The sequence below is a fragment of the Thermococcus sp. EP1 genome, from assembly GCF_001317345.1.
Lineage (GTDB): Archaea > Methanobacteriota_B > Thermococci > Thermococcales > Thermococcaceae > Thermococcus_A.
In genome coordinates this window covers 1-57,542 of record NZ_JXCG01000011.1, presented here as the reverse complement: position 1 = coordinate 57,542, position 57,542 = coordinate 1, and the positions used below count along the sequence as shown (strand labels likewise).

The following is a 57,542-nucleotide window of genomic DNA, read 5'->3' as shown; positions in this document are numbered from 1 at the left end:
TTCACATCGTCGATGGTATAAGGTGGTGTTACAAGGCTTTTGTGAAATCCTGTCCACATGTTTTTCCACTTTTCAAAGGGATTGGCAAGAACGAATATTAATCCGCCCCCTCGAATAGTTTCAATAATTCTACCCAGATCGTTGGGTGAAAAGTCATAGCTCAGATCAAGAACAAGGAGATCGTAAGTTCTTCCCAAAATATCTCGAGTGTGTTTGAAAGTTACAGATGTCACATTTATGTTATCTCCAGCCAAAATGTCAAAATGCTTTCTAAATTCTTCATATCTCATTCTCCCGAAGGTTTCTTGTCCAAGAGCATCAGTGGCATATAAAACTTCAACTCGGCTTTCACTTTCGTCTCTGAGTTTTCTTTCCACAAGTTCATCGAGAATAGAGGATATTATCTTGGCAGAAGCCCCACCAAGAATTCCAGCCAAAGTGGCCTTTTTCATAGTTTCTCCAGCAAGGATTATCATTCTTCTGTGAAAGTTCTCTAAAGCTTCTCCAAGGGCACTTTCAGTGAGTTTTAAGATGGAGTCTTTAATCCCCTCGCTTTTTGCATATTCTCTTGTTTCTTTGTCAAATCTCACTCTCACGGTCATTTTCTCATCCCCAGAATGAAAAAGGGAATGATGTTTAAAAATCTATACTTCATTAAGATATTAATTTAAACGCTAAACTTTTATACGAAAAGATCTTACATAGCATGGTGATCTTATGAAGAAGCTGGGTATAAATGATCTTGGTAAGTTTAAGCTTGTAGGGGGTTTGGATGTTTATAGAAAAAAAGTTGCTTTCGTGGTAAGTGAGATAAATGTAGAAAAAAATGACTATTTTTCAAAGATCTATCTCTATGATGGAAGAAATGTTAAACAATTCACCTCAGGCCCTAAGGACTCAAATCCTCGGTTTTCACCAGATGGTAAGTTCATTATTTTCACATCAAAACGCGAAAAAGAGAGCAAAGAGGCTGAGCTCTATTCAATACCCACCACTGGAGGAGAAGCTAGACTTTTGACTAAGTTTAAGTTGGGAATAATAGACTATGAATACTCTCCTGATGGAAATAGCATAGCCGTAATTACTCCAATAGAGCTTGAAAAAAAGAAAAAAGGTGAAGATGTACATATCATAAAAGAAATTCCCTTCTGGTTTAATGGTATAGGATGGGTTTATGGCAAGAGGAATCAGATTTATCTTGTGGATGCAAAGAATGGTAGAAAAAGAAAATTGACACGAGGCACCTTAAACATTCAAACTTTAAAATGGAGCAAGGATGGAAGTAAAATCTACTTTATAGCCCAGGAAGATAGAGAGAAGAGGCCAATGATAAGTGATCTTTTTGTGATTGACATTAAAACCAAGAAAGTGAATAAACTCACCAATTCAGAGTGGCGTATTGGAGATTTTCTTCCAATTGATGATGGCACGTTTATTCTTAGAATGAGTACCCTCGAAAGGGGTATCCCAACTAATACACATATTTATCATTTTAACCCGGAAACTAAAGAGATTAAAAAACTCACAGCCAAACTCGATCGCTCTGCATACAATTCTCTTAATTGTGACGTTAGAGGAAAATCAAGGAATCCTCTAGTTTATAAAGAAGGGTGGATCTACTATATAGCTACTGATGGTCCAAAGGCGAATTTATTCCGTGTTAATCTGAATGGTAAAATAGAGCGTGTGGTGGAGGGGAAGAGAAGCATTGAAACTTTTGGATTTGGAGATTACATTGCATTTATTGCCCAAGACGCTACAACTCCGACAGAGCTCTATATTTTGAAAGATGGCAAAGAGAAGAAGGTTACAGCGTTTAATGATTGGATTAAAGAGTACAAACTCTCAGAACCAGAGCATTTTAAGGTTAAAGTCTCCGATGGCATAGAAATCGATGCCTGGATAATGAAACCCGTTGGATTTAAGGAAGGAAAGAAGTACCCTGCTGTCCTTGAGATCCATGGAGGCCCTAAGACTGCCTATGGTTATTCTTTCATGCATGAATTTCATGTTTTGACTGCTAATGGCTTTGTGGTAATATTCTCTAACCCAAGGGGAAGTGATGGTTACGGAGAGGAGTTTGCCGACATTAGGGAGCACTATGGTGAGAGGGACTATCAGGATTTGATGGAGGTCGTTGATGAGGCACTAAAGCGCTTTGATTTCATTGATAAAGAAAGAATAGGTGTTACCGGGGGTTCTTACGGGGGCTTCATGACTAACTGGATTGTAGGTCACACCAAGAGGTTTAAAGCTGCGGTAACTCAAAGGTCAATATCAAACTGGGTAAGCTTCTTTGGAACGACTGACATAGGGTATTACTTTGCACCTGACCAAATCGGAAAAGATCCATGGAGCAACCTCGATGGTTATTGGGATAAGAGCCCCCTCAAGTACGCGCCTAATGTAGAAACACCTCTCTTGATAATACACTCAATCGAAGACTACCGTTGCTGGCTTCCTGAAGCTTTACAGTTCTATACTGCACTCAAATATCTTGGAAAGACCGTCGAGCTCGCGTTGTTCCCAGGTGAAAACCATGACCTTTCAAGAAGCGGAAAGCCAAAGCATAGGATTAAGAGATTGGAGCTCATAGTAGGCTGGATGGAGAGATGGCTCAAGAGGTAAGTTTTTATTCTGCTTTTTGAATATTTTTACCCCCAGATGAATAAGATGATTATGAGGATAAACGCGAAGATGAGTGGGCCGAGGAGGAAAAGGGCGACAGCACTTTCCTCGGTAGGTTTATCTGGTCCGATTCTCCGAACGAGCCATAAACCAAGTGGAAAGCCTGTGATGAAGCCAATAAACCAGCCACGAGGCTCACCAAGGTGCCACTTAAGGTAGTTCATTACACTCATTGCGGTGAACAGAAGAAAAATGCCCAGTGATGCCTTCACTACACTTTTCTGTTGTCCAATCAAAATGAAAAATCCAACCCATGCGAGAATAAATAAAAAGCCCAATGTGAACTCCATGAGCATGGTAGCACACCGTAGGTTTTCTGGTGGAAGGGTATTAAAACCTAACTCAACCCAAAAACCCTCTCAAACCCGCTGCTTCGACGATTAAACTCTCATCGAACTCTCCGCTTAGTATCTTCGTGGTTATTGCCTCATGCTCTTCAACAGGCTCGACTCCAAACTCCTTTTGAAAGTCGGCAATAGGCTTTAAGAACTTGAACTTCTCAGCTGCTCTCGGGTTAAAAAACATCATGGCAAAGTTAAGATCTCTGTAAAGGCCTTTATAGTGTTCGCTGATTTTGTCTAACTCACTTTCACTTAAAGCACTCAGTCCTAAGACCTCTGGTGGAATGCCAAGGGAATAGAGGGATGCAGTAAACTTTATGGCTCTTGGTAGGGCCATGCCATTAACTTCCCTTGAGTATCCAAAAAGACCTATGTGGAGCTTCCTTCTTCTCCTTGAGGGCACATATTTTGCTACTTCTCTTATAAGTGGAGCTAGAGGTCTGAGTTCTTTAGAGTATTTTTCTTTGTACTTTTCTAAAATCGCAAAGATTTCCTCACCTATTGGTTCTGCAGTCTTTCGCTTAGAGTCGTTAACATGTTCAATGGCTTTAATAACTTCTTTTGGCTGGTGATCGTATTTAAATGAACTCTGGATGGTAAAAGTTTGAACACTTGGGTATTCTTCCAAGACTTCTTCAACATTATTGGGGGTAAAATGCCCCCTAAATGGTACTCCACCTACGCCTATTATTGGGTATATGGTAATACCAATTTCCTCTTCAAGTTCCTGAAGTTTGAACAGTGCATATTTATCATAGATAACAGCACTTATCAAGCCGTAATTCATTGCGGGATCACTTCTTGCGAGAAAGATTCGCTGATATTCAAATTGTTTTCCCGTTAAGTATTCTTCTAAGATTTCATGTGCATTTAATATGGCTTCTTTTGTCTCAAAAAGAGGTATAACACTTATTTCTTCCGGGTAGAATTTTCCAATCCATTCATAGATCTTCACGTCATAGACTCGTTTGTACTGTTTTCCTATTATGTATTTTTTGTAGAGCTCATAAACTCTTTCTATTTCCTCTGATGAAGTTGTCATTGGGAGTATAACTTCGAATATTGGAGCAATCTCCTCATTATAGAAAATCTTGGCATAGTCTGCAGAGCGAGGTATACTTTCGAGAGTTTCAAGTAAAAGTTTAGCTTCAGCCTTTTCTACACTGGGATTCGGGACACGGGGAGTTATTCTAAAATCTTTGCCTAGTTTCTTCTTTTTAAAGAATTCCCCATATTTTTCTAGTAGTTTTTTTACTACAAACTCGTCTACTTCTTTTCCTTCAAAGTCCCACATTTGTTCCTGCACTTCAAGTACACTAAAAGCGTAGAACGCTTCCAAGACTTCGTCTTCTCCTCCCAGAGAACTTTCATGTGCAAAAAATGGTATGAATACGTTGTCAGGATGTTGAGTACTCATTGTCCTTGGTATCATTTTGCCCACCAAATCGAGAGAGAATGTAAAAATTTTAAGGTTTTTGATTAATTTATTGTATGTATGACAGAAAATCTCAAAATATTCTTGTTCACTTTGCATAACATTTTAATTCTTTAAAAACAATCTTTGCTGGTGGTGATTATGAAAATACTGAAACATATTAATAGGTTTCCTCAAAGATATGGTCCAGAATGGGGAAGTGGGGGCATATTTGGCCTAAGATATCATAACGATGTTCTCTATTTTACAGTGGCATTTGAGGCCCAAGCCCACTTCATAAGGGAAGACTCAAAAAGAATCTATGAGTTCGAGCTTGTTGGAGAAAAACCAACATCCGGTGGAGATACGTACAATGCAGTTGAGACGGTGGATGAATTTATTTATTTTGGAGGTTGGGTTCATGCTCCAGCAATCTATGAAGGGAAAAATGAAAAATCCACTATAAGTTTTGTAAACAAGTACTCTCATGTTCATGAATATGATACTGAAAATGATGAAATAAGACTCCTATGGAAGGAATCGATTCACCATAATACTGACTGGGCCGGAGAGGTCAGTGACATAATTTATGACCCCTATGAAGACAAACTCCTCATAGCAAGAGAGGATGGTCATGCAAATCTCGGCATATATGAACTCGATAGGAAGAGTGGAAAAATGGAACTTTTGAATGAAAACCCAAGCCTCAAGGGAGCGCTTGTTCATGATACTGTCTTCTTTGGGGTAGGCAAAAATTTCAATTGGGGCATGATGGAGGTTCATGTCTTTGATCTTATTACAAGAAAGTGGGAGCGGTTCCCAGTAGGTCAGACCTCAGTTGATGGAAACTCATTTGTACGACCTAACCTTGGAGATATGGAAAGCGCATATAACAGAGTATTTGCCTTTGTTAGAGGGGGAATGTTCGTTGGAAATCCAGTTAATGAAGAAGAAATGGTTTTTGTGAGACTCTTTGATTTTCCAAATTTCTACGCCCCCATGAGAACAAATGCACTAACAATAGGTGGGGGCATTCTAGTAGCCTATAATGCACATCATGATGCGGTGTATAGACCTATGAATGAAGAAGGAAAAATCATGGCAGAGTTCACCAATAGTATAAATGCTCCCTCTCTACTTCTCTATATAACCCCACCAATGGTCAAAATCGTTGGTATCTTTGGAGCAAGAATAACAAGCATTGAAAAGGCCTTTGGAAAGATATTACTTGGAACAAATACAACTCCAAATACTGGTGCATTAGAGGCTACTCCGTTTGATACCGGAAACAAGGATATTGTTATTCTAGACGAAGCGATAATACAGAGGGCTCCCCCAGCATTAAGTATTTCCATTGAAATGGCTTCTCTTGCAAAAGCAGAGCAACTTTTTGGAGCAAGTGCATTTGGAGGAATACCTCTTGATGGATATAAAAACCCGAGGATGATAATAAATGCGAGTAAAGACAATAGACTGACAGTATATGAGTATGATCTTTCCCTTCCAGTGGGGAGGGCTTATGAGGAAGTCATTGGCATTGAGGAAGGAAGGAACGTCATTGATCTATCTGCTTTTAGTGGCATTGTTTCATTTAAACTCAAAAAACCGGACTTTGCAGGAAAAATAAAAATAGAACTTCTTTGATTCATTTAATTTTTAAATAGATCAGGTTCCTATTGTGTTCTTCCAGCTTAGACTACTCTCAATCAGCTCTTCTTGAGTAGTTTTCCTCTCACTGATGATTATTGGTTCAAAGATTCTGAGCATTTCTAGAAGTTTTTCTTGAGGAAGTTTGTTTTCCTCGAATATTATGTAACCCTTTTTCGTATACCCGTTTAGAAATACTCTGTATACTGCTGGGTTTAGTAGGAGTTGGTATTGAGTTTTCCTAGCCTCGGCGGGCGTGATGTTATTGAGTTTAAAATCTATCCTCTTCATCTCTCTCACCCAAAATAATTCTTTATGTCTATGTAAGTCTTTTTGTATAGTTCGCTTCTTTTCATTTGTTCTATAAACTCCCTGGTTCTTACGTATTTATCTTTTTTATATTCCCATTCCGGATGTAGAGCCTTCCATTCTTCCCACGTATAGCTGAATTGAGCTTGGATTTTGTCCCTATATAGTTCAGGAATCACATTAAATGTGCAGAATGGCACTATTCTTCCATCCGGTAGTGCATAATGAATCACGCATCTCTCCACTCTCTCAATATCATAATTGTACTCGTCCATGAAGTGCATCATGCCAAGGAATAGAGTTCTGTTGTGGAATTCTCCTAAGGCTTCATAGGTTCCATGGGTGAAGGCATGTCTCATAATTTTAAGCACATCAAAGCTTTTTGGAGCATAGTCCTCATCATAGAAACTCTTAAACTTTAGAAAGATTTCTGCTCCAAGCTTTAACTTTTGAAGTCTTCCTAGTGAGTTCCATTCTTTAATTTCTTCTACTCTCTCTTCTAAGAATTCTACGAATCCCTCAACATCAAGGAACCTAGAGATGGGAATTACTCTATTCTCGTCAAGGAAAATGTAAGTAGCAGCCCCACATCCAAAGTGGGAGGTCATGTAGTATTTTCTACCTGCAAAAGCCTCAAAGAATCTTGCAATGTGGCCAGCTATAGGAATCGGGTACCAATCCTCTTTTGCTATAGCTCCATTTGTTTGCTCATCTATTTTTTGTATTGCCCCAGGAATTGTGATTCTAAAGCGCTGTCTCTCTCTTCTTGGGACTCTTCCAACAAGGGAAATTGGTTGGAAGTTTACGCCCCTGACTATGTCAAGATGGTTAAGACCAAAGTTTATAATAGCTCCAAGCTCATGGTCATTTACGTTCCTTATAGTGGTGGGTACCAGAACTATTCCAGGCCCTTCAGCTTTTCTTACGTTCTCGAAAATCAATGGAATTTCCCAGTGGTTCTTCCAATTGGTTTGAGGAGTCATTCCATCATAGCTTAGATAGAGGGTATTTACACCTGCTTCTCGGAGATTTTTCACAAGTACAGGGTCAAAGGCAAGTTTTATTCCATCCGTGTTCAATTGAATGTGGTCATAACCTTCTTCTTTTGCTATTTTGACAATCTCGATAATATCATCCCTAAGCGTTGGTTCTCCTCCTGTGAACTGAACTGCGTTCGCCCCAACAGGTTCTTCTTTCTTTGCATTACGGAGCATTATTCTAATCTGCTCTAAAGTAGGCTCGTAAATTGGTTGCCCTTCTTTGGCATAGAAAAAGCAATACCAACAAGATAAATTACACCGATTGGTCAAAACAATGTTAAGAAGGTTTGTATGGGAGTAATGTCTTGGACATAAACCGCAATCAAAAGGACAATTAACACCTGTGTTCTCAACATTATACGTCTTTATTTTAAACTCAAATTTCCACTCTTCAAAGCGTTTGTACATCTCAGCATCTTCATAATAAACATCAGTAATCATACCTTCAGAACATTTCTTTGTTATCCAAATTTTTCCATCTTTTTCCCAGACAACAGCAGGGACAATGTCACGTGTTTCTGGACAAATAGACCATGTCTTATGGGGCAGAGACCCACCATAATGCTTACTGGCTTTGCTAAGGAGTTTGTAGAACTCTTCATCACTGATTTCAGGGTATTCAATAATGTCTTGGGGGTGCTTGCTTGATTCTTCAAATTCTTTTTCTCCGCTTGGCACCACCCCAGATGCTTCTTCCATATTCTTCACCTCTAAGAGTTTTTACAAACATGGAGTATAAAAACTTTTGCGTAAATATGAAGATTTACTTTCATAGGTGTACCAAAAGAGTTGAAAGGGATGTGAATCTCATTGGTAAAAATGTTCACTCATGGTTTTGATGTGAGGATTCATTGAAAAGTATTAAAAATACAGTCGTGTCACATAAGCTGGTGGTGAAAAATGCCTGCAAGAGAAATGAGAATGGAAATGTTCCTCAAGGCCTTGATGCGGAGAGACTATGCTAAGGCTAAGTCTCATATTGATAAGCTCGAGAAGATAGTAGGTGACGATGAATGGGGGAGAGGGTATAGTAGGGCTATAAATGGGTTTCTTTCAGCTTTAAAAGACACCGATTCAGATGCATTGATAGTCCAGCTTATTCGAGAGCCCAATAATGAAAAGGCCCAAGAGCTTCTCGAACATTTTGAAAGTATTCTCCAGCATGAATTTAGAGATGATTACGAGAAAGGATACTATACTGCTTGGAAAGAACTTTTAACAGCTTATCTTTCTCAAGAAAGGTTGGGTGTTAAAAGTGGCAAAAAAGCATGAAGCAATGAAGAAGTTGGAAGAACGAGTAAAAACTTGCAGAAAGTGTCCTTTAGGAGAACTTAGAACAAACGCTGTTCCGGGTTCAGGGAGCTACGAATCGAAGATAATGTTTGTTGGAGAAGGACCAGGATACTGGGAAGATCAGAAAGGCTTGCCCTTTGTGGGAAGGGCAGGGAAGGTATTAGATGAACTTTTAGAAAGTATTGGTCTAACGAGAGATGAGGTGTATATCACAAACATCATAAAATGTAGACCTCCAAACAATCGGGATCCAACAGAAGAAGAGATAAAAACATGTTCTCCATATCTGGATATGCAGATCGATCTACTTCGACCAAAAATCATAGTGCCACTGGGCAGGCATTCGATGTCATATATCCTCAAGAAATTTGGGTTTGAGCCAGAGCCGATAAGCAAGATTCACGGGAAGACCTTTGAAGCAAGGACACTTTTTGGCAAAATTGTCATAATGCCAATTTACCATCCTGCTGTTGCTCTTTATAGACCCCAACTTAGAGAAGAATTAGAAAAGGATTTTAAAAAGCTTCGAACTCTTCTGGATGATTTGCTTTAACTTTGTTAAACACTTTTTGAAGCTTCTTTTATAGTTCTTTTAGCCTCTCCAAATAATATTTAGAGGTTGTTCTAAAATTATACAAAAATCTCGGGAAAACGTTTTTATGGAAAGAGAGCTGTATTGTATAATGTTAAACACAGCTTATCACATATAAACTACAAAGAACAGGAACCTACAATATTGTTCATAGAAGGAATTTCGAGATATGGCAGTGTACTCCTTAAAAATTTCGGTAATTAGCAAATATACAACAAAATCTCCAAAAAATTTATAAAATACTCGAAGAATTCGGACTCGCAAATATTGATACTGGGGGTGTTTATGGAATGGCGGACTTTGGAATCTTGTCTTTGCTGCCACCTTTGGTAGCTATTATATTGGCTATCTGGTCAAAAAGAGTATTATTCGCTTTGTTTGCAGGTGTTTGGATTGGTGGAGTCATGGCATCTGGATGGAACCCAGTAACCGGCACAATTCAAACATGGACTTGGATAATTGAGAATGTGACAGACAGCTGGAATGCAACGATTTTAGTCTTTGACTTTCTGATTGGTGCCGGAGTTGGACTAATTTATAAATCAGGAGGAGCCCATGCAGTTGCAAGAAGTTTAACAAAGAAGGTGAAGAACAGTAAAGGTGCCTCGGTGCTTGGATGGCTTTTGGGAATTCTTGTCTTCTTCGATGACTATACCAACACCATCATAGTTGGTAACACTATGAGGCCAATAACAGACAGGGCAAGGGTCTCAAGAGAAATGCTTGCTTATATCGATGATTCAACCGCAGCACCAGTAGCTGGATTAGCATTAGTCTCTACATGGATCGGCTACGAAATTGGATTGATTGGTGAATCCTTTGATAGCCTTGGAATTACTCTCGGTTCCTATGCTGCTTGGCTTTCAAGTGTTCCTTATAGGTTCTATTCAATCTTGGCTATAATACTAGTGTTCCTAGTTGCTTATACTCACAGACACTACGGCCCAATGCTCCATGCTGAGTATAGGGCAAGGACAACTGGAAAAGTCATGCGTGATGGAGCTAAACCATTAATGACAACTGAAGTGGATCTTGGAATGCCAAAAGAAACTGGAGATGTCTGGAACTTTATCCTACCGATCCTTAGCCTTGTGTTTATAACTCTCTATGGAATGTGGTACACTGGTGGTGGAGGAGCAACTTACGCAGAGGAAGGTCTGATGGGAGTACTTTCGAACTCCGATGCTGCCACTGCCTTGCTCTGGGGTTCATTTAGCATGGTCTTGGTTGGAATGGTAATAATTCTTGCAAGAAAACAAATGACAGTTGAAGAAGTTGAAACCGCAATTGTCCAAGGTATGAAACAAATGATGTTGGCAACTGCAATTTTAGTGCTTGCATGGAGTATCAAAAGTGCTACAACCGCTGTTGGAACCGCTGATTATGTAGTAAACCTAGCTACAAGCGCAAACATTCCAGCAGGAATAGTCCCACTTATAGTATTCCTAGTAGCAATGTTCATATCATTTACAACAGGAACTTCTTGGGGAACTTTCGGTATCCTCATGCCAATTGCAATTCCTTTAGCATATCAAATTACAGGCGGACAAATTGGTCCCGTTCTCTATGCCTCAATAGGTGCAGTTTTTGCTGGTGGTATCTTTGGTGACCACTGTTCACCAATAAGTGATACCACAATTATGAGTTCAATGTTCTCAGGAAGTGACCACATAGATCACGTAAATACCCAGATTCCATACGCCGTAACAGCTGCAGGAAGTGGAATAATCCTCTACATCCTCTTTGCAATAGGTGTCCACAGCTGGCCAGTCTTGCTACCAATAGGCTTTGTGCTCCTAATTGTTGCTTGGTACGTGCTTAGTGAATGGTACGGCAAGAAATACGGAATTCCACACGGAAAAGTGCCGGTATATGTTGTCGAGGAGTGAGCTCTTTCTACTCTTTTTCCTCTTTTTAAGCTTTTGAGGTGAAAGCATGGAGATTCTCATATTGGGTGCTGGAGATGTTGGTAGGTTAATTGCTTTTGATCTTAGCAAGGATTACGAGGTTTTTATAGGAGATATAAATGAAAAACGATTAAAATTAGCTGAAGAGTTTGGGGCTACTATCCAGCTTGATGCGTCAAAGTTTGACCAATTGGTAGAAACAATGAGAAGGTTTGATTTTGTTATAGGGGCCTTACCAGGAAGATTTGGATTTACCACACTAAAAGCAGCGATAAAAGCCAAAAAAGATATGGTTGATGTCTCGTTTATGCCAGAGGACCCACTGAGGCTGGATGAGGATGCTAAAAAAGCAGGGGTGAGAATAGCTGTAGACGCAGGATTTGCACCAGGGTTAAGCAATATTTTAATGGGCTACATAGCATCCCAATTTGGAAAACTGGATGAGGGAGTAATAAGTGTTGGTGGATTGCCAAAAAACCCTAAGGCGCCCCTTTATTACAAGGTGGTCTTTTCACCATATGACTTAATAGAGGAGTACACACGTCCTGCTAGGATTATAAAAGGCGGACGTCTTGTGACAGTAGATCCTTTGGAAGAAATTAAAGAAGTTAAGATCGGAAATTTTGAGTTTGAAAGTTTTGTTAGTGATGGATTGAGAACCCTTTTAACAACGATTGAAGCAGACAACCTCTATGAGAATACTTTAAGGTGGAAGGGACACCTGGAAAGGATGAAAGTGCTGAAAGAACTTGGTTTCTTTAGAAAAGAGAACCTGGACTTCACAATGAAAGTAATTCTACCATTAATGCAGTTTGAAAGTGAGGATTTCTCAATAATGGAAGTCTACGGAAGAAGTGGAGACCAAGAAATCAAGTACTTCATGTATGATGAAGCTCGAGAAGGCTTTAGTTCAATGGCAAGAAGTACTGGATACATAACAGCAATAACAGCACGAATAATGCTAAAATACGAATTTGAGGCTGGAATCATCCCACCGGAGCTCTTTGGAATGGAAGAGGAACTATTTAAGTATATAGTAAAAGAAGTCAGAAAGAGAAATATAACACTGGAGGAGTATTATAAAGGCTTGTAGAATGGCGAGTTCAGACAAGTAACTCCTCCATCTCCTTTCCAAAACTCAGAAACGTCGAGAGTAATCGGTTTGAAACCCTCTCTCTTTAATTTTTCTTCGGTTTTTGAGTACCCTGCAGGAATTAGGACCATTTTATTCCCTAAGTATAGCATATTATTTGCATAAAGCTCCTCTTCTGGAATCGTTATTAGTTTGAATCCTTTGAAATAACTTACATCGATGATCTGAGGAGAAATTGTAATAGTCTTGTTTCCAAGATAACTAACAGCGGACAGTAAATGGAAGACTTTCGTCACTGGGACTCTAACAACCTTCACATGTGAGAAATACTTAGCAAATTGCTCAATACCAAGCCTGTTCGTTCGTTGAGATTCTCCAACAAAGATAACTCCTTGATCAGTTACTAAAACGTCGCCCCCTTCAAGTGTGCCAGGTGCTTGAATTTTGTTAATTTTGACTTCGTTGTCTAACAAAAACTTTTCAATGCTTTTTTCTTCTCCCCTTCTGCTTGGTTCTCCAAACCTTACTATTATGGCTACGCCTGAGGATGCTCCTATCACCGAAGTGTCCTGAACAAAAACGCTGTCAGGGTGGGTTTCTAATGGTTCAAGCTCAACAACATCAACCCCGTTTTCTCTGAGAACTTTCACATATTCTCTGTGTTGCTTCTGGGCTAGTTTGACATCTATTGTAGCATGCTGAGGGTTTGTTGAGACACAATTTTTATAACTCTCTCCTGGAGGTCTAACTATAACCCTATCAAATAATCTGTCCATTCAAAGCACCATATTTCAATACAAGCCTTATGCTAAAATAGTTTGCTCATGGGTTATGAAAAGAACACAACTACACTAATTGGGCTCACATTTAAAAGTCTTTTATATAACTTTTCAGTGGAGGGTGCTAAAATGCTGATAAAAGTCTTTGTTCCAGCACATATCACAGCATTCTTCATTCCAAAGTTTCATGAGGATCCATTGTTAGCAGGTTCTTTAGGTGCGGGGATTAATTTGGATAAAGGCACGAATATCTTTGTAAATATAGATAAAGAAGGCCTCGAGAGGCAGGTGCACATAGCTTTTAATGGAGAACCTGTTAAAGAAGATGATGCGATAATAAGTTATTCCGTCGCAAATGAAATGATTCCCACTGAATTCGTTGGAGAAGTTGAAATCTGGCAATATTTTGACTTTCCGAATGGTCATGGCTTTGGAAACAGCGCAGGTGGAGCCTTGGGAACGGCATTATCACTAGCGTATGCATTTAAAGAGAAGACCTTCCTTCAAGCTGCTCAAATAGCCCATAAATATGAAGTACAATATAAGGGTGGATTGGGAGACGTTATAGCTCAAATCCATGGTGGGGTAGAGATAAGAGTGAAAGCTGGTGCCCCTGGGATAGGTGTAGTGGACAACATCCTTTTTGAAGGGTATAAAGTGCTTGCTATTCCACTAGGGAGATTATCTACAAAAGAAATCCTTGATAGTGAAGTTGTCAAACTAATAGAAAAAGAGGGTATGCTAGCATTAGAAGAAGTTCTAAAACAGCCGAGAGTCGAGATTCTAATGAACGCTGCTAGAAGATTTTCGGAGAGGACAGGTTTATTATCAGGGGATATGCTTGAGATTGCTAGAGAGCTAGATAGAGTTTTAACTTTGCCCTCTTCAATGGTGATGCTAGGTAAAAGTCTTTTCGCCCTTTTAAAAGAGAATGAGATTGAAAAAACAAAGACAATGCTTGAAGAGCTTTCCATTGAAAATTATTATATCAGTGACATTTATAATCAAAAGCCTAAAGTAGAAAGATGGATGGAGGGAAGCTTATGAACATTCTTTATTTTACTCTCGCTATTGTGTCTCTATTTCTTGCAGTATTCCTAAATAAAAGTGGACAGAGAGGAATTGGACTCATGGCCTCTGGATTTGCGGGGGGATTTGCCTTTTTAGTAGTTTTTGAGGGTAGCAGATACCCACTTTCATTAGTATTTATTAGTGGTTTCATAGCGACAGTGTTTTTTGAGTACATCCGATTTAGACCGAGGTTTGGAGAAGATTAACCTTTTTATTTTTTAATGTAATAATGCACTATTGGTGGTGCGAATGCTTTACAAAGAGTTGGCTGAGTTATATAAAAGACTTGAAAAAACTACACTTAAAACTCTCAAAACAAAGTTTGTATCTGATTTTCTAAAATCTGTTACAAAGCCTGAGCTTCTTGAGATAGTCCCTTACATGATCCTTGGAAAAGTCTTTCCGGATTGGGATGAGAGAGAGCTAGGCGTTGGTGAGAAGCTTTTAATAAAAGCCGTGTCTATGGCAACAGGGATTAAGAGTGAGGAGATAGAGAACTCCATAAAAGACACCGGAGATCTCGGAGAGAGTATTGCCTTGGCCTTAAGTAAAAGAAAACAAAAAAGCTTCTTTTCTCAGCCCCTTACTTTGGAGAGAGTCTACAATACACTTGTCAAAGTTGCAGAAGCCTCGGGAGCAGGAAGTCAAGACCGAAAGCTCAAGTATCTTGCTAATCTCTTTATGGATGCCTCTCCAGAGGAAGGAAAATATCTTGCGAGAACCATTCTTGGGACAATGAGAACTGGAGTTGCGGAAGGTCTTTTGAGAGATGCTCTGGCCGATGCATTTAAAGTAAAAGTTGAACTTGTAGAAAGGGCGTACATGCTTACGAGTGATTTTGGATTCGTGGCAAAGGTTGCAAAGCTTGAGGGCAACGAAGGGTTAGCTAAAGTAGAAATACAAGTAGGTAAGCCCATAAGGCCCATGCTAGCCCAAATGGCTGCAAATGTTAGAGAGGCCTTGATAGAGATGGGTGGTGAGGCTGAGTTTGAAATTAAATACGATGGAGCTAGAGTCCAGGTTCACAAAGACGGGAATAACGTAGTCATCTATTCAAGACGTCTTGAAAACGTTACCAAATCGATTCCGGAAGTTGTTGAAAGGGTCAAAGAGGCTCTAAAAGCAAAGAAGGCTATAGTAGAAGGAGAACTCGTTGCTGTTGGAGAAGGGGGGCGGCCCAGACCCTTCCAGTATGTGCTCAGGAGATTCAGGAGAAAGTACAATATAGAAGAAATGATAGAGAAAATCCCACTTGAACTTAACCTCTTTGATGTCCTCTACGTAGATGGCAAAAACATGATAGATGTCCAATTTATGGAACGTAGAAAGGTTCTTGAGAGTATTGTAAATTCAAACGAATGGATAAAACCTGCAGAGAATCTCATAACAAAGAATCCAGAAGAAGCAGAAGAGTTTTATCACAAAGCCTTAGACTTGGGACATGAAGGCCTTATGGCCAAGAGACTAGACTCAGTTTATGAACCCGGTAACAGGGGCAAGAAATGGCTTAAGCTCAAACCCACAATGGAAAACTTAGATCTGGTTATACTTGGAGCAGAATGGGGAGAAGGCAGGAGGAGTGGAGTACTTAGTTCGTTCCTTCTTGGAGCTTATGATCCAGTAAGAGGTGACTTTGTACCAGTGGGCAAGGTAGGAAGTGGGTTCACTGATGAGGATTTAATAGAATTTACAAAAATGCTTAAACCACTCATAAAGAAAGAACATGGCAAGGAAGTAGAATTAGAACCCAAAGTAGTTATAGAAGTAGCCTATCAAGAGATACAGAAGAGTCCTAAATACGAAAGCGGTTTTGCGCTTAGGTTCCCACGCTATATCTCCCTGAGAGAAGATAAAGGACCAGAAGATGCAGATACCATCCAGAGAGTAGCTGAGTTATACCAATTCCAAGAGAGAATGAAAGGAGGTAAATGATGGATTCTTCACTTTCCTTTTTAAAGTGGTTGACCTTTCACATCGTCAAGCAATGCTATGGAAGAACTAAATATAGTGGTGCCCACTAAAAGGGAGTTTAATAAAGGAGTGTTTCATCGCATTGGATACAAGCGTAAAGTTTTTAAACTCATTTTGGGGATACGTATCTGGACAGACGGAGTGGGCCGGTAGCTCAGCCTGGGATGAGCGCCGCCTTGGCAAGGCGGAGGCCCCGGGTTCAAATCCCGGCCGGTCCACCACAACTTTTCGGGCGGGCCCGTGGTCTAGACTGGTTATGACGCCACCCTGACAAGGTGGAGGTCCGGGGTTCGAATCCCCGCGGGCCCACCACCAGGCAAAAACTTTTCTGTTTGAATTGTTTATTCCTATTCGATGGTATATGACGTAAACAAGCTTTATTATCTGACTAGAATTTATCTTTCTAGTTATAGGGTCGTATAGTTTGATATTGATCCCTTTTTAAAGCTTTTAAAATTCATTAGAACGTTTCTCGTTATACTTGAAAGTCTCATTTTTCGAGCTGAAGGAGAAGTTAGAAGTCAAAATGTGGCCCGCCCGTAACGACCGCCCTCATTGAAGCCATAAGGCACTCTCAAGCGGCTTAACCCAGGCGGGCCAGAATAGTGTACTCGGCCAGGGTTTCCCACGGTCATTGTGCTCCGTAACGCGGAAGGCCCTTCCGTGGGGACCTCGCTATGGCCGAGCTGTTGCCCCTGCATCGCCCCCACCTTCATTAATTGGGTGGGTCCTCGCGCAGGGGCATTATAAATTAGGTACTTCCTTTATAAATCCTTATCTATTAATCTGGAGTACCAATTGGAGAAGTTCATTTAGGTCTTTTACATAGTAATCTGCACCTTCTATTCTGCCAAACCTCATAACTTGGACAACTTGCACTCCTGCTTTCTGTGCCGCTAGAATATCTGATAGGGAATCTCCAACCACAAGAGCTTCTTTAGGAAGAGTGTTTAGTGCTTTAAGAGCTTTGTTTATGAGATATGGGTTTGGTTTAGCACCATCAAGATACCTGTAATCTTTACCAAAGATAACGTCGAATTGATCTTTTATATTAAAAAGCTCCAATACAAATTCTGTACACTCTTGAGAAGCATTGCTAACAGCTGCGAGCTTTAAGCCAAGCTGTTTGAATTCTTTTAGTGTTCCAATATCAGGGAAGGCTTTTATTAATCCCCTTTCTGCTGCCCATTTCCTATATTTAAGCTTGGCTTTATCTATAGCTTTCCAGAATTCAACGTGATTCACTCCAAGCTTCTCTACCCAACTTCTTGGAAGTTCTCCTTTTACCATCTTCCTGTAAGTTTCAAAATTAATCTCAATCCCAAGCTTTTTTATTTCCTCCTCTCCCCAGTTTTTGAACCAATCCCTTCCATCGTATCCTTCATAGTAAACCAAGGTTTCGTCCACGTCAAATATCAGTCCTTTTATCATCTTCATCACTCTTCCATGGGAAATTTAGATTTTAAAAGTGAAATAAGGATATTCAAACTTATCCGACACCCACTGATAATGAGAACAACGTTCTTGTGTTTGAACCTCTTGGAATCTTTTAAGTATCCTGCAACGGAGAGGGCGGCTGCACCCTCCACCAGCATATGATGCCTTTCTAACATTAGGAGTATAGCGGTTGCAATTTCTTTTTCACTTACTAAAATGAAATCATCCACATATTTTTTACACAGATCAAAGGTTATTGAGTTTTTCTCGATTCCTCCAGCGGTGCCATCTGCTAGCGTTGGTTTTGATATCATTTGAAGAATCTTTTCTGCTTTTATTGAATGATACATAACGGCAGAATTTTCTGGTTGAACTCCGATTATCTTTATATTGGGGTTTAAGCTCTTTAGGTAACCCGCTATCCCCGATATAAGTCCTCCGCCCCCAACGGGTATAAGAACTGCATCAATCTCTTTTAACTCTCTTTCAAGTTCAATTCCTATAGTCCCTTGTCCTCCGATAATTTTGGGATCGTTATATGGAGGTACGTATATCATCCCATTCTTCTCGGCAAATTCTCGTGCAAATTTCTCAGTTTCAACAATATCCTTTCCATAAAACTTGAGCTCCACGTTATACTGCTCTATATCCTTGATTTTTGCAGGTGAGGCATTTTCGGGTAGGAAAACGATTCCGTTGAGACCGAGCTCGCTAGTAGCATAAGCAAATGCAACTCCATGATTGCCGCTGGAAGCTGTAATTATCTTTTTCCTCTTTTCTTCTTCACTCAAAGAAAGCAGTTTGTTGAGTACACCTCGAATTTTAAATGAACCAGTCACTTGAAAGTTCTCTAGCTTTAAATAGACATTAGCATCTCCTTTTTGACTTAAAAAATGTGAATATTCTAGGGGCGTTTCTCTTATGTATTTCCTAATTCGTTTCTCTGCTTCGGTAACCTCTTTAACTACATCGATCATTGAACCTCTCCCTCGAGTGAGGCTAAAAATTCCCTTAAGCGTTTCAATCCTTCTTTCATAACCTCAGTGGGGTTTCCATATCCTATACGAAGATGGTTTTCTATGCCGAAGCATGAGCCTGGAACGAGAAATGTGCTCTTTTCTTTCATGAGTTTTATAGCAAGTTCTTCTGATGGAATCTCAAGGTTATATTTTAGGAATGCAACAGTGCCAGCTTTTGGCGGAACCCAATCAATTAATGGTTCTTCTCGAACCCAATTCTCAAGAATCTTGAAGTTTGTGTGAAGTATTTTCAAGTTGCGCTCATATATTTTCTTTGCGTTTTTAACTGCAAGTGCAGCGAGCTTCTCTATGAGTATGCTAATGCTTATAGTAGTATAGTCTCTGTGAAGGACTAATTCTTTAGCAACATCTTCATTAGAAGTGGCTATCCATCCAAGGCGCAAGCCTGTTAGGGACAGAGGCTTTGAGAAAGAGCTCGTTGCTATTCCTCTATCTGAAATGTCAACTATTGATGGAACGTAATCATGAGGGTTTATATAAAGGCCTCTATACGATTCGTCGTTCAAGACATATGCGTTTGCATCCTCAGCAATTTCACTGATTCCTCTTAGCATTTTTTCATCCAAGAGGGCGCCAGTTGGATTGTTAGGACTATTTATTACTATGAGTTTTGTCTTTTTGTCCACCAACTCGTTCAGCTCGTCAAGGTTGGGCATCCATCCCTCCTCCTCATAAAGGTGCCAGAGTTTTACATTGGCACCAAAAGATTCGGGCACACTGTAGAGCTGTTGATATGTAGGGAAGATTGAGATAACAGTATCTCCCGGCTCAACCAAGCTGTAAAAGACCTGAAAGTTAGCATCTATAGCCCCATGAGTTGGGAAAATATTTTCTGCACTCACATGCTTATAAAAACTTGCCAACCCTTCCTTTAATTCTGGAAGGCCCTCAACATACCCATAAGTGAGCCTTAGGTCTTTAATTTCCTCTAAAAAATCTTCTTCTCCTACAAACTCTAGGAATTCTCCAAGAGTAAACGGCTTTACACAGGTTTCAGCTATGTTTATCTCTACATTATGTTCATGCTCTCCCATAAATCGTTCAACAAGAAAGGGTTTTACCTTCATGACAAGACCACCTAGTTAACAACCTAATCTAGAATGTATATAAATGTTGCCTGAAGTACATTTCAAAATTTGTAGCAAAAAGGGAGTAAAATATAGGGAAATAGATAAAATCGAGTTAAAAGGGTTCTTCAAAAGAGTTCCTCAAGCTTCACATCAATTTTATCTGGATTAAATGGCAACACGTGTCTTGTAGTTTTTGGAGAATAAACCTCTCCTCTCTTTACGAGTTCCATGACTTCTTCTTTACTTGGGGCCTTTCTTATGAAGACATAATCGATTTCACCTTTCTCCATGTCTTCTCCTGCATCTTCTTTAAGTCCATAGTATATGAGTTCTATTTCTCCTTCAACACTCATCTCATCAAGCACTTTACTGACTTTTTTCTGTTCATTAATAGCTCCAGGAATAGAGAACTTCTTTTCTTTACCAATTAAAGCAAATGCTATTTCTCCTCTTTCTGCTTTTTCTTCAGCTTCGGAATCCTCAATGATTTCTAATCCCTCTTTCTTTAGTCTTTCTAGAACCTTCTCAAGGTCTCCCTTAAAAGCAGGATACCATGTGTAGACCTTAACATCATCACTGAAGTAGTCTAGGATTACTGAGGGTGCTTTTTTGGCACCAAGTTTTTGTAAACCCGCCCATCTGTGGTGGCCATCTACTATTAGATACATGTCTTCTCCTGGGACTTTTGCCAAAAGCATAGGCTTCCAAAAAACTCCAGAGCCAGTTACGCTTTCAATAAACGCCTCAAGCTCTTTTTGGACAAGTTGCTCGTGAGGCTTCATTTTGTCAAGTTCAATAAAAACATATTCAACTTTTTTTGTTGGAATGTTGTATTTTGGAACTTTTTCGACACCCATCCTTCATACCTCCCCTGAAGTTACACTACTGTAAAACATTTCATGGAATAAAAGCTTTTCTTCTCATCTGAAGAGCGTTCTCTCTAGCACACCAGTGAATATGCATAAGTAGCCTTGTCTTTCTCTAAGGTACAGATCTTCCAGGGAGAGTAAACATTTTTCTTTGTTTTCCATGTTTAAATTTTGAAATAGAAAAGCCAATATTTTTGCGAAAACTTTAAATACTACCGTAATCAAAGCCCAACTGTAGCAGTTGTTTCTATTCTCAAGCTAAGAAAATATTCCTAAGGGGTGTGGGCTTTGGACAAAATTAAAGGCACAACAACAGTAGGCATTGTTTGTAGTGATGGAGTAGTCCTAGCTGCGGACAAGAGGGCTTCATTGGGCAACATGGTTATTTCAAGGGAGGTTACAAAAATTTTCCAAGTGGATGACCATTTAGTCCTAGCAGGAGCAGGCAGTGTAGGTGACATTTTAAGCCTTGTTAGAGTTCTCAGAGCACAAGCAAGGTTATACAAGGCAAAAGTTGGCAAAGAGATGAGCACAAAGGCCTTAGCGACACTAACATCCAACGTTTTGAGTGGCAGAAGGTACTTCCCCTATTTTGGCTGGTTCTTAATTGGTGGATATGATGAAAGCCCAAAGCTTTATTCGATTGACATGGCTGGGGGGATTACCGAAGATAAGTATGTTTCTGCAGGCTCTGGTATGGAGTTTGCGTATTCTGTTTTAGATAATGAATATAATGAAAAAATTACTCTAAAAAAGGGTGTTAAGCTTGCAATAAAAGCTATAAATACAGCAATAAAAAGAGATGTTTTTACTGGAGATGGGATAATGGTAGTTATTATAAGTGAAGAGGGATACAAAGAGCTTTCTAAGGAAGAAGTGGAGAAAATCCTCAAGAAACTTTAATTCTAAGAGGTGATTACGGTGATAAAAAGAGAAACAAGTGTTGATGAGATCTTAAAGGAGATTAGAGAGATTATAAATCAGATGATCCCACGAGAAGCTAGAATAACTGAAGTTGAATTTGAAGGACCAGAACTTGTTATCTATGTTAAAAACCCTGAAGTTGTAATGCAAGATGGTGAGCTCATAAAAAACCTTGCTAAAGTTTTAAAAAAGAGAATTAGTGTTAGACCTGACCCGGACGTTCTTTTGGCTCCGGAGAGAGCTGAAGAATTGATCAAGGAGATAGTGCCTTCTGAGGCGGAGATAACCAATATCAGTTTTGATCCTTCTGTTGGAGAAGTCATAATTGAAGCTAAAAAGCCAGGATTAGTTATCGGGAAAAATGGAGAAACCCTTAGAGAAATTACACAAAAAGTTTATTGGGCACCCAAAGTTATTAGAACACCTCCTTTACAGTCTCAGACAATATACTCAATTAGAGGAATACTTCAATCAGAGAGCAAAGATAGAAGGAAATTTTTGAGACAAGTAGGGAAAAACATATACAGAAAGCCAGAACTTAAAAGCGATTGGATAAGAATAACGGGTCTTGGTGGATTTAGGGAAGTTGGAAGAAGCGCTTTGTTACTTCAAACAAATGAAAGCTTTGTACTAGTAGATTTTGGAGTTAATGTCGCTGAGCTTAATGATCCTAAAAAAGGACTTCCTCATTTTGAGGCCCCAGAATTCACATACGTTCTTAAAGAGGGCCTGCTTGATGCTATAATAATTACTCATGCCCACTTAGACCACTCTGGCTTATTGCCATATCTATTTAGATACAACCTCTTTGATGGTCCTATTTATGCAACACCCCCAACAAGAGACTTGATGGTTCTCCTTCAGAAGGACTTCATTGAAATTCAGCAAAGTAATGGAGTTGAACCACTTTACAGAATGAAGGATATCAAGGAAGTCGTTAAGCACACTATAACCCTCGATTATGGAGAAGTTAGAGACATCTCACCAGACCTTAGACTTACTTTACATAATGCGGGCCATATTCTCGGTTCTTCAATAGCTCATCTTCATGTTGGAAATGGACTTCACAATATTGCTGTAACTGGAGATTTCAAATTTGTTCCAACAAAGCTTTTTGAACCAGCGAATGCAAAGTTTCCCAGGCTAGAGACCCTTATCATGGAGTCCACATATGGTGGAAGTAGAGATTACCAAATGCCAAGAGAAGAGGCAGAAAAGCGCCTTATTGAAGTAATTTTACAAACAATAAAACGCAAAGGAAAAGTTTTAATCCCTGCCATGGCCGTTGGAAGGTCTCAGGAGATCATGATAGTACTGGAGGAGTACGCCAGAGTTGGGGGTTTAGATGCTCCAATTTATCTTGATGGAATGATTTGGGAGGCCACGGCAATACATACGGCATATCCAGAATACTTAAGCAAGAATCTGAGGAATCAGATATTCCATGAAGGTTATAACCCCTTCCTAAACGAGATCTTTAAACCTGTTGCTAATGCTAGTGAAAGAAAAGATATAATAGAGAGTGAGGAGCCTGCTATAATCATAGCATCTTCGGGCATGTTAGTGGGTGGTCCGAGCGTTGAATATTTCAAGAACTTAGCTCCAGATCCAAGGAATTCTCTCATCTTTGTGAGCTATCAGGCAGAAGGCACTCTAGGTAGACAAGTTCAAAGGGGTCTTAGAGAGATACCAATGATTGGAGAGGGTGGAAGAACAGAAGCCATCCAAATAAACATGGAGATCCACACAATAGATGGATTCTCCGGTCACGCAGATAGAAGAGAGTTAATGAGCTATGTTGCAAGGGTAAAACCAAGACCAGAAAGGGTAATTACTGTACACGGAGAACCTCAAAAGTGTTTAGATTTGGCTTCAAGCATTCACAAGAAATTTGGTATCTCAACAAGAGCTCCTAACAATTTAGATGCAATTAGACTCAAGTGATCTTTCCTTAATTTTTTGGTGAGTAAATATGATAAAGTGTCCCAAGTGTGGAAGGGAATATACCTCTCTCCTCCCTCCAAAATGTTCGTGTGGAACTCCGCTTGAGATTAGATATGACTATTCCAAAGTAAAAATAAATAAATGGAAATCCCGAGAAAAAGGGGTTTGGAAATATAAAGAGCTTCTCCCTCCTGTTGAAAGAGTAATCTCTCTTAAGGAGGGTGGGACACCTTTAGTAAGGGCTAAACTTGGGGAGAAAGTGGGACTTGAGGTTTTTATTAAGGATGAGACCCGAAACCCTACGGGATCTTTTAGAGATAGGTTAGCAACAGTAGGCGTTTCTTATGGCCTTCCTTGGAGTAACAATGGATTTATTGTGGCAAGTGATGGAAATGCAGCGGCATCATTGGCAGCGTATGCTGCTAGGGCAAATAAAGAAGCATTCGTAGTTGTTCCTAAAAAGGTGGATCGTGGGAAGCTTATCCAGATGATAGCATTTGGGGCGAAGATTATAAGGTATGGTGACAGTGTGGACGAGTGCATTGAATACGCATCAGAACTTTCTCGATTAAATGGCCTTTATGATATAACTCCTGAAAATAATATAGTTGGAGTGGAAGGTCAGAAGACTCTTGCGTTCGAACTCTGGGAGGAAGTTAATCCCACTCATGTCATAGTACCTACAGGAAGTGGGAGCAATATTTACAGCATATACAAAGGTTTCAAAGAACTTTTAGAGATAGGTGTTATAGAGGAGGTCCCAAAATTAATTGCAGTACAGACAGAGAACTGTTCCCCAATAGCAGCGGAAATAATAGGCATACCAGCGAAGAGAGATTTTACAAAAGCTCTTGGTCTCTATGTAAAGGATCCTATCAACAAGGAACTTGCAATAAATGCTATAAAAGAAAGTAAAGGGACTGCAGTAGTAATAAGAGAAGACGAGCTCGATCTTGGAGAAAGAGTACTTGCCAAAGAGGGCGTTTTTGCAGAGTATTCTTCAGCAGTGGTAATTCCTGCTTTGCTTAAACTTCATGAAGAGGGCTATTTCGAGAAGGATGACAAGATAGCATTAGTTATAACCGGTTCCGGGCTTAAGAGTTACTATGTGGAGGAAAAGGAACGGTTTTCAATAGGTGGCACAAAATTGAACATACTAAAACTGCTAAGAGAAAAACCAATGTATGGATATGAAGTCTGGGAGAATCTAGAGAAACCTATAAAGTACCAAGCCGTTTATCAGCATGTAAAAGAACTCGAGAGTCTGGGATTAATAGAAGAAGCTTATAAACGTGGAAGAAGAACATATTACAGACTTACTGAAAAAGGACAAAGACTTCTTGAGAACTTTGAGGAATAATGGAAAGTATTTTAAATGAATCTTTAAACTAAGTTTTAGGTGATAAAGGGTGAATGTTGAAAACAAGATGTCACTCATATTTTATACAATTGGCGCAGTGGCAGGGATTATTAGCGGAGTACTCTCAACTCAGGCTCAAATGGGATACCTTGCAGGGCTACTAGTATACTTAGTATCACCGAAAATAGTTATGGCTGTTGTTAAGGATCTTCCTGAGGAACTTAAAGATGATAGAATCCTTCTTAGAAAGGGAATGTGGGGATTCTTGTTATTCTGGCTCTACTTCACGTTGCTTAGCTACAATCTAATCATCCAGCCAGAACCGAAGTTTTATTCAAATCAATCACTTCTTTACAACATAACGAAGGGATGATACATGGAAGAGCTAAAAAGACTGGTTGCAAAGGAGGCATTGAAGTTTATTGATGACGACATGATCATTGGTCTAGGTACGGGATCAACCACTGCTTATTTCATTCAAATGCTTGGGAAAAAGCTAATGACAGGGGAACTTGAAGACATTTATGGTATTCCAACCTCTCACCAATCTCGCCTTTTGGCCCTAGAAAGCGGTGTTCCTGTGGTAAGTCTTGATGAGGTTGATGCAATAGATATCGCTGTTGATGGAGCTGATGAAGTTGATCCACATCTTAATCTGATTAAAGGAAGAGGAGCAGCATTAACAATGGAGAAGATTATTGAGTATAGGGCTGGAACTTTCATAGTCCTTGTTGATGAGAGTAAACTAGTAGAGTATCTCGGCCAAAGAGTACCGGTACCAATTGAAGTTATTCCCGCCGCTTGGAGGGCTATTAAAGAAGAGTTAGAAGTATTTAATGCAACAGCAGAGCTCAGAATGGGAACCAAGAAGGATGGTCCCATAATTACGGATAATGGGAACTTTATCCTCGATGCGAAGTTTGAAAAGATTGAAGATCCTCTAGACATGGAAATTGAGCTCAACAATATTCCTGGGGTTGTGGAAAACGGGATCTTTGCAGATATTGCTGATATTGTTCTGGTTGGCACAAAAGAGGGTGTCAAAAAGTTAGAGAGATAAATTCTTTAAATAACTAAATAAAAGAACTTAACTTTCTATTCTTTCTGCCAAGTTTAGCACAATTCTAAGTGTATTTTGATCCCTCTCCACTCGAATCCATAAGCGGTTAAATTTGGATAAATCTTTGACAACTTCTGGGTTTTCTGTGAATCTTCTGTAAAAGTACTTCACAAATTCTGTGTGAAATGTGGGGGTGTAATAATCTATGAAATTAGGCAGTTCAAGCTTCCAAGTGCTTCTATTTGCATAGCCATATGGAAGATGAACTTTTTTATCAATATCAGAGATGTAGAAATCCCTGCTTAGGTTTGGGTAATTTTCGAGAAATAATTCCATTAGATCATTCGCCATCATTGCCAAGTTTGCTGATGTGAAGTCATAATTTCTATTCTTGAAGTCTTCAGCAAGCACTATTCCAATTATCTTTATTGTGAGATTTTCGCCACTTTTTTGTATTTCATACACTGTGGCATTTGAAATAAGCAGTTTTTCTTCCCTATAAATGGCCCATTTATTGTAATATGTGCCCAGATCCATGGGGGGCAAATTTTGATCCAAAAGGAAGTATTCGCCATCGATTTTAATTGCTGCCGTCGTATGTTTTGTACTTGAGTTTTCAAAGTTAATTTCAAATGCATATACTGGGGAATAGTCCATTTCTAGCAGTAGAGCTAGCGTTAAGATTGTGTAATCTGTACATATTCCTTTCCCTTTTTTGATAGTCTCATATGGGGTTTGGATTTCTGTTCCTTCTCCTCCTGTAACCCCAATAATAGTCCCGTTTTCAGAAATTTGTATTATTGGAGCTGGGAGAGAGGCTTTGTAATGATCATATTCGATGTTATTCTGAAGCCATTCTAGAATGTTCCACGCACTTTCTTGTACAGTTTGCCCCTTTAACTCTATTGCAAGATAGGAGATCTTTGTTAGTTCATTTGAACTTAATCCGCATTTTAGGGCTTCTTTGAATATGTATCTCCAAATACTGGGACAGGTGCTCTCGGGTAAAGAAGTAGTAGTTTCTATAGCAGTTGTAGTCGTAGTGGTGCTTGTGCTTGTGGTTTCTATAGTGGTTTGGGATGTTGTAGTAGTGGTAGTGGGAGAGGGGGTTGAGGTTGTTAAAGTCGGCAGCGGCTCTTTTGTCTCACCTTTTGTTCTGGTTGTAAAGTACCATGCACTAAAAGAGAGAAGAATCAATAGTATAAGCAATCCTGCTATGAGTTTTATTTTTGAAGTATCCTTAGACAAAGTGGTTGCCTCCTTTATTATTCATCTTATGGGGTTAAGTATTCCTTTTATTTAACAATTTTTGTATAGTGTATGAAAAAGAAAAATATCTTGTCTTCTTGTCTCTATTGAAATCACCATCTTAAAGGAAGAATAAGTTATAAGTTAGAAGTTTTTACGTAAAACACATAACTATAGAGTAGAAACTTAGAAGTTTTTTCATATTCAAATTTAAAGACCATAATCTTTTTAAAACTAAGGAGATGTATAGAGAAATGAACCCTGCGAAATGCGCGGGGGTTGCCGAGCCTGGTCAAAGGCGGTGGACTCAAGATCCACTCCCGTAGGGGTTCAGGGGTTCAAATCCCCTCCCCCGCACCATTAATATGCTCGAATGCTTTTCTCCTAGGTTTTCAAAATCTCTTGTCACATTTACAATTTTCAAATATTCACGAAATATCTTCAATTTATTGACAGCTTTAAAGAAATTTTTTTCAAAAATCCGATAACTCTTTCAATATGTCATCAAATTCTAAATTCAAGGTTATATTATTTTGATATTTATCAAATATTTAGTGAGTATTAAATATTTTCAAAAATAGTGCCAATGTTTAAAAATAACCAAAGTCAAGTACTGACACTATGACAATTAAGTATGCAAAAAGAATTAAATACTTAGTAATTGTAACAATATGACGAAAATCTACTGGAGGGTTTAAATGTGTTGCAAAAAATCTCTTTTGGAAAAAATTTGGTATTTGGATTGATTGCCTTGGTGGTCCTGTCCTTTGTGGCAGGATGTATTGGAGGGCAAACACAACCTTCAGAAACCCAAACTGCTCCAACAGAAACTTATGAGTTCAAAATGGCTACATTCTATTTGGCCGGTGACCCAGGATTTGAAATTGCTCAACATTTTGCTGACACAGTTGAAAAAATGTCCAATGGTAGGATAAAGATAGAGGTATATCAGGCAGGAGAGCTTGGTTTCCCCGTAACTGAAATCGTAGACTCCACAGCCAATGGCGTGGTTGATATGGCTATATTCTATAGTAGCTATTTGGCCTCTCAAGACCCAATTATGGCTCTTTCTGGAGGTAAACCAGGACCACTCTCAAACCCATATGAGGTTTTCTTCCAAGTAAAAGGTGTTGAAGACCTCATTAAAGCCACATTTGAAAAGTTTGGAGTGGTTTATATAGGACCAATGATATATGGAGAGCCAGAAATTCTCGTTACAACAACTCCTATAAACAGACTCGATGATCTAAATGGTAAAATCCTAAGATCTTCTGGTATGGCAGCAGTATTTTATAATACCCTCGGTGCTCAGGCCATGATGATGGCTTCTGGAGAACTTTACCAAGCTCTACAGCTTGGAACAATAGACGGTCTTGAGTGGACAGACTATACTGCCGATTATAAGATGGGTTTCCATGAGGTTGCCAAGTATGTTCTTGAGCCAACTCCGGGTATAAACTTGCACAGCGAAGCAACTATCCACGCTTACTTAATAATCAATCCAGCAGTATGGGAGAAACTCCCAGAAGACTTGAAGGAGATCATTAGAGTTGCCAACATGGAGACTTACCTCTGGGGTAGCCACTATGTTAACTCATTAAACAGAGAGTACAGAGCCAAGTGGGTTGAAGCAGGGGCTACAATTAGTAGACTACCGCCTGAAGACAATGCAAAGGTTATTGAGACTGCAATGGGCCTGTATGTTGAATATGCCAAAAAGAGCCCAGAGGCCCGTGAATACGTTACCAGGCTTGTTGAGATCTGGAAAGAATTGGGTCACGAAGACTGGGCTAATGCACTAGATGCTGCTTTGAAGCAAGGCTAAAAAGAGGTGATTAACCTTGGATCTAATAAGCAGGATTAATTCCAAACTTTCTTTTTTTATTATGTATTCTACGTTGGTCATAACTCTCGTTGTGGTCTATGAAGTAGGTACCAGATATTTCTTACACAGGGCTGATTCTAGGGCTATCTTCGTCTCAGTGTGGCTTTATGGAATGTTATTCGCTCTAGGAGGTGCATATACTCTACGTGAAGGAGGACACGTGTCGGTGGATATAATCTACAGAAAAGTGCCAGAAAAGTTCAGGAAAATCCTGGATATCGTAGATATTGGAATAGTGGCCATTTCTGGAGTCATATTAGTTCTAGTAGGAGCACCAATTGCATGGAGATCATTCGTGATTAGAGAAGTAGACTCTAGTTTGGGAATAGTTTTTGCTCCTCCGATATGGTGGTACAAATGGGTTGCTGTAATATCAGTGGTCCTTATAACGCTCCAAACCATTCCAATGATGTTAGAGAAGATTAAGCAATGGAGGTGACTCATCATGCCTAACATGATTATGCCATTTGTAATGTTCCTGTTCCTCTTTGGACTTATATTGCTAAATGTACCGGTAGCTTTTGCACTGTTCTTCACTTCGATGGTATTTGGGTTGATTTTCTGGGGATGGAATGGTTTGTATGTTACTTTTCAAGGAGTATGGAGCTTAATGAATAACTGGGCTCTTGTAGCTTTACCCCTGTTTGTGTTCATGTCCGCGCTTCTTGAGAAGAGTGGTGTAGCTGATGAGTTATTTACTACCTTCTATAAGCTTTTGGGTAGGATTAGAGGTTCTTTGGCAGTGATAGCGATAATTTTGGGTTATACTATTGGAGCAATGTCGGGAGTTATAGCAGCTGCCATAGCCAGTTTGGCACTAATTATATATCCTCTCATGGTTAGACATGGATATGATAAGAAGCTCGCCATAGGTTCAATACTAGCAGCTGGTACACTTCCCCAAGTCGTTCCTCCAAGTTTTAACATGATCGTTTATGGTTCTGTTGCTGGAGTTTCTGTTGGAAAACTCTTTGCTGGTGGACTTGGGGTTGGTACAGTGATGGCTTTGGTTTTCAGTATTTATGTGCTTGTATGGAGTCACTTAAACAAGGACAAGGTACCAGTATTTGCTGAGGAGGAGATCACTCTCAAAGAAAAGATAATCTCACTTAAATACCTAATTGGGCCGCTTGCTATAATACTTGGTGTACTTGGGTCAATATTCACAGGAATAGCAACGCCAACAGAAGCTTCTGGTGTAGGAGCATTCTTGAGTCTAATCTATGTTACTGTGAGAGGAAAACTAAATAGGAAAGTCATGGAGGACTCATTACTGGTTACATTAAAAGTGACTTCTATGGCATGTTGGATAATGGCGGGGGGATCAGCGTTTAGTTCAGTTTTCAGTGGAATTGGAGGTAAGAGGTTAGTGGTTGATCTGCTTATGTCACTTCCAGCAGCAAAAGTTACGGTTCTAATATTTTCACTAGCCTTAATATTCTTCCTTGGAATGTTCGTAGATCCAGTCTCAATCATAATGATAATGACTCCAATACTAACACCAGCAGTTACTAACTTGGGCTATGACCCTCTATGGTGGGGTGTGGCATTTACCTCAATGCTCTTGGTCTCGTATCTTACTCCTCCAGTAGGACTTGGACTATACTACTTTAAAGGGGCTATTGACGAAGTTTCAATGGACGAGATATATCAAGCCGTGCTTCCATTTATCGTATTGCAAGTGATAGCAATAGTCATTATAATTCTAAAACCGGAAATAGTTCTGTGGTTCATAAAGACCCTATCGAGAGGGGGATAAACTTCACCATGCTCTTATTCTATTTTTTGTTCTTTAACTAGAATCGGAATTTTTGTGAAGAATAAACTCTAAAAGCTCTAAGTATAATTTTTCTGTGGTGAGGAGAATGATAATTTATGAACCTATAATGCTCGCAATTCCACTTGCAGAAGAAGTGAAGACCCATCTTATAAAAACTAAAAAGGTCCCCACTGAAGGGGAACTCAAGAAAATTCTAGAGAGGTTAGGTCTCGAACCATTCTGTTCAGATAAAAAATTGGAGATCTACAAAGGAAAACATGTGTTGGTAATTGTTTTCCCTCTAAAAGAGTATATTACAGTTGATATTCTTCCTCTTTCAGGCGTTTTAAGCGATGGTATAGAAGTCGCTGTATATCACGACAAACACCTTAAGGCATATATAATTGAGATTATTCCAGCCAATGAACTAGGGTTTGAAGGAAATATTGGTCTAGAACCCGTTATTGTAGATGCTAATACATTCGAATTAAAGAGCACTCCGGTATTAGGGTATTTTAAAGAAGAGGGAGATGAAGTCTTTTTAATAGTGGAGAAAGATGTTTATAAAATTTGGAAGGAGAGTGGAAAACTAGACATTTGTCCAATATGTGGAGCTAAAAACCTAGCTTGGAAAGGAAAACAAGCTTACTGTACGTCTTGTGGATTTGGGATAAAGGTGATGAGAGATGAGTAGGCTTGTCAAAAGCATTATAGAGAAATATTCCCATTTGGCACATGAAAGAGGCTTAACGGCAGCTTTTGGGGGGAATTTAAGCATCCTATTCAATGGAAAAATATTTATAAAGGCTACGGGATCTGTGATGGATGATCTTACCTCAGAACAGATAGCAGTAGTAGACCTAGAAGGTAATCCTTTGAATCCCATTCGTCCATCTTCTGAGTGGAAGCTTCATGTAGAAGTGTATAAACGAAGAAAAGACGTTAAAGCAATAGCACATCTTCATCCTCCTTATTCTATAATCTCCTCAACCAAAGTCAAGGAAGAGCTTCCGATAATAACACCCGAAGCTGAGGTATATCTGAAGAAGATACCAATAGTCCCGTTTAAACCTGCAGGGAGCTGGGAATTAGCTAGAGAAACGGCAAAATACCTAGAGACGTATGATGCGGTTATTATGGAGAATCACGGGGTAGTGACTGTGGGAAGGAGTTTAAGAGAGGCGTATTATAAGGTAGAATTAGTAGAAGAAAGCGCAAAGTTATGGTATTTAAAAGAGAAAGGCATGTAAATCATTTGATTTGCTCCAAAGCTCCTAAAACTTCCCAGATTATCGTTCTTGTGTGCATTGGCATATTGGGATCTTCACTAATTTCTTCAAGAATCGCAATTGCATCTGCAGCTCTCACAGTTGGCTCTTTATTAGTGTCCATCAAGCTTTCTATGGCCTTCTCAGCAGCTCTTCTAATATTTCTAGGTACTATTGTGTCTTGGACAACTTGTTCCCTCAGAACCTGGACAATTTGTTGAATTCTTACTTCTACGTCGCTCATTTTTCCACCCCCGATTTAATAAGAATCGGTAACTAAAATTTCTCCACCATATATTGAACCTTGGTTATTAAAACCTTTTCGGTGTTTTTAGTATTCAACACCTTTTCTGGCCGATATTCCTTTTTGGTATGGGTGTTTTATTTCTTTCATTTCGGTCACGTAGTCTGCAATCTCAAAAAGCTCTTTTGGACAGTATCTCCCTGTGAATACTACTTCGGTGTTTGAGGCTTTTTCTTTTATGAGTTCTATAACTTCATCAACTTTAATCATCTTGAAACCTAGAGCCACACATATTTCGTCTAGAATTACGAGATCCCACTCTCCACTTCTCACAACCTCTTTTGCTCTTCTTAATGCCCTTCTTGCAGCTTCAATTTCTTCAGGTTCGGGCTTTCCATGCACGAATTTGGGGAGTCCGTAAGCTTCCAATACGATTCCACACTCTAAGGCTTTTTTCTGTTCGCCGTAAACATTAGGAGATTTTAAAAATTGTATTATAATGACCTTTCCCCCATTCCCAAGCATTCGAAGGGCTAAGCCCAATGCAGCTGTGGTTTTTCCTTTTCCGTCCCCTGTATAGATGTGGACTAGACCCAGTTTTTCTTTCCATTCTTCCACGGTTTTCACCACTTTAACTTAGTATTGGAGTATTTATCCGTTATGGAATAGCTTTTATTTTTTGGTGTTACACTTTCTTTGGTGGGAGGTTATGAAGGCCCTAGAACTTGGAATCCGAATAGGGGTTTTTGAACATGGGAAAATGAACTCTATTACCGATGTTAACGGAGTCAAAGTAGGGCATGTTACATTAATTTGGGGAGAGGGCAAGCTTATCCCTGGGAAAGGTCCTGTTAGAACAGGAGTAACTGCTATACTTCCACATGATGGCAATATTTATAAGGAAAAGGTTTTAGCAGGGGTTTTTGTTATGAATGGGTATGCGAAGCCAGTAGGACTCATCCAAGTGATGGAACTAGGAACCATTGAAACTCCACTACTTCTAACAAATACGTTAAGTGTTGGCGTGGCTACAGATGCTCTTATTGAATACATGCTAAAAGAAAATGAAGATATTGGAGTAACCACGGGATCAGTTAACCCTATTGTCATGGAATGTAATGACTCATACTTAAATGATATCCGAGGAAGACATGTGAAAAAAGAACACGTATTTGATGCAATTGAAAGCGCTAATAGGTATTTTAAAGAAGGCTCAGTTGGAGCTGGGACTGGGATGAGTGCCTTTGAGTTTAAGGGAGGAATTGGCTCATCTTCTAGGATTGTTGAGATAGCAGGAGAGGAATATAATGTTGGAGCATTGGTTTTGAGTAACTTTGGGAAAAGGGAGGATTTAACCATAGCTGGAGTTCCAGTTGGTATGGAATTAAAAGACTGGCCTGGAAGAGGTGGAAAAGGAAAAGGCAGTATCATAATGGTAATTGCTACTGATGCTCCATTAAATTCCCGACAACTAGGTAGAGTTGCAAAGAGGGCTATTGTTGGACTTGCAAGAACTGGAGGTTACGCTTACAATGGAAGTGGAGATATCGCTCTTGCATTTTCAACAGCCCAAAAAATTCCCCATTACATGGAAAAACCTTTAAAACTAGACGTTCTTCCCGATAGTTCCCTTTCCATGTTGTTCAAAGCTACCGCTGAAGCGGTGGAGGAAGCCATAATAAACTCCCTTCTTCAAGCAGAAACGATGGTAGGTAGGGATGGCCATATAAGGCATGCTCTTCCCAAAGACAAAGTTCTAGAGATCATGGAAAAATATGGACGACTTGAGAGGAGCTAAGTTTTTATGTTCTTCCTGAAATCATTTTCAGGTGGGTATTTTGAGAGTCAAACACTTGTTCCCCGGCTTAGAGCAATTTAGAGCATACTTAAACACTGCAAGTGCAGGGATGCTTCCTTTGACTTCTTTAAAACGTGTCTTAGATTTCCTAAACTATATTATAGACTTTAGAGAAGGTTCGGATTCTGTTGATGTTTTGGACGTGAAGTTTCTTAATGAGACACTTGAAGAGGGAGCAAAACTGATGAAAGTTAAGAAGGAAAACATTGGGCTGACAATTCAGACCACTGAAGGCTTGAGAAGAATTTTAATGGCTCTAACGCCAAAAGAAAGGATGAATATAGTCTCTCTCGATATGGAATTTCCTTCCCTTTCATGTCTTTTGAAGAGCTATTCGGAGAAATATAAACTTGAACTTAGGGTTGTTAAAAACAAAAATGGTTGGTATTCCCTTGAAGAGATTGAAAAATCAATAGATGACAAAACTTTTGCTGTAGTTATAAGCTCAATCCAATGGATTTCAGGACAAAGGATTGATCTTAAAGAACTCTCGAAAATAGTCCATGAGCATGGAGCATGGCTTATTGTAGATGCTGTCCAACACCTTGGAAGCTTAACTCTCTTCCCTAAGAGAGAAGGGGTAGATGCCCTTGTTGCTGGTGGTGAAAAATGGCTTTTAAATCCTGCTGTGGGTTCAGGCCTCATGTATCTTTCTGATGAAATCCTAGAGGAACTCTCCCCAATTCCAGGCCTACTGAATATGGAGGCTCCAACAGGTGAGTGGGGGCTCTGGTGGAGTATTCCAGAGAAAAATCCATGGGAAGATTTCGTATTAAGGAAAGATGCAAAAAAGATGGATTTTGGAGGCGGACCTCCATACCTTCTGGCAGTTACCTTAGGGGCATCATTGGAGCTAATAAATAGGCTCCAAATTGAAAAAATTGAGAACCATAATAAGAAGCTTATAGCAAGAATTAGAGATGAAATATTAAGCGCCGGACTTGAGGTTATTGGAGATCATAATGAACATGAGTGTTCTTCTATAATAACAGTAAAAACTGGACTGAGTTATGAAAAAGAAAAAAAGATCTATCAAAGACTCTTAGAGGAAGGCATAAAAATAAGCCATAGAGGAGTTCTTGGACATTATGGCTTGCGGATATCTCCTCATCTATACAATGACATGGATGAAGTAGAGATATTCCTTGAACATCTCTTTAAGAACTTGGTTAAACTTTAATTTCCTTGTATTTCTTTTTCATTAATATGGCATCGCCTTCTATGTTTGGGCTCTCGCTTATTACAACTCCTTTCACTCTGAATTCTTTGAGTATAGCTAGGAGATCCTCCCATTTCATGTCGCTTTCCTGCAGATTTAGGTGATTTTTTTCACCTTTTTCAGAGTAGTTTATTCCACTTATGTGAATATGCATGTTATCTAAGGCTTCTCGTCCTAGCTCTTGCTCGATTAGGGAGAGCATTTCGTTCCATTCTTCTATGCTATTGTATCTCCCCCTATTTCTGGCATGGCAATGTGCAAAATCTATTGCAGGTAAAACATGCTCTAATTCTTGACTCAAGCGTATGAGCTCTTTTAAATCTCCAAATTGAGTGGGTTTTCCGGTGAGTTCTGGTCGAACCCATACCTCCACTCCTTTATCCTGCAAAGTCTTTACGATATCTCTTATTTCAGTTTTTATTTTCTCATATACTTTAGCAGGATCTTGTTTGAGATAGTAGCCTGCATGGAAAACTACACTCCATCCTCCAGCTTCGTAGAGTCTTTCAGCACTTTGAATTATTCTTCTTTTACTCGCCTCTACTTTTGCTCTTTCAGTTGCGTTTAAGTTTATGTAATAAGGTGCGTGAGCTGTCAGAAGCACGTCATTTTTTTGAGCAACTTCCCCGATCTTCTTTGCCATTTCAGGCTTTAAATTGATTCCTCTAACAAATTCAAGTTCCATAGCATCTAGACCCAGCTTTCTAACTTGTTCTATTCCAGTGATTGTAGATGGTTTAGGAGTTGAAATAGGTATTCCTGCAGTCCCAAATCTTAATCGCCTGACCTTTATCATTCTTATCACCTAAAATTAGGTAGCCCTAAAAATATAAAAACTTTAGGCTAAAGCTCAACGTCTATTTTATCTCCAACAATACGTTCAAGCTCTGAAATGCTCTCTTTTAGTTTCTTCTCTAAGTTTTGGAGTTCTTCTTTGAGGACTTTTATTTTCTCCTCTCTTTGTTTTATTTTCTGCTTTAGTTCTTCTAACGCCCTCTGTATAGACTCTTCTTTGCTTTTAAAATGTGCTAGCTTTCTCTCTACATTTGTTAACTCTTCCTTAAGTTCTTTGATAGTTTGGGCTTCTTTAACAATATTTCTCTTGGCCCATTCGGAAGTCTTTTTGTATTTTTTGTCCAATTTCCCTTCAACTTTTTCTAAGACTTCCAGAAACGCTTGAGGATGTTCCAATGCATAACCACTGTTTTTTAAGAACTCGTTAGCATGTTTATCTGGCAATCTCATTCTTTTTATTGGTTTCTGTAACTTAGATAGTTTGGAGCGTGCACTAAGCTCTCTGCTTAAGATCTCTCTCTTAAGTTTCTCTTCATTTTCTTTTAGAATACTAAACTCGGGCAATTTTTCTAGTTGTTCTTTTTCGACTTCGAGGTTATGTAAACTTTCAATAAACTGTTTTAAGAGCAATTCCTGTTCATCTATATGCTTCCTAAGGTCTTCGATCTCTTTTAGCAGTCTTTTTGTTTCAATCTCTGGAAATTGTAGTGTTTTAAGGGCGGATAGATATGCAGTGTATTCGTTGGAGAGATCCTTCAGAAGGGCATTTATTCTATACACATCTTTTTCAAAGATAAGTAGCAAGTGTCTCCCATGAGCAATATGGAGTCTCGATATTTCAGGCAGTATTTTTTCTATGTCCTTAATGTCTTGTATTTTCTCAAGCATGTTTTGGAGAGCCCTAATATATGTTTCTCTTTCCATTTTCACGATCTTTGCAAGTCTAGGATCCACATTCTTGGGGATCTCCTTTTTGTTGAGTTCTTCCAAGTACTTTAAAATCTTTGAGATAATAGCTTTTGCATTTTTTGTATGTTTTTCTGCTATCCTAATTATTTCCTTCTCAGATTTTTCTTTCATTGTTTCGTATTTATGCAGTGCTTCTTTCAGTTTCAACTCTTTCCCATCCTCTTAATTTGTCTCTCAAATACATTCCCACCAATGTTGCAAGTGCTATATCACCTAAGGCTATTATACCTCTCTTAAGAAACTCCATTGAGTAGAAAGAGAGAATTGAAAGTGCATAAAGTGTGGTGACATCTATCGTGACCCAAAGAGCTGGAAGGAGGAGAAGTCCACTTATGTAGTACCAGATGTGGTGGTCTCTTCTTAGATATGCGTGTACTACTTTGCCAATCATCAAAACAGCTAAAGCGACAACAAATGATGTGTTTATTGCGTTTAGAAATATAACTATCCCTAACAGCTCTGTTCCAGGATATCTACCTGTAAGTTGAAGGGCTATGCTTTCTAGGTTTAAGTAAGCACTTACAGCACCTGCAAATAGTACAAATACTGCAGCTATTGCAGAGACGAATTGTATAAACCCTTTAGTGAGCAAGTGCCCCACGCTCTCTTTTAATCTAAAGGCTCTTGCGAAGAAATAACCGCCTATAAGGAATAGAATAATACCTGTAACGGTTGAGGAGATTATAGTAACACTTTCTTGATATTTAATAGATAATAACCGTGCGATGCCATAAATAAGAAGTATCATTCCTGGCAATCCAAAAAATATTTTTGCAGCCTCGGGATCGCTAAAAATTTCTTTCAAGTAACGATAAAGGATGTAATAAGTGGTTTCAATACTCTCACTCTGTTTAACGACAACTCTCCGAGTACTTATGATAGGGAGCCTAGAAGTTATCAATGGGAAAATCTGCTCATCCTCAGCCCCATCTGTGACAGGAATTACTCCATGTGCAGGGAATATCTCCAGGACCTCTGCCAATTGCCTGTTTAGTTCAATATCACTCTTAATACCGACCTCTGAATGTCCAGTTATAAGAGCAATTTCAACGTCATCAAATTCGCCACGTTCTTTAAGTTCTTCATACAATTTGATCGCTGCGTAAAGAACATTGGCATCGCTGTCTTCAGGATCTGCAAGACTTAGTTTTAAAGCAGCATCTATACATGCCTCTTTCCCAATAACAGGCCCTTTAACCCCAGCTTTTTCACCAAAGTCATTATCTCTATCAATGGCAAGTATCAATACTCTAATTTTTGTTCCCCCCGGAGTTTTTCAAAAACTGATTTAACTTTATCCTCCATCACTCTTTCTTTGTCCCTCCTATCGTCAATTCTGATTGTAGTAGCGACTCGGTCAGTCCCGAGTTTAAACATCATTTCATGAGCCTCTTCTATTATCTTCAATCCGTCTCTCAGGGAGGATACTTCAATGATTGTTCCCATAGGGGTCAATTGATATTTTACTTTTTTCTCCTCTAAAAGCTTTACTACTTGAGCTACATACTTACTCAGACTTTTTTCACCAAGTGGAATAATTACAAACTCGATTATAATACTCATATTCGACACCTGGCTAAATTATGCTCGACAATTTTTTAAGCTTAACGGTGGAAAAACCTTATTTGTTGTTAGATGAAACTATTCTTGGTGAGATTTATGTATAAGATAAAAGACGAGTGGGGATTATTCTTAATAAAACTAGCTAGGAAGGCAATAGAAGAATATTTAAAGAGTGGTAAAGAGCTTGGGCCTCCTCAAGACACTCCATCAGATCTTTGGAAGAAAATGGGAGTATTCGTTACATTAAACCGATATAACATGCCTCCTCAACAAGCACTAAGGGGATGTATAGGATTTCCTTATCCGATTTACCCATTAGTTACAGCCACAATAAAAGCGGCAATCTATGCTGCTGTGGATGATCCACGTTTTCCTCCAGTTAGTGCTGAAGAGCTGGACAAGATTACGATTGAGGTCAGTGTTCTAACCCCTCCCGAACTTGTGGAAGGCCCTCCCCATGAGAGGCCCAATAAGATAAAAGTTGGGAGAGATGGACTAATAGTTAAAAAGGGGATTTATAGTGGGCTCCTCTTACCCCAAGTCCCCATTGAGTGGAATTGGGATGAAGAAGAATTTTTAAGTGAAACATGTTGGAAAGCAGGTCTTCCCCCTGATTGTTGGATGGACGAAAGTACTGAGGTTTACCGTTTTACAGCTGAAATTTTTGAAGAAGAATATCCAAACGGTCCAGTTAGGAGAAAACCCCTCTGTTAAACCTTCCATTCTTCTTTTCATTCGTTTTCTTACTTAAAACATAGTGGTAATGGCCAATTACATATATACTATTTTGTCCAAATTGACATATAAATAGACGTGAGGAGGCTTTTACATGAAGAAAATATTGGGACTCTTGGTTGTTTTCATATTTATTCTGAGTAGTTTTAGTTTTTCTGCAGCCCAGAGTTTTAGTGGAAAAAAGGTTTTGATATTGAAAAATGTAAATGCATGGAATTCTAATGCAAACGAAATGGTACTAACTCAAATGGGGATTTCCTATGACGTTATGACAGCTTCACAGTTAAACTCTCTAAGTCTCTCTGACTTAATAAATACATATGACATGATCCTAATAGCAAGCGATCAGGATCAGACGTTTTATAACGATCTAGGCCCACAAATGTCAAAACTGGAAGACTTTGCAAGAGCTGGTGGAGCGCTCGAAATTCATGCTGCCAACTGGGGATGGCATGGTGGTGTTTGGACTACTCCTCTACCTGGAGGCGTTGGAATACTTCCAAGTTATTCGAACTATGATTATTTGGTGAAAAATGGAACTTGGCTCTATAGTACATATGCAAGTCACGGATACCTAACAAATCTACCGGGTACTGTGGATGTTATAACAGTTCAAGGAAATGGAGCAACACCTAACTATAACAGGCCAAGCACAATAAGTTATCCATTTGGTAAGGGCCAGGTTATGGTTACTGGTCTCACAATAGAATACAGTGTGAAGTACAAAGGAGGGGCCTGGATAGACCTTTTAAAATGGATGATAAAAACTAATTTAGGCTACAAACCTATACCAGTTCCAGTTTCACCAGGCAGGATAGGACCATCACATTACTTCCTTTTGAACTATATCTACAATACGAGGTATCATAGAGAGCTCGCAAGATTTAACGAACTCTATAACAGCCCAGAAGCGGCTGAACTGAGCAACGAAACGTTAGAGGAGGCACTACACTATAAAACCCTGGCTGAAGAGTTTTATGAAAAAGCAGGCGAATATGGGCCAATAACGACCAATCTAAATAGTTTTAGAGTCTTTATATCGTTGAGACAAGCATATTTTGCCATTAGCGATGCTGTAGATATCCTAGAAGATGCTTTGGAGTGACATCTACTCTTTTTTTAATTTTGCAATGAAAAAGCTGTTGCAATCGTGTAAATGGGTAAAGCTTCTGAAAACCATCTCTCCGATTTCAGTAAATCCCTTTTCTCCCCAGTTGAATGGATAAGCAACTAGGTTAAACCCTACTTTTTCTATTGCATACTTTATGTTCTCTTCATTTTCGTCTATTCTTATTGAACAGGTAGAATATGTCATTTCTCCTTCTTTTTTCAGATTTTTAAATGCATTTCTAATCATGGCCTTTTGCACCTGGATTACTTTCTTTATCTTTTCCTCATTAAAACGCCATTTTACTTCTGGAAACTGCCTGTAGGTTCCAGAAGAAGAACATGGTGCATCAAGAATTATTTTATCGAATTTTCTCATATCTTTGAACCTCATGCCATCAGCATGCACGAGTTTGACATTTTTTACACCTAGAATTTTCATTTTTGCTTCCATCTTTCTAAGTCTCTCAAGAGAATAATCTACAGCAATTATTTCTCCTGTATTCTCCATTAAGTGTGCAACATGAAATGTTTTACTCCCAGGAGCTGCTGCTAGATCGAGAATTTTTTCCCCTTTTTCTGGAGTAAGGACATGAGCTACATATGCACTTGCTAAGTCCTGTATTACAAAATAACCCTTTTTATACCATTCAAGACGTGTTATTGGAGTCGTGTAATCCAGAACTTTTAATACATCACTAACTGGAGTTCGTGCTACTCGGACGCCATGTTCCTCTAAGTATTCACTAAGAGAGTCCACATCAGTCTTCAACGGGTTCACTCGGATATAATACCTTTGGGCTTTATTATTGCTTAATAAGAGCCTTATGGCATTTTCGTATCCGAGAAGATCTATTACATATTCGACGTACCAGCGAGGGTGAGAGAATTTAACACTGAGATATTCTGTCTTGTCTCTCTCTTTAAGACTCTTAAGTGCATTCTCAACATTAAATCCCTCAATCTCCCTTAAAATCGCATTAATGAATTTTGCTCTATTTAGGTCATATCTTTCCTTTACAACTCTTACTACAGAGTCTGTTGCTATGGCAGGGTTTATTTTCTTGAACTTCATTTCAAATATTCCAATTCGGAGGAGATTGGCGAGATACGGCTCAAGCTCTTCGATTTTGGTGCCTTTGAGAACAGAATTTCCAATAAAATCGATTTTCTTTTTCCATTTCTCGATTTCAAAAACATATGCATGTGCTAATCCTCTCACTCTTTCTTTATCTTTCCCACTAACCCTTTTAAATACTCTCTCTAATGCATTTTTAGAGGAGTACTCACGTTCATCTACAATGGTAAGTATGTCGGCAATTAACTCATGAAGGGTTATTTTGTAAAACAATTCCATGGTCTTGGATTTGATAACAGGTTTAAAAATTTGGCGGAACTTTTATTTAATTTGAGTTCAAGTTTATATTGGTGGTTTTATGATACTCGGTGCCGATTACATAACAAAAGATGGTAAGCCAATAGTTAGGCTTTTTAAAAAAGAAAATGGAGAGTTTAAGATAGAACTAGATCCTCACTTTCGGCCTTATATTTACGCTCTTCTCCGTGATGATTCTGCAATTGAAGAGATCATGCAGATAAAAGGGGAGAGACATGGAAAAACTGTGAGAATAGTGGATGCAATAAAAGTTAAGAAAAAGTTTTTAAGAAGGCCTGTAGAAGTCTGGAAACTTATATTTGAACACCCGCAAGATGTTCCAGCTATGAGAGGCAAGATACGCAGTCACCCGGCTGTTGTGGATATCTATGAGTATGATATACCATTTGCAAAGCGATATTTGATAGACAAAGGTTTAATCCCAATGGAAGGAGAGGAAGATCTCAAACTCCTGGCCTTTGACATAGAAACTTTTTACCATGAGGGGGATGAATTTGGCAAAGGAGAAATAATTATGATCAGCTATGCAGACGACGAGGAAGCAGGAGTCATTACTTGGAAAAGAATTAATCTACCTTATGTTCACGTAGTTTCTAATGAAAGAGAAATGATAAAGCGTTTTGTACAAATAATTAAAGAAAAAGATCCAGATGTAATTATAACTTATAATGGGGATAATTTTGACCTACCATATATCATAAAGAGGGCAGAAAAACTTGGAGTTCGCCTGCTTTTGGGTAGAGACAAAGAGCATCCTGAACCTAAAATCCAGCGAATGGGAGATAGTTTTGCAGTAGAAATCAAAGGTAGGATACATTTTGACCTTTTCCCAGTTGTAAGAAGGACAATAAATCTCCCCACTTATACCCTTGAAGCCGTATATGAAACGGTGCTAGGAAAACAGAAAACTAAACTTGGAGCAGAGGAAATAGCAGCTATATGGGAAACAGAAGAAGGCATGAAAAAGCTTGCCCAATACTCAATGGAAGATGCAAAAGCAACTTATGAGCTGGGACGGGAATTTTTCCCCATGGAAGCGGAGTTGGCAAAGGTTATTGGTCAAAGTGTTTGGGATGTCTCAAGATCGAGTACTGGAAATCTTGTAGAATGGTATATGCTAAGAGTGGCTTATGAAAGAAATGAATTAGCTCCAAATAAACCAAGTGATGAAGAATACAAAAGACGTTTAAGAAGCACGTACCTTGGGGGATACGTTAAGGAACCTGAGAGGGGTTTATGGGGAAATATCGTTTATTTAGACTTTAGAAGCTTGTACCCATCAATAATAGTAACTCACAACGTTTCTCCTGATACATTAGAGAGAGAAGGATGCCAAGATTATGAAGTTGCCCCAATAGTAGGATATAGATTCTGCAAAGACTTCCCTGGATTTATTCCGTCAATATTGGAGAACCTAATAGAAACAAGACAAGAGGTTAAAAAGAGGATGAAATCCACAACTGATCCAGTTGAGAGAAAAATGCTTGACTATCGGCAGAGAGCTTTGAAAATCCTGGCAAATAGTTATTATGGCTATCAAGGGTATCCAAAGGCAAGGTGGTATTCAAAAGAGTGCGCAGAGAGTGTTACGGCCTGGGGGAGACACTACATAGAGATGAGCATAAGAGAAATAGAGGAGAAATTTGGCTTTAAAGTCCTATATGCTGATACGGATGGATTTTATGCCACATTACCAGGTGAAACGCCCGAAACCATTAAAAAGAAGGCTAAAGAATTTTTGGATTATATAAATTCAAAGCTTCCTGGTTTACTTGAACTCGAGTACGAGGGTTTCTATTTGAGGGGATTCTTTGTGACAAAGAAACGCTATGCAGTTATTGATGAAGATGGCAGAATAACTACAAGGGGTCTTGAAGTTGTGAGAAGAGATTGGAGTGAAATAGCCAAGGAAACTCAAGCCAAAGTATTAGAAGCGATACTCAGGGAGGGAAGTGTAGAAAAAGCTGTGGAAATAGTAAAAAGCGTTGTAGAGAGAATAGCTAAATATAAAGTGCCTCTTGAGAAGCTTGTCATTCACGAACAGATTACAAGAGAATTAAAAGACTATAAGGCAATTGGTCCGCATGTGGCAATAGCAAAAAGGCTCGCAGCGAAGGGCATAAAAGTGAAACCCGGTACGATAATAAGTTACATCGTTCTTAAGGGAGGAGGAAAGATAAGCGATAGAGTAGTCTTGCTTACAGAATACGACCCAAGAAAGCACAAATATGATCCTGACTATTATATAGAGAACCAAGTCCTTCCGGCAGTTTTAAGAATACTTGAAGCGTTTGGCTATAAAAAAGAGGACCTAAAATATCAAAGATCAAAACAAACTGGCCTAGAAGCGTGGCTTAGAAGATGAGGATCTCTTTTTTATCCCAAGATTCTCTGCAAGCCTTTCTATTTCCCTACGAAAGTCCGTTATATGGTTTTCATTGACAATTAGATAATCCGCTAGAGCGATAACACTTCCAATACCAAATTTGAGTTCTTTCCAATCCCTTGCCTCAAATTCACTCCACGTTCTCGGATCATCGCTTCGTCCTCTTCTGTTAAGTCGTTCAAATCTCCGTTTTGGAGAAGAGTGGACAGCTATTATGACAATTTTCTCTTCAGGAAATGCATCTTTAAACGTTTGGATTTCATCTAAAGAGCGTACTCCATCAATTATAACGGCCTTATTAGTTTTCAAAAGCTCTTTTACTCGGGGTACTGTGAGTTTTGCTACTGCATTGTCTCCGAGTTCTTGCCTTAACTGTATGCTCACACTATTCATGCCTTCTGGTGTTCTTGGCATCCCTCTTTTATCAGCTTCCTCTCTTACAATATCTCCCATAGAAACGTGAGGCACACCATATTTTCCAAAAATTCTTACTATTTGGCCTTTTCCGGATCCTGGCATTCCTACTACACAGATTATCATTGCCCACACCCATCTAATGTGGAAAGCCTTAAAAAAGTTGCTCATTTGAAAAATGCATCTAGAGTCCCTTTCTTGGCCTTTTTCTTCTCTCGAATCTTTGGTAATTCAACCCCAAAGTGTTGATAAATCTTCTCTAAAACTCCGACACCAATGCCCTCTACTCTGAGAAGTTCACTTGGTTTTGCTTTTACAATATCTTCTATTCCTTTGAAGCCAGCATTGTAGAGAGCCCTGGCTCTCTTTCTTCCCACCATCGGTAGGGTAATAAGCTCAAGAAGCTCTTCCCTAACTCCATGTTTAACTCGTATGTGAAGCTTTTTCAAAAATTCAATAACTTCGGGCCTGGGATTGAAAAGCTTATACAGTTCTACCAAAGAATACATTAACCAGTCAACAAGTTCCAAGAGTCTATAAAGATCACCCGTGTCTATTTCATAAGTTTCAAGAATTTTCGCTTCGTTTACTTCATTAATCCAGTCGAGGAGGAGTTTTGCAGTTTTTACCTCTCCCAAAAATTTTTCAAATTTGTAATCCTCCCAGTAAGGGATACTTTGGTATAGGTACTCTTCCATTTCGTAGGCATAATCCAAGATGTCTTCTTGTTCTTTTCGCCTTACTCTCAAAGACGTCATGTCAGGAGTTGAAGCTAAAAGTTGGAAAACTCCCAATGGATTTGGCTTTTTCTCAAGCATTTCAAACGCATCTTTGAATTTCTTGGCCGTCAATGGATCAAGATACAGCTGAGAAGTCCTAATGCCAAATGGAAGTGGCATGAAGTGATCATTTAAGTCAATATCTATGAACTCATTTTCAAGAAGGAAGTATACTATACTTTTTGCCTTACCTTCAAGCGCTTCTAGGTTCTTTCGCTGATGGTAATAGAAAGTTCTTTCGAGAAAATTAATTAGTTCTTTAAAGTTTCCAACTCCAAAATTGGTTATCAGCGCTAGAATTTGGCTTCTAAAAGATGCTTCATTTGAAAGCATTGAGAAGAGTTTTTCTGGCTTGCCCATAATGTATCTTTTCATGATGTTCTCTGGTTTTTCTGTTTTTGCCACTATAATTGCCTGGCCTTCTCTGTCATATTTTGGTCTCCCTGCCCTTCCCATCATTTGCTGGATCTCAAGAACGGGGATATCAGTCCACCCAAAATTTGAATAACGTTTGGTATCCCGGATAATAACACGAAAAGCAGGAAGGTTAAGTCCAGCACTTAATGTTGGAGTTGCTGTTATTACTTTAATAACTCCTTCTCTAAACATGTCCTCTATAATTGAACGTTCTGCCCTTCCCAAACCTGCATGGTGGAATGCAACGCCCTTTGCCAAGGATTCTTTAAGTTTCTCATTCGTTGGAGTATTTTCAAGTTCATTTGTCAATTGCTTTAGCCTTCTTTCTTCTGGTTTTGTCAAAAATCTTGATATCTTTCCACTCAAAAGGAGGGCCTCTCTTTCAGCACTTCTTCTGGTGTTAACAAAAATTAATGCTTGCTTGCCTTTCTTTACAGCATCAAGAACGAGAGAGTCCCATTGACTTGGAAACTTCTCTATGCTTCCGTCTTCCCAGAAAAGCTGACCATGATAAAAAACACCTCTTTTTAGAGTAACTGGTCTCCACTCACTCACAACTAATTCTGCATTTAACCACTCAGCGAGTTCTTCTGCATTTCCCACTGTAGCGCTTAAACCAAGTATTTGAGCTTTATCCATTAGATGAGAGAGAATCATTTCAAGAGTTGCTCCTCTATCATAAGAACCAAGAAGATGAATCTCATCGGCTACTACGAGTCTAATGTCCTTTATCCATGGAGATTTATGCCTTAGAAGTGAGTCAAATTTCTCAGAAGTGGCTATAATAATATCATATTTTCCAAGCCAACTCTCGGTACTGTCGTAGTCTCCAGTAGTCATAGTAATTTTGATCCCCAGTTTTTCCCAGAATTTAAATTCTTTGTATTTTTCTTCAGCGAGGGCCTTTAAAGGAACAAGATAGATAGCCTTACTCTTTTCATGAAGGATTTTGTTGACCATGACAATTTCTGCAACGAGGGTTTTTCCAGAGGCAGTTGGAATCGCTAAAACTAAATTCTTCCCCTTAAGTACTCCAGTTCTTAAGGCATCCGCTTGAGGAGGATAAAGCCTTTCTATGCCTCGCTCCTGAATTAGCCTTATTATCCTTTCGTCTACTCCAAGTGATTTAAGTTCACTAACCTCCATAACCATCATCATGCCTATGAGAAAAGCGTTTATATAGCTTTTTGATGTAGTGACTTCCATGAAAATCGAGATCCCATACCTGGTGATTGATATTAATGGGGAGCTCTTTATGATAGATGCCTATTTCTCAAAGAAAGTCGAAAAGATCGAACATGTCAGTGTCCTTATTAAGAAATTTGACAGAAGCCTACGTAAAGACTCACGTACTCCGCTCCCAAACTTAATTGATGAAGAAAATGTGGAGTATTTTATCAAGGATGTCTTTAAAGAGATATATCACCGCTCAGGCAAGAAACTAGACGAAAGACTTCGCCATATTCGCAAGTGGAATCTTTTCCGACTATTTGGAATTCCAAGCGGGTTTAAGAGACATAAAGAGAAAGACGAAGAATTGGCAAGGGAAAATCGGGAAAGTCTTTTGGCACTGGCACTTCTTCAAAAAGTTCTTGGAATTAAAAACCCACAGGAACTTGAGAGCGTGAAAATAAAAGCTGTGGAATGGAGATACTACACAATTGAAATCAGAAAAGAGGGTATATATAATGAAAAAGGAAAAAAAGACCTAATTTATACGGAACTTGTGGAGAGAGACAATGGGTTTGCAGGATCCATTCACGCTTTTGAATACAACCAACAGGCCACATAGTGGTCTTTCTCTACTTCTACTAATGGTGGCTCGTCTGTTTTACATATACTTTTTGCGTAGGGACATCTTGGATGGAATCTACATCCACTCGGCGGATTTATTGGACTTGGGGGTTCTCCACTAATCTTCTGTCTTTTGGCCTTTAATTCTTCAGCGAGCTCTGGATCGGGAACTGGTATTGCTGAGAGCAAGAATTGGGTATACGGATGTAATGGATTCTCGAAGATTCTTTCTGCAGGGCCAACTTCTACGAGTTTTCCTAGGTACATCACGCCCATTCTGTGACTCATGTACTTAACAACTCCAAGGTCATGGGAAATAAAGAGATATGTAAATCCAAAGTCGTATTGAAGGTCCTTTAGCATGTTTAGGATGTTTGCTTGTACTGAAACATCAAGTGCTGAGGTGGGTTCGTCTAACACGATAAATTCTGGCTTTAATGCTAATAGTCGGGCTAGTGCTATTCTCTGTCTCTGACCTCCACTAAATTCATGAGGATAACGATACAAGTGCATTTCGTTCAATCCAACACTTTCTAAAAGCTTAACTACAAATTCCTCTGGATCATCTACATGAATTCCATGAAATCTTACAGGTTCCATTATAATTTCAAAAACAGTTTGTCTTGGATTAAGGGAGGAGTATGGGTCTTGAAACATTATCTGGGCGTCCTTACGGAACTGTTTGAGCTCTTCGCCTTTAAGTTCTGTAACGTTTTTTCCTTTGAATATTATTTCTCCACTAGTAGGCTCTATGAGCCTCAATATTGTCCTTCCGGTTGTTGTTTTTCCACACCCACTTTCTCCCACTAGCCCAAAGGTTTCGCCCTTGTAAATTTCGAAACTTATATCATCCACTGCCTTTACATAGCCCTTTGTGAAGAATAATCCCTTAACTGGGAAGTATTTCTTCAAATGTTTAACTTCGAGTACTTTCTCCATGATATCACCTCAGTAAAGATGGCATGCAACAAAGTGCCCATCTTCTATTTCCACTAATTCAGGTATTTTCTGTTTACAAACCTCCGTGGCATATGGACATCTTGGATGGAATCTACATCCACCAGGAGGAGTTATTAAGTTTGGCACTGTTCCAGGAATAGCTTCTAAGCGCTCAATTTTTGTCATTGGATTTGGAACAGCATTTAGAAGACCTTTTGTATATGGATGCAGCGGATTCTTAAATATCTGTTTCACACTTCCTATTTCCACAATTTTTCCTGCATACATGACTGCTACTCTATCAGCAGTTTCTGCAACGACACCTAGATTATGGGTAATTAAGATAACAGTTGCACGGTATTTTGCTTTAAGCTCATTTATCAAATCCAAAATTTGGGCCTGAACCGTTACATCGAGTGCAGTTGTAGGTTCGTCAGCTATGAGTACCTTTGGATTATTCGCAATTCCGGTTCCGATAACAACTCTCTGTTTCATACCACCACTGAGTTCATGGGGGTAGTTGTGAACTCTCTTCTCTGGATCAGGGATTAGAACAGATCTTAATATATCAACAGCCTTTTTGACACCTTCTTTTATATTTTTTATTCTTCCATGAACCTCCATACCCTCTGCTATTTGGTAGCCCACAGTGTATAATGGATCAAGAGAGGCGTGAGGATCCTGAAATATGTACGCTATCTCGTTTCCTCTGATCTCCCTAATTTCTTCTTCGCTTAATTGCAACAAATCAACGGGACCTTTCTCCGAATAATAGATTACCTTACCACCTACTATTCTTCCAGGACTTTCTATAAGTTGGGTTAAAGCTCTTGAAGTTACGCTTTTTCCACATCCTGTTTCTCCTACTAAGGCAAAAGTTTCACCTTTGTAAACATCGAAGGAGACTTTTTCAATGGCTTTTACTATTCCTGCATATGTATAAAAGTGAACGGTTAGGTCTCTAACTTGGAGTATGGGCTCAGGCATTTTCCTCTCCCTCCTTTTTGCTCCTTTTAACCTTGAACTCTATGCTCCTTCTTGTTTTTGGATCTAAGATGTCTCTAAGTCCATCTCCAAGCAAGTTCCATCCGAGTGCTACAAACATGACTATTAGACCGGGGTAGAAGACTAACCACCAGGCCTTTGGGAAATACTGGGCACCATCATATACTATTCTTCCCCAATCTGCAATTGGGGGTGTTGCTCCCAACCCTAAGAAGCTTAATCCTGCTTCCATCAGAACCACGCTACCAAAATCTAAGGTTATGTACACTAATATTGGACCCACTATGTTTGGTAAGATGTGCTTAAACATTATAGTCCATGAACTGAGACCAATAGCTCTAGCAGCTTCTATGTACAGTTTTTCTTTTTCTGTTAGCGTTGATCCTCTTGTAATTCTAGCATAAACTGGCCACCAGACTATTATCATTGCTAGAATTACTGAAAGTAATCTTCCCAAATTTCCGGCTTCTCTTACATCCAATGCAAATAACCACAAGACAAACTTTTGAAGGAATGCATGACTTTCGATAAAGCCTTGAATTCTATCAGGGAGTACTGCAGATAGTGCAATTGCCAGGATTAGAGCTGGAAATGCTAAAAACATGTCAGTTATACGCATTAAGAGCTCGTCAACTTTGCCTCCTTTGTATCCTGCCAAGAGGCCCAAGATTATACCAATAGGCACTCCAAGAGAGATGACTATTATTGAGACAACGAAAGATGTTCTTGCTCCACTTAAAATTAGGCTTAGTAAGTCTCTTCCAAAGTGGTCAGCACCTAGTGGATAGGTTATTGTTGTATCTGCAAATTCTAAATGAGCCTCACTTCCTGGTGGAGCAAGGATTACTTGAGTGAAATTCATGGTATATAATGAGGGGAAGTAATTATATCTCCATGTTGCAAGTCTCGGTCCAAAAATACCTAAAAGAATGAATATTACAACCAAGAAAACCCCTATTAAAGCAGGTGGGGATCTGTTAAGAGCATAAAGCATTAACCTCCATTCTTCCATTTTTGATTTGTTTTTCTTTTTCCAGTCTTTTTTGAATATGCTTATGAACGAACCAAGGCCATAAACTAGTTTATCAGCAATCTTGTCAAATATGTTCTTTTTATATTCGTCCTGCATTTTTCTCACCTCTTAATACCTAACTCTTGGATCTATTACTGCATAGAGAATGTCTACAACTAAATTAGCGGTGACGTATATCAAGGCATAAATGAAGGTTATTGCAACAATGACAGGAAAATCTAAGTTCTGGATTGATTGTATTGCGTAGCTTCCCATACCCGGAAGAGCAAAAACAGTTTCTGTTATTGGTGTTCCTCCAAGTAGACCTCCAAACTGCAGACCAAGGACTGTGACTATGGGAACTAAAGCGTTTTTCAAAGCATGTCTGTAGATTCTAAGTTTTGGAACACCTTTTGCTTTTAGGAACCCAATGTAATCCCCACTTATCGCCTCTAGGAAGGAGTTTCTAACAAATCTTGCTAATACTCCAGTTCCCATAAATCCAAGAACAAATCCTGGGAGCCAGAATCTAGCTAAGTGTTGTTTAAACAACACAAAATCTCCCGTTAAGAGAGCATCTATTATAGGAACATGTGTTATCTGGGTGGCCGGGGTTGGAGGGACTCCAGCCAAGTTTGTTATTCTAAATTTCACAAAGAACACAAAAATCAGGAGATATCCCAGCCAGAAAACAGGAGTTGAAACACCAATTAGGGCAAAGATTCTAACTATTGTATCTACAATACTATTTCTCTTAAGAGCAGAGATTAATCCTAACGGAATTCCAATAATGAGCGTAAATATAAAAGCTATTATAGCCAACTGAAAAGTTACCGGAAATCTATCCCTTATATCATCAAGTACAGGATTTGAAGTTCTTGGATCTATCAAGGTATTTGTAGCTATACCCTTTACTAGGAATATATACTGCTCGTACCAAGGATCGTTTAGGTGGTATCTTTCTTTAATTCTTTCAACAGCTTCCGGAGAGGCCTTTTCACCACCGGCCCATGCTTTAGCAGGGTCGGCAGGAATTACATAGGCTATTAAAAAGACTATTAAAGTGACACCAATTATTGTAGGAATAAATGTGAGAACTCTTCTTATCAAGAATTTCTTGAGTTCAGCCATTTTTCTCCCTCCTTTTGTTTTTATCTATGGAATAAATTAAAAAAAGGAGAAAGTCACGATTCAACTGAAATCTCAATCTTACTGAATTCGGTTGCACCATATAGGAATGGTCCAACCCAGTTATCTGAGTCAAGGTAATCTGGTACCCATCCGACAACATAGACATCGTAATCTCCTTTGGATGTCTTGCTTAAGTATACTGGCCACTCATAGCTTCCTACTGTGACTTGGAATCCAAGTTGGCTCCAAATGTTTTGTAGTAATGTCATGATCTTCTCACGAGCACTGTTTCCAGCGTTGTAAATGAGTTCAATCTTGTAGTCGCTTGGGTTAATTCCGGCTTCTTGAAGGAGTTGTTGGGCTTTGTTTATATCATAAGTGTATTTGGTGATTCCATACTCAGTGAATCCAGGCCATGGTTTTGGAATTGGTCCCCAGTTTCTCTCAAGCAATCCGGAGTAGACTACTTCGGATATCTGATCATATGGTATTGCATAGGCTAGAGCTTCTCTAACTTTTGGATTGTTAAATGGCTCTTTTTGGGTGTTGAAGACTATGAATGTTAATATTGGTTGTAGAATATCTGTTTGGACTACTGACTTGAATCCTTGGAATTCAAGACCTTTAACGTCATTAACTCTCTCTGGTGGTGTTGCAACAGCATCAACTGTTCCGGTTTGGAAGAGTTGGATTCTTGAAACAGCATCATTGTTTATAACATAAATTACTCTCTCATGTCCTGGTTTTATGCTCTTGTCCCAGTAATATGGGTTGCGCTCGAGAACTATGTAAGCATTTTCTTTGTATTCTTTTACATAGAATGGCCCGGTTCCAACAGGTTGCTTGTGCATGAGTTGGTGGGTTGGGTCTTGTTCACCTTCTTCTATGTAAGCCTCCCAAGCGTCTGGGGTCTTTCCATTGTTTGAAGCGCTTAGTGCCTCTTCATATTTGTCACCAAGAAGGTACTCCATTGGGACTACTGAAAGGAATGGATCTGCTAGTATACCAAGAACTGCGGCGTATGGAGCTGGCAAGACAAGCTTAAAGACACCAGCAGTCTCTCCATTGTATCCGAAAACATTCAACAAGTCTTGGAGAGACTTAACTTCTACAGTCTTTCCATTGTACTCAGCAATAAGTTTCTTGTCCTTGAAAACGTCCTCGAACTCTTTTTCGGTTAGAGCTTGGGATTTGCTAACGTCCATAAAGCTGGAGACCATCCATGAAACACTGTGTCCTAATCTCTGGACACGCCAGAATGTGAAGGCAACATCAACCGCATCAATGGGATATGTCTTATCATTCCATGGATCGTAGGCAACAACTCCTCCTCTAATAACAAAGTACCATTCAGTGCCATCTTCATTGTGGGCCCATGCGACAGCTAAATCTGGAGTTACTTTTTCAGTTTCTTCTTTCCAATAGGTAACCAAAGTGTCACCGACTTCATGCCAAATTTCCCATCCAAAAGTCTCATATGTCCAAGCTGGATCAAAGCTCTCTGGCCATCCGATTGTGCCTATAACGTAAGTTTGAGCGTCGTTCTTGTAGTCTCCAATTCCAATGGGGACACTTGGTGCATTAGGATCTTCCGAGATTAAATCATATCTCTCTGGGAATGTTGGGTGGTAATATCTGCCCTTAACCCATTCCCAATAAACACGAAGTTGTCTGTTTTGTCCGAGAATGATTTCAGGTACATACTTGTTTCCAAGGATGTAAAGAGCTTTAAAGAGCTCAGTTCTTATCTCTGGGTTGGTTTCTCTCCTTGCAGCGATTACAAGTGCATCTACAGTAGTGTCTCTAAAGAATGCTGGGTTAATAGCACCAAATCCTTGGCCTTCTTCCATTAATTGTTGGACTGCTGGAGTGTTGGCTTCATCAACAACATATGTGACTTTTATAATTTTCTTTCCGCTGGGAAGAGAAGTAGGCACTTGAGCTCCTTCAGGACCAACTAATATAACGCTCTTATCCGTTTCAATTACTTCGTAAGTGGGGCCAGTTGGTTGGGTCTCAGTAGAAGTCTCAGTGGGGGTTGAAGTTGTTTGTGTAGTGGTTTCACCACCAATACAGCCGCTTGCAACTACTGCAAAAACTAAAACGCTTACCACTAATAGTGTCGCCAATTGCTTCTTCATTGGCACACCTCCACAGAGTAGAGCATTAATGTCTTAATCAAAGGAGTTTAATAAACTTTTCGACGTTAGAAAACATGCTGATTCCAAAAGTAACGAGTATTAGCCTGTTTGTTCTTTATATTGAGCAACATTTTTACATTAGATAACGAATAATTTTAGATTAAGGCATGTAAAAGAATAAATGCGAAAACCTTAAATTATAGAACATCTTTAAGAAAACTTGACAACAAAATTTGGTGATGTGAATGGTTAGGGCATACGTTTTGTTAACAATTGAAATTGGAAAAGTAGAGAGGGTAATAGAAGAAATCAAAGCCATATCAGGAGTTGTAAAGGCTGACGCTGTAACTGGCCCATATGACGCAATAGTTGAACTTGAGGCCTCAGATTTGGGAGAACTTACCAGAAAAATACTCCACGATATCCACAATATAGATGGAGTAATTGACACTACAACTGCCATAGTAGTAGAAACAGAGTGATTACCCTTATTTTTTTCTGTGCTGTTTTCTAAATTCTCTAACCTTTTGAGTTATTAGTTTTAGTGTCTTTGACTTACCATGCTTGCTTTCTACTATAATCCTTCCTTTGACTTTGAGAGTGTCGTCTAGTGCTGAGAGTCGTGGATTTAAAGCTTTATCATCGATTTCTATCACATTGAGTCCGATGGTTTTAGCTGCATCGACAATCTCGAGTAGAGTAGGTTTGTTTACTGCAAGGTTCTTCGGCACTTCTCTTCCATATTTCCGTGGTATCCTTGCATCTATCTCATTTGTCCATATTACAAATCTCTTCATCTTGAACACCTAAAAAGTTTAAAAGCCATTAGATTAAAAATTCTTTGGTGAGAACATGGAGGTAAGCCCAATCCTTGAGTTCTTGAAAAAAAATGTGAGTTTAGGGGACTTTGTTATTGTGGAGTATCCATCTTCATATTCACTTGCAAAATTGCTCTGGGGGGGACTTATACCGGAGATCCCACAGGAAGAAGTATTAATAGATGACTTTTTTGGAATTGGTGATCTCCTCTTTAGAGATTACTTGCGAAAGGCTTCCCCAGAAGAATATAAAAAAGCGATAGAGGCCACAAAAAAGATCCGAGCAATACGAATAGGGCCTGGAAGGACTAGTTATGCTTCCATAGTAGAAGAAATCCCCATAACTTATGACGTCTCGGAATTTATGAGGAGCTATTACAATGCATTAATGAATCTCTTTTCAGTTTCTGCTAAAGTGGAATACTCTATAACCGTGGGTATCTCTCAATATCTTTACTTTGGAGGCGAAAAAGCATTAAGGGCAATTTTGTTTACGAGAAGCACTCTACCATTTGAAGATTGGAGTTCAATTTATTTTGTGAATAGTGACATTTTAGATGAGAAACAACTAGCAGTTTTGAGAGAACTTGCCAGTTGGCAGTTAAAAATTGAAAAAGAGAAAGGAACATACAGAATAAAAGTCGAAGACTAACTTGGTGGTAGAAATGATCAAACTCGGTGATAAGGTTGTATTACTTGATCCTAGGGGAAAACGATATCTAATAACCGTAAAAGAAGGGGAGTTTCATACAGATCTTGGTATAATAAACTTGGAGAAACTTGTGGATAAAGAGTTCGGAATATTTGTAGAGTCTCACAAGGGGTATCAATTTAGAGTACTGAAACCACGGATAGTAGATTACATTGATAAGATGAAAAGGGGCCCACAGATAATTCATCCAAAAGATGCTGCTCAGATTGTGGCATTTGCTGGAATCTCTCCTGGGGATATGATAATTGAGGCAGGGGTTGGAAGTGGGGCGTTAACCCTTTTCTTGGCCAACATTATTGGGCCTCAAGGAAAAATAATAGGCTATGAAATACGAGAAGACTTTGCAAACCTTGCATGGAGAAACGTAGAATGGGCCGGATTTTCTGACAGAGTGGAAATAAAGCTAAAAAATATATATGACGGGATAGATGAAGAAGAAATTGACCATATAATCCTGGATCTTCCTCAACCTGAAAATGTTGTCGAACATGCAGTAAAAGCTCTGAAACCAGGAGGCTTTCTCGTTGCATATACTCCGTGCATAAACCAAGTAGATAGACTCTATAAAAAACTGAGAGAATATAAAAAGCATTTTACAAAACCCCGTACTATTGAATGCTTGGTGAGAGACCAAGAAGTTAAACCAGACTGTATAAGACCACGAACCACTATGCTAGCTCACACAGGTTATATAACCTTTGTTAGGAAAGCTTAACTTTTTTGGATGTTTTATTGCTTATTTTGAAATTTTCTCATAATCTAAACTCTATTCTCACAATTTCTCCTCATCTTTTTTAAAGGCCAAGATTTGTGAGGGCCTCGTGTATATCTATAACCATTGGTTTACAATAATTTTATAAACACTATTTGTTCTCAACAAGGATAGATGCTCAAATTTGGACTTACGTACGGAGGTGTGCATTATGTATGAGATACTCGAGAAAAAAGAGATTGCTGCAAAAAATGTTATGTACAAGATACACGCTCCTCACATAGCAAAAAAAGTTCAACCTGGACAATTTGTAGTTGTTAGGGCTTTTGAAAATGGAGAGAGGGTTCCCCTCACTCCAGTGGCATGGAACCGAAAGGAAGGTTGGATAACATTGGTAGTATTTAGTAGGGGAAAAACAACGCTTAGAATGAACATGGAACTCAAAGAAGGAGACAAAATTCTTAACATCGCTGGCCCTCTTGGAAACCCTGCCCCTATGAAGAAATTTGGGAAAATACTGGCAATAGGCATGATAACCGGAATCGTTGAAGTGTATCCCATAGCAAAGGCGTGGCAAGAGTTCGGAAATGAAGTAATAACCCTACATATAGTACCAGAACCCATGATCTTACTCAGAGAAGACCTTGAGAATGCTGTTTCAAGACATATAATTGAAAGCTTCCCTCTAAAAGAAGGAATGGGAATGCCTGAAATTTTTAAGGAATTAGTAACTAGGGGCCAAGCAAAAGTGAAAGAACTTATTGAAGTAGAAAAACCCGATTTAATCTTCATGGTAGGACCTGCAGGTGGTCAAAAAGCAATATTTGACGTTGTTAAAGAATATGGCGTTCCTATGGAAGTTGATCTCCATCCAATAATGGTGGATGGCACTGGAATGTGTGGCGCGTGTAGAGTTACCATTGGAGGAGAGGTTAAATTTGCTTGTGTCGATGGACCCAGCTTTGATGCATACGAGGTTAATTGGGGAGAGCTTATTGCAAGGTCTGGCTTTTACACAGATTTAGAAAAGAAAGCCATGGAAGATTATTTGGCTAAACTTGCACAAGGAGGTGTTCAATAATGGCGATTATTAAAGAACGTATTCCAACTCCTGAGAGACCAGTGGAAGAAAGACTTCAAGGTTTCATGGAAGTTAACCTAGGTTATACGTTTGAACTGGCACTTCAAGAGGCACAAAGATGTCTTCAATGTAATCCCGCCCCATGTATTCAAGGATGTCCAGTTCATATTGATATCCCTGGGTTCATAAAAAAGCTTCGTGAGAATAAAGAAAATCCAAAAAAAGCTGTTAAAGAGGCCTTGGAAGTCATCTGGGCCTGCAATACCCTACCGGCCATTACAGGTAGAGTTTGTCCCCAAGAGGATC

Annotated in this window: 55 protein-coding genes, 3 tRNA genes and 1 pseudogene (1 of these 59 running past the window's edge); 33 read left to right on the top strand and 26 right to left on the bottom strand. The window is 39.2% G+C overall.

The window, feature by feature from the left end; translation table 11 throughout:
• On the bottom strand, positions 1-602 hold the beginning of the coding sequence (locus tag EP1X_RS08355) for a tRNA(Met) cytidine acetyltransferase TmcA (protein ID WP_055283535.1). Its footprint begins 1,840 nt before the window's first position; only the first 602 of its 2,442 coding nucleotides appear in the window; it begins with the start codon at positions 600-602; its stop codon lies off the left edge, out of view.
• A 115-nt stretch (positions 603-717) separates the two neighbouring features.
• Between EP1X_RS08355 and EP1X_RS08350 the strand changes: the two genes are divergently transcribed.
• Positions 718-2,628, top strand: a complete 1,911-nt coding sequence (locus EP1X_RS08350) for a S9 family peptidase (protein WP_055283533.1) — start codon at positions 718-720, stop codon at positions 2,626-2,628.
• 26 nt (positions 2,629-2,654) lie between these two features.
• On the opposite strand, the gene EP1X_RS08345 is transcribed toward EP1X_RS08350, so the two are convergent.
• Together EP1X_RS08345 and ppcA are read right to left on the bottom strand one after the other, a co-directional pair.
• Entirely contained in the window at positions 2,655-2,984 is a 330-nt protein-coding gene (locus tag EP1X_RS08345) for a hypothetical protein (RefSeq protein ID WP_055283531.1), read from the bottom strand.
• Between the two features lie 46 nt (positions 2,985-3,030).
• Positions 3,031-4,461, bottom strand: coding sequence for a phosphoenolpyruvate carboxylase (ppcA, locus tag EP1X_RS08340; RefSeq protein ID WP_055283530.1), 1,431 nt, complete (start codon positions 4,459-4,461; stop codon positions 3,031-3,033).
• A gap of 144 nt (positions 4,462-4,605) precedes the next feature.
• On the opposite strand from ppcA, the gene EP1X_RS08335 reads away from it, so the two are divergent.
• Entirely contained in the window at positions 4,606-6,087 is a 1,482-nt protein-coding gene (locus tag EP1X_RS08335) for a DUF2139 domain-containing protein (protein ID WP_055283528.1), read from the top strand.
• A gap of 21 nt (positions 6,088-6,108) precedes the next feature.
• Here EP1X_RS08335 and EP1X_RS08330 read toward each other — a convergent pair whose 3' ends face one another.
• Both EP1X_RS08330 and tes read right to left on the bottom strand, forming a co-directional pair.
• Positions 6,109-6,381: a DUF3213 domain-containing protein gene (locus tag EP1X_RS08330; protein WP_055283526.1), complete on the bottom strand. Its 273-nt coding sequence runs from the start codon at positions 6,379-6,381 to the stop codon at positions 6,109-6,111.
• A 5-nt stretch (positions 6,382-6,386) separates the two neighbouring features.
• Entirely contained in the window at positions 6,387-8,138 is a 1,752-nt protein-coding gene (gene tes / locus EP1X_RS08325) for a tetraether lipid synthase Tes (protein ID WP_055283524.1), read from the bottom strand.
• A gap of 201 nt (positions 8,139-8,339) precedes the next feature.
• Between tes and EP1X_RS08320 the strand changes: the two genes are divergently transcribed.
• From EP1X_RS08320 to EP1X_RS08305, 4 genes are all read left to right on the top strand, one after another.
• On the top strand, positions 8,340-8,711 hold the full coding sequence (locus tag EP1X_RS08320; RefSeq protein WP_055283523.1) for a hypothetical protein: 372 nt from the start codon (positions 8,340-8,342) through the stop codon (positions 8,709-8,711).
• 4 nt (positions 8,712-8,715) lie between these two features.
• The gene (gene udg, locus EP1X_RS08315; protein ID WP_055283548.1) at positions 8,716-9,285 is read left to right on the top strand and encodes a type-4 uracil-DNA glycosylase; all 570 of its coding nucleotides are present in this window, start codon (positions 8,716-8,718) and stop codon (positions 9,283-9,285) included.
• Positions 9,286-9,614: 329 nt separating this feature from the next.
• Positions 9,615-11,213 (top strand): Na+/H+ antiporter NhaC family protein, encoded by a 1,599-nt coding sequence (locus EP1X_RS08310; protein ID WP_055283521.1) that lies wholly within the window; start codon positions 9,615-9,617, stop codon positions 11,211-11,213.
• Between the two features lie 46 nt (positions 11,214-11,259).
• Positions 11,260-12,324 (top strand): saccharopine dehydrogenase family protein, encoded by a 1,065-nt coding sequence (locus tag EP1X_RS08305; protein ID WP_055283520.1) that lies wholly within the window; start codon positions 11,260-11,262, stop codon positions 12,322-12,324.
• On the opposite strand, the gene EP1X_RS08300 is transcribed toward EP1X_RS08305, so the two are convergent.
• Complete coding sequence (locus EP1X_RS08300) at positions 12,309-13,100, bottom strand: dimethylarginine dimethylaminohydrolase family protein (RefSeq protein ID WP_055283518.1); 792 nt, start codon at positions 13,098-13,100, stop codon at positions 12,309-12,311. The two genes, EP1X_RS08305 and EP1X_RS08300, sit on opposite strands and share 16 nt — an antisense overlap.
• Before the next feature lie 132 nt (positions 13,101-13,232).
• Here EP1X_RS08300 and EP1X_RS08295 point away from each other — a divergent pair, with 132 nt between their 5' ends.
• The 5 genes from EP1X_RS08295 to EP1X_RS08275 all read left to right on the top strand — a co-directional run bounded on the left by EP1X_RS08295 (position 13,233) and on the right by EP1X_RS08275 (position 16,457).
• On the top strand, positions 13,233-14,150 hold the full coding sequence (locus tag EP1X_RS08295) for a pantoate kinase (RefSeq protein ID WP_055283516.1): 918 nt from the start codon (positions 13,233-13,235) through the stop codon (positions 14,148-14,150).
• Entirely contained in the window at positions 14,147-14,380 is a 234-nt protein-coding gene (locus tag EP1X_RS08290; RefSeq protein ID WP_253276562.1) for a hypothetical protein, read from the top strand. The genes EP1X_RS08295 and EP1X_RS08290 overlap by 4 nt, the downstream gene beginning before the upstream one ends.
• A gap of 43 nt (positions 14,381-14,423) precedes the next feature.
• A complete protein-coding gene (locus tag EP1X_RS08285; RefSeq protein ID WP_055283512.1) occupies positions 14,424-16,106 on the top strand; it encodes an ATP-dependent DNA ligase in 1,683 nt (560 codons plus the stop codon).
• A gap of 182 nt (positions 16,107-16,288) precedes the next feature.
• Positions 16,289-16,366 (top strand) — tRNA-Ala (locus EP1X_RS08280).
• 13 nt (positions 16,367-16,379) lie between these two features.
• Positions 16,380-16,457, top strand: a tRNA-Val gene (locus tag EP1X_RS08275).
• A gap of 462 nt (positions 16,458-16,919) precedes the next feature.
• Here the strand turns inward: EP1X_RS08275 and EP1X_RS08265 are convergent.
• The 4 genes from EP1X_RS08265 to serK all read right to left on the bottom strand — a co-directional run bounded on the left by EP1X_RS08265 (position 16,920) and on the right by serK (position 20,549).
• The gene (locus EP1X_RS08265; protein WP_371180450.1) at positions 16,920-17,582 is read right to left on the bottom strand and encodes an HAD family hydrolase; all 663 of its coding nucleotides are present in this window, start codon (positions 17,580-17,582) and stop codon (positions 16,920-16,922) included.
• Positions 17,582-18,559 (bottom strand): threonine/serine dehydratase, encoded by a 978-nt coding sequence (locus EP1X_RS08260; RefSeq protein ID WP_055283507.1) that lies wholly within the window; start codon positions 18,557-18,559, stop codon positions 17,582-17,584. Before EP1X_RS08260 ends, EP1X_RS08265 begins: the two co-directional genes overlap by 1 nt.
• Entirely contained in the window at positions 18,556-19,689 is a 1,134-nt protein-coding gene (locus EP1X_RS08255; RefSeq protein ID WP_055283506.1) for an aminotransferase class I/II-fold pyridoxal phosphate-dependent enzyme, read from the bottom strand. Before EP1X_RS08255 ends, EP1X_RS08260 begins: the two co-directional genes overlap by 4 nt.
• Positions 19,690-19,817: 128 nt before the next feature.
• A complete protein-coding gene (gene serK, locus EP1X_RS08250; RefSeq protein WP_055283504.1) occupies positions 19,818-20,549 on the bottom strand; it encodes an L-serine kinase SerK in 732 nt (243 codons plus the stop codon).
• 291 nt (positions 20,550-20,840) lie between these two features.
• Here serK and psmB point away from each other — a divergent pair, with 291 nt between their 5' ends.
• The 5 genes from psmB to rpiA are packed head-to-tail and all read left to right on the top strand — an operon-like array spanning position 20,841 to position 25,849.
• Complete coding sequence (gene psmB / locus EP1X_RS08245; RefSeq protein ID WP_055283502.1) at positions 20,841-21,464, top strand: archaeal proteasome endopeptidase complex subunit beta; 624 nt, start codon at positions 20,841-20,843, stop codon at positions 21,462-21,464.
• Positions 21,465-21,482: 18 nt separating this feature from the next.
• On the top strand, positions 21,483-23,429 hold the full coding sequence (locus EP1X_RS08240) for a beta-CASP ribonuclease aCPSF1 (RefSeq protein WP_055283500.1): 1,947 nt from the start codon (positions 21,483-21,485) through the stop codon (positions 23,427-23,429).
• Between the two features lie 28 nt (positions 23,430-23,457).
• Positions 23,458-24,789, top strand: coding sequence for a pyridoxal-phosphate dependent enzyme (locus tag EP1X_RS08235; RefSeq protein WP_172672615.1), 1,332 nt, complete (start codon positions 23,458-23,460; stop codon positions 24,787-24,789).
• Between the two features lie 49 nt (positions 24,790-24,838).
• Complete coding sequence (locus EP1X_RS08230) at positions 24,839-25,162, top strand: hypothetical protein (protein WP_055283498.1); 324 nt, start codon at positions 24,839-24,841, stop codon at positions 25,160-25,162.
• 3 nt (positions 25,163-25,165) lie between these two features.
• On the top strand, positions 25,166-25,849 hold the full coding sequence (gene rpiA, locus EP1X_RS08225; protein WP_055283497.1) for a ribose-5-phosphate isomerase RpiA: 684 nt from the start codon (positions 25,166-25,168) through the stop codon (positions 25,847-25,849).
• A gap of 27 nt (positions 25,850-25,876) precedes the next feature.
• Here rpiA and EP1X_RS08220 read toward each other — a convergent pair whose 3' ends face one another.
• Positions 25,877-27,097: a transglutaminase-like domain-containing protein gene (locus tag EP1X_RS08220; RefSeq protein WP_055283495.1), complete on the bottom strand. Its 1,221-nt coding sequence runs from the start codon at positions 27,095-27,097 to the stop codon at positions 25,877-25,879.
• A 272-nt stretch (positions 27,098-27,369) separates the two neighbouring features.
• Between EP1X_RS08220 and EP1X_RS08215 the strand changes: the two genes are divergently transcribed.
• From EP1X_RS08215 to EP1X_RS08190, 6 genes are all read left to right on the top strand, one after another.
• Positions 27,370-27,457 (top strand) — tRNA-Leu (locus EP1X_RS08215).
• Between the two features lie 382 nt (positions 27,458-27,839).
• Positions 27,840-28,922 carry a TRAP transporter substrate-binding protein gene (locus tag EP1X_RS08210; protein WP_253276561.1) on the top strand — a complete coding sequence of 361 codons (1,083 nt, stop codon included), beginning with the start codon at positions 27,840-27,842 and terminating at the stop codon, positions 28,920-28,922.
• Positions 28,923-28,983: 61 nt separating this feature from the next.
• Positions 28,984-29,421 carry a TRAP transporter small permease subunit gene (locus EP1X_RS08205; RefSeq protein WP_055283544.1) on the top strand — a complete coding sequence of 146 codons (438 nt, stop codon included), beginning with the start codon at positions 28,984-28,986 and terminating at the stop codon, positions 29,419-29,421.
• A 6-nt stretch (positions 29,422-29,427) separates the two neighbouring features.
• Positions 29,428-30,741, top strand: a complete 1,314-nt coding sequence (locus EP1X_RS08200; protein ID WP_055283491.1) for a TRAP transporter large permease subunit — start codon at positions 29,428-29,430, stop codon at positions 30,739-30,741.
• A 106-nt stretch (positions 30,742-30,847) separates the two neighbouring features.
• Positions 30,848-31,435 (top strand): hypothetical protein, encoded by a 588-nt coding sequence (locus EP1X_RS08195; protein WP_055283489.1) that lies wholly within the window; start codon positions 30,848-30,850, stop codon positions 31,433-31,435.
• Positions 31,428-31,991 (top strand): aldolase, encoded by a 564-nt coding sequence (locus tag EP1X_RS08190; protein ID WP_055283487.1) that lies wholly within the window; start codon positions 31,428-31,430, stop codon positions 31,989-31,991. The genes EP1X_RS08195 and EP1X_RS08190 overlap by 8 nt, the downstream gene beginning before the upstream one ends.
• Before the next feature lies 1 nt (position 31,992).
• On the opposite strand, the gene EP1X_RS08185 is transcribed toward EP1X_RS08190, so the two are convergent.
• Together EP1X_RS08185 and cobO are read right to left on the bottom strand one after the other, a co-directional pair.
• Positions 31,993-32,253 carry a UPF0147 family protein gene (locus EP1X_RS08185; RefSeq protein WP_055283486.1) on the bottom strand — a complete coding sequence of 87 codons (261 nt, stop codon included), beginning with the start codon at positions 32,251-32,253 and terminating at the stop codon, positions 31,993-31,995.
• Between the two features lie 87 nt (positions 32,254-32,340).
• A complete protein-coding gene (gene cobO, locus EP1X_RS08180; protein ID WP_055283484.1) occupies positions 32,341-32,871 on the bottom strand; it encodes a cob(I)yrinic acid a,c-diamide adenosyltransferase in 531 nt (176 codons plus the stop codon).
• A gap of 91 nt (positions 32,872-32,962) precedes the next feature.
• On the opposite strand from cobO, the gene EP1X_RS08175 reads away from it, so the two are divergent.
• Both EP1X_RS08175 and EP1X_RS08170 read left to right on the top strand, forming a co-directional pair.
• Entirely contained in the window at positions 32,963-34,051 is a 1,089-nt protein-coding gene (locus EP1X_RS08175; protein ID WP_055283482.1) for a P1 family peptidase, read from the top strand.
• Between the two features lie 40 nt (positions 34,052-34,091).
• On the top strand, positions 34,092-35,291 hold the full coding sequence (locus EP1X_RS08170; protein ID WP_055283480.1) for an aminotransferase class V-fold PLP-dependent enzyme: 1,200 nt from the start codon (positions 34,092-34,094) through the stop codon (positions 35,289-35,291).
• Here EP1X_RS08170 and EP1X_RS08165 read toward each other — a convergent pair.
• The 4 genes from EP1X_RS08165 to EP1X_RS08150 are packed head-to-tail and all read right to left on the bottom strand — an operon-like array spanning position 35,281 to position 38,657.
• Positions 35,281-36,126, bottom strand: coding sequence for a deoxyribonuclease IV (locus EP1X_RS08165; RefSeq protein ID WP_055283479.1), 846 nt, complete (start codon positions 36,124-36,126; stop codon positions 35,281-35,283). The genes EP1X_RS08170 and EP1X_RS08165 overlap by 11 nt on opposite strands.
• A 47-nt stretch (positions 36,127-36,173) precedes the next feature.
• On the bottom strand, positions 36,174-37,241 hold the full coding sequence (locus EP1X_RS08160; RefSeq protein ID WP_055283477.1) for a hypothetical protein: 1,068 nt from the start codon (positions 37,239-37,241) through the stop codon (positions 36,174-36,176).
• The gene (locus tag EP1X_RS08155; RefSeq protein WP_172672617.1) at positions 37,216-38,337 is read right to left on the bottom strand and encodes a DUF373 family protein; all 1,122 of its coding nucleotides are present in this window, start codon (positions 38,335-38,337) and stop codon (positions 37,216-37,218) included. Before EP1X_RS08155 ends, EP1X_RS08160 begins: the two co-directional genes overlap by 26 nt.
• Positions 38,337-38,657, bottom strand: a complete 321-nt coding sequence (locus tag EP1X_RS08150) for an MTH1187 family thiamine-binding protein (protein ID WP_055283473.1) — start codon at positions 38,655-38,657, stop codon at positions 38,337-38,339. Before EP1X_RS08150 ends, EP1X_RS08155 begins: the two co-directional genes overlap by 1 nt.
• Before the next feature lie 96 nt (positions 38,658-38,753).
• On the opposite strand from EP1X_RS08150, the gene EP1X_RS08145 reads away from it, so the two are divergent.
• Positions 38,754-39,371: a TIGR00296 family protein gene (locus EP1X_RS08145; RefSeq protein WP_055283471.1), complete on the top strand. Its 618-nt coding sequence runs from the start codon at positions 38,754-38,756 to the stop codon at positions 39,369-39,371.
• Between the two features lie 115 nt (positions 39,372-39,486).
• Positions 39,487-40,497 (top strand): hypothetical protein, encoded by a 1,011-nt coding sequence (locus EP1X_RS08140; protein ID WP_055283469.1) that lies wholly within the window; start codon positions 39,487-39,489, stop codon positions 40,495-40,497.
• A gap of 3 nt (positions 40,498-40,500) precedes the next feature.
• Here the strand turns inward: EP1X_RS08140 and EP1X_RS08135 are convergent, their stop codons facing one another.
• Positions 40,501-41,856, bottom strand: coding sequence for an RsmB/NOP family class I SAM-dependent RNA methyltransferase (locus tag EP1X_RS08135; RefSeq protein ID WP_055283467.1), 1,356 nt, complete (start codon positions 41,854-41,856; stop codon positions 40,501-40,503).
• A 79-nt stretch (positions 41,857-41,935) separates the two neighbouring features.
• Between EP1X_RS08135 and EP1X_RS08130 the strand changes: the two genes are divergently transcribed.
• The gene (locus EP1X_RS08130; protein ID WP_055283465.1) at positions 41,936-44,260 is read left to right on the top strand and encodes a DNA-directed DNA polymerase; all 2,325 of its coding nucleotides are present in this window, start codon (positions 41,936-41,938) and stop codon (positions 44,258-44,260) included.
• Here EP1X_RS08130 and EP1X_RS08125 read toward each other — a convergent pair.
• Both EP1X_RS08125 and EP1X_RS08120 read right to left on the bottom strand, forming a co-directional pair.
• On the bottom strand, positions 44,237-44,821 hold the full coding sequence (locus tag EP1X_RS08125; RefSeq protein ID WP_055283463.1) for a dephospho-CoA kinase: 585 nt from the start codon (positions 44,819-44,821) through the stop codon (positions 44,237-44,239). The two genes, EP1X_RS08130 and EP1X_RS08125, sit on opposite strands and share 24 nt — an antisense overlap.
• Before the next feature lie 41 nt (positions 44,822-44,862).
• A complete protein-coding gene (locus EP1X_RS08120) occupies positions 44,863-47,037 on the bottom strand; it encodes an ATP-dependent DNA helicase (protein ID WP_055283542.1) in 2,175 nt (724 codons plus the stop codon).
• A gap of 58 nt (positions 47,038-47,095) precedes the next feature.
• On the opposite strand from EP1X_RS08120, the gene EP1X_RS08115 reads away from it, so the two are divergent.
• Entirely contained in the window at positions 47,096-47,683 is a 588-nt protein-coding gene (locus EP1X_RS08115; RefSeq protein ID WP_055283462.1) for a hypothetical protein, read from the top strand.
• Here EP1X_RS08115 and EP1X_RS08110 read toward each other — a convergent pair.
• The 5 genes from EP1X_RS08110 to EP1X_RS08090 are packed head-to-tail and all read right to left on the bottom strand — an operon-like array spanning position 47,650 to position 53,913.
• Complete coding sequence (locus tag EP1X_RS08110) at positions 47,650-48,624, bottom strand: ABC transporter ATP-binding protein (RefSeq protein WP_055283460.1); 975 nt, start codon at positions 48,622-48,624, stop codon at positions 47,650-47,652. The genes EP1X_RS08115 and EP1X_RS08110 overlap by 34 nt on opposite strands.
• 9 nt (positions 48,625-48,633) lie before the next feature.
• A complete protein-coding gene (locus tag EP1X_RS08105; RefSeq protein ID WP_055283459.1) occupies positions 48,634-49,611 on the bottom strand; it encodes an ABC transporter ATP-binding protein in 978 nt (325 codons plus the stop codon).
• Positions 49,604-50,758 (bottom strand): ABC transporter permease, encoded by a 1,155-nt coding sequence (locus EP1X_RS08100; RefSeq protein ID WP_055283457.1) that lies wholly within the window; start codon positions 50,756-50,758, stop codon positions 49,604-49,606. The genes EP1X_RS08105 and EP1X_RS08100 overlap by 8 nt, the downstream gene beginning before the upstream one ends.
• Before the next feature lie 12 nt (positions 50,759-50,770).
• A complete protein-coding gene (locus EP1X_RS08095) occupies positions 50,771-51,772 on the bottom strand; it encodes an ABC transporter permease (protein ID WP_055283456.1) in 1,002 nt (333 codons plus the stop codon).
• Between the two features lie 53 nt (positions 51,773-51,825).
• Complete coding sequence (locus EP1X_RS08090; RefSeq protein WP_055283454.1) at positions 51,826-53,913, bottom strand: ABC transporter substrate-binding protein; 2,088 nt, start codon at positions 53,911-53,913, stop codon at positions 51,826-51,828.
• A 245-nt stretch (positions 53,914-54,158) separates the two neighbouring features.
• Between EP1X_RS08090 and EP1X_RS08085 the strand changes: the two genes are divergently transcribed.
• A complete protein-coding gene (locus EP1X_RS08085; RefSeq protein ID WP_055283452.1) occupies positions 54,159-54,395 on the top strand; it encodes an Lrp/AsnC family transcriptional regulator in 237 nt (78 codons plus the stop codon).
• A 6-nt stretch (positions 54,396-54,401) separates the two neighbouring features.
• On the opposite strand, the gene EP1X_RS08080 is transcribed toward EP1X_RS08085, so the two are convergent.
• Positions 54,402-54,710, bottom strand: a complete 309-nt coding sequence (locus EP1X_RS08080; RefSeq protein WP_055283451.1) for a signal recognition particle protein Srp19 — start codon at positions 54,708-54,710, stop codon at positions 54,402-54,404.
• A gap of 55 nt (positions 54,711-54,765) precedes the next feature.
• Here EP1X_RS08080 and EP1X_RS08075 point away from each other — a divergent pair, with 55 nt between their 5' ends.
• The 4 genes and pseudogenes from EP1X_RS08075 to EP1X_RS08060 all read left to right on the top strand — a co-directional run.
• Positions 54,766-55,383 carry a DUF257 family protein gene (locus EP1X_RS08075; protein ID WP_055283449.1) on the top strand — a complete coding sequence of 206 codons (618 nt, stop codon included), beginning with the start codon at positions 54,766-54,768 and terminating at the stop codon, positions 55,381-55,383.
• A gap of 13 nt (positions 55,384-55,396) precedes the next feature.
• Positions 55,397-56,158, top strand: a complete 762-nt coding sequence (locus EP1X_RS08070; protein WP_055283447.1) for a tRNA (adenine-N1)-methyltransferase — start codon at positions 55,397-55,399, stop codon at positions 56,156-56,158.
• 208 nt (positions 56,159-56,366) lie between these two features.
• Positions 56,367-57,236: a sulfide/dihydroorotate dehydrogenase-like FAD/NAD-binding protein gene (locus tag EP1X_RS08065; RefSeq protein ID WP_055283445.1), complete on the top strand. Its 870-nt coding sequence runs from the start codon at positions 56,367-56,369 to the stop codon at positions 57,234-57,236.
• Positions 57,236-57,542 (top strand): annotated as a pseudogene (locus tag EP1X_RS08060) (dihydropyrimidine dehydrogenase); the annotation flags it as partial. The gene EP1X_RS08065 and the pseudogene EP1X_RS08060, both read left to right, overlap by 1 nt.

What these genes read in the sequence shown, in the direction of transcription:
- EP1X_RS08350 (WP_055283533.1), top strand. Translation starts at nt 718, where the DNA reads ATGAAGAAGCTGGGTATAAATGATCTTGGTAAGTTTAAGCTTGTAGGG.
- EP1X_RS08345 (WP_055283531.1), bottom strand. Translation starts at nt 2,984, where the DNA reads ATGCTCATGGAGTTCACATTGGGCTTTTTATTTATTCTCGCATGGGTT.
- ppcA (WP_055283530.1), bottom strand. Translation starts at nt 4,461, where the DNA reads ATGATACCAAGGACAATGAGTACTCAACATCCTGACAACGTATTCATA.
- EP1X_RS08335 (WP_055283528.1), top strand. Translation starts at nt 4,606, where the DNA reads ATGAAAATACTGAAACATATTAATAGGTTTCCTCAAAGATATGGTCCA.
- EP1X_RS08330 (WP_055283526.1), bottom strand. Translation starts at nt 6,381, where the DNA reads ATGAAGAGGATAGATTTTAAACTCAATAACATCACGCCCGCCGAGGCT.
- tes (WP_055283524.1), bottom strand. Translation starts at nt 8,138, where the DNA reads ATGGAAGAAGCATCTGGGGTGGTGCCAAGCGGAGAAAAAGAATTTGAA.
- EP1X_RS08320 (WP_055283523.1), top strand. Translation starts at nt 8,340, where the DNA reads ATGCCTGCAAGAGAAATGAGAATGGAAATGTTCCTCAAGGCCTTGATG.
- udg (WP_055283548.1), top strand. Translation starts at nt 8,716, where the DNA reads ATGAAGAAGTTGGAAGAACGAGTAAAAACTTGCAGAAAGTGTCCTTTA.
- EP1X_RS08310 (WP_055283521.1), top strand. Translation starts at nt 9,615, where the DNA reads ATGGCGGACTTTGGAATCTTGTCTTTGCTGCCACCTTTGGTAGCTATT.
- EP1X_RS08305 (WP_055283520.1), top strand. Translation starts at nt 11,260, where the DNA reads ATGGAGATTCTCATATTGGGTGCTGGAGATGTTGGTAGGTTAATTGCT.
- EP1X_RS08300 (WP_055283518.1), bottom strand. Translation starts at nt 13,100, where the DNA reads ATGGACAGATTATTTGATAGGGTTATAGTTAGACCTCCAGGAGAGAGT.
- EP1X_RS08295 (WP_055283516.1), top strand. Translation starts at nt 13,233, where the DNA reads ATGCTGATAAAAGTCTTTGTTCCAGCACATATCACAGCATTCTTCATT.
- EP1X_RS08290 (WP_253276562.1), top strand. Translation starts at nt 14,147, where the DNA reads ATGAACATTCTTTATTTTACTCTCGCTATTGTGTCTCTATTTCTTGCA.
- EP1X_RS08285 (WP_055283512.1), top strand. Translation starts at nt 14,424, where the DNA reads ATGCTTTACAAAGAGTTGGCTGAGTTATATAAAAGACTTGAAAAAACT.
- EP1X_RS08265 (WP_371180450.1), bottom strand. Translation starts at nt 17,582, where the DNA reads ATGAAGATGATAAAAGGACTGATATTTGACGTGGACGAAACCTTGGTT.
- EP1X_RS08260 (WP_055283507.1), bottom strand. Translation starts at nt 18,559, where the DNA reads ATGATCGATGTAGTTAAAGAGGTTACCGAAGCAGAGAAACGAATTAGG.
- EP1X_RS08255 (WP_055283506.1), bottom strand. Translation starts at nt 19,689, where the DNA reads ATGAAGGTAAAACCCTTTCTTGTTGAACGATTTATGGGAGAGCATGAA.
- serK (WP_055283504.1), bottom strand. Translation starts at nt 20,549, where the DNA reads ATGGGTGTCGAAAAAGTTCCAAAATACAACATTCCAACAAAAAAAGTT.
- EP1X_RS08235 (WP_172672615.1), top strand. Translation starts at nt 23,458, where the DNA reads ATGATAAAGTGTCCCAAGTGTGGAAGGGAATATACCTCTCTCCTCCCT.
- rpiA (WP_055283497.1), top strand. Translation starts at nt 25,166, where the DNA reads ATGGAAGAGCTAAAAAGACTGGTTGCAAAGGAGGCATTGAAGTTTATT.
- EP1X_RS08205 (WP_055283544.1), top strand. Translation starts at nt 28,984, where the DNA reads ATGTATTCTACGTTGGTCATAACTCTCGTTGTGGTCTATGAAGTAGGT.
- EP1X_RS08200 (WP_055283491.1), top strand. Translation starts at nt 29,428, where the DNA reads ATGCCTAACATGATTATGCCATTTGTAATGTTCCTGTTCCTCTTTGGA.
- EP1X_RS08195 (WP_055283489.1), top strand. Translation starts at nt 30,848, where the DNA reads ATGATAATTTATGAACCTATAATGCTCGCAATTCCACTTGCAGAAGAA.
- EP1X_RS08190 (WP_055283487.1), top strand. Translation starts at nt 31,428, where the DNA reads ATGAGTAGGCTTGTCAAAAGCATTATAGAGAAATATTCCCATTTGGCA.
- EP1X_RS08185 (WP_055283486.1), bottom strand. Translation starts at nt 32,253, where the DNA reads ATGAGCGACGTAGAAGTAAGAATTCAACAAATTGTCCAGGTTCTGAGG.
- EP1X_RS08175 (WP_055283482.1), top strand. Translation starts at nt 32,963, where the DNA reads ATGAAGGCCCTAGAACTTGGAATCCGAATAGGGGTTTTTGAACATGGG.
- EP1X_RS08165 (WP_055283479.1), bottom strand. Translation starts at nt 36,126, where the DNA reads ATGATAAAGGTCAGGCGATTAAGATTTGGGACTGCAGGAATACCTATT.
- EP1X_RS08150 (WP_055283473.1), bottom strand. Translation starts at nt 38,657, where the DNA reads ATGAGTATTATAATCGAGTTTGTAATTATTCCACTTGGTGAAAAAAGT.
- EP1X_RS08145 (WP_055283471.1), top strand. Translation starts at nt 38,754, where the DNA reads ATGTATAAGATAAAAGACGAGTGGGGATTATTCTTAATAAAACTAGCT.
- EP1X_RS08140 (WP_055283469.1), top strand. Translation starts at nt 39,487, where the DNA reads ATGAAGAAAATATTGGGACTCTTGGTTGTTTTCATATTTATTCTGAGT.
- EP1X_RS08135 (WP_055283467.1), bottom strand. Translation starts at nt 41,856, where the DNA reads ATGGAATTGTTTTACAAAATAACCCTTCATGAGTTAATTGCCGACATA.
- EP1X_RS08130 (WP_055283465.1), top strand. Translation starts at nt 41,936, where the DNA reads ATGATACTCGGTGCCGATTACATAACAAAAGATGGTAAGCCAATAGTT.
- EP1X_RS08125 (WP_055283463.1), bottom strand. Translation starts at nt 44,821, where the DNA reads ATGATAATCTGTGTAGTAGGAATGCCAGGATCCGGAAAAGGCCAAATA.
- EP1X_RS08120 (WP_055283542.1), bottom strand. Translation starts at nt 47,037, where the DNA reads ATGGAGGTTAGTGAACTTAAATCACTTGGAGTAGACGAAAGGATAATA.
- EP1X_RS08115 (WP_055283462.1), top strand. Translation starts at nt 47,096, where the DNA reads ATGAAAATCGAGATCCCATACCTGGTGATTGATATTAATGGGGAGCTC.
- EP1X_RS08110 (WP_055283460.1), bottom strand. Translation starts at nt 48,624, where the DNA reads ATGGAGAAAGTACTCGAAGTTAAACATTTGAAGAAATACTTCCCAGTT.
- EP1X_RS08105 (WP_055283459.1), bottom strand. Translation starts at nt 49,611, where the DNA reads ATGCCTGAGCCCATACTCCAAGTTAGAGACCTAACCGTTCACTTTTAT.
- EP1X_RS08100 (WP_055283457.1), bottom strand. Translation starts at nt 50,758, where the DNA reads ATGCAGGACGAATATAAAAAGAACATATTTGACAAGATTGCTGATAAA.
- EP1X_RS08095 (WP_055283456.1), bottom strand. Translation starts at nt 51,772, where the DNA reads ATGGCTGAACTCAAGAAATTCTTGATAAGAAGAGTTCTCACATTTATT.
- EP1X_RS08090 (WP_055283454.1), bottom strand. Translation starts at nt 53,913, where the DNA reads ATGAAGAAGCAATTGGCGACACTATTAGTGGTAAGCGTTTTAGTTTTT.
- EP1X_RS08085 (WP_055283452.1), top strand. Translation starts at nt 54,159, where the DNA reads ATGGTTAGGGCATACGTTTTGTTAACAATTGAAATTGGAAAAGTAGAG.
- EP1X_RS08080 (WP_055283451.1), bottom strand. Translation starts at nt 54,710, where the DNA reads ATGAAGAGATTTGTAATATGGACAAATGAGATAGATGCAAGGATACCA.
- EP1X_RS08075 (WP_055283449.1), top strand. Translation starts at nt 54,766, where the DNA reads ATGGAGGTAAGCCCAATCCTTGAGTTCTTGAAAAAAAATGTGAGTTTA.
- EP1X_RS08070 (WP_055283447.1), top strand. Translation starts at nt 55,397, where the DNA reads ATGATCAAACTCGGTGATAAGGTTGTATTACTTGATCCTAGGGGAAAA.
- EP1X_RS08065 (WP_055283445.1), top strand. Translation starts at nt 56,367, where the DNA reads ATGTATGAGATACTCGAGAAAAAAGAGATTGCTGCAAAAAATGTTATG.